General features: G+C 41.2%; 44 protein-coding genes, 18 tRNA genes and 3 rRNA genes (1 of these 65 running past the window's edge). 61 read left to right on the top strand and 4 right to left on the bottom strand.

Annotated elements, in window-relative coordinates; genetic code table 11:
- Window positions 1-103 precede the first annotated feature (103 nt).
- The 48 genes from dnaA (at window position 104) to purH (ending at window position 38,789) form a co-directional block, all read left to right on the top strand.
- Window positions 104-1,468 carry a chromosomal replication initiator protein DnaA gene (dnaA, locus tag SSAL8618_RS00005; protein ID WP_002883970.1) on the top strand — a complete coding sequence of 455 codons (1,365 nt, stop codon included), beginning with the start codon at window positions 104-106 and terminating at the stop codon, window positions 1,466-1,468.
- Window positions 1,469-1,622: 154 nt separating this feature from the next.
- Window positions 1,623-2,759 carry a DNA polymerase III subunit beta gene (gene dnaN / locus SSAL8618_RS00010; RefSeq protein ID WP_002883965.1) on the top strand — a complete coding sequence of 379 codons (1,137 nt, stop codon included), beginning with the start codon at window positions 1,623-1,625 and terminating at the stop codon, window positions 2,757-2,759.
- A 51-nt stretch (window positions 2,760-2,810) separates the two neighbouring features.
- Entirely contained in the window at window positions 2,811-3,002 is a 192-nt protein-coding gene (locus SSAL8618_RS00015) for a DUF951 domain-containing protein (RefSeq protein ID WP_002883961.1), read from the top strand.
- A 209-nt stretch (window positions 3,003-3,211) separates the two neighbouring features.
- Window positions 3,212-4,327 carry a redox-regulated ATPase YchF gene (ychF, locus tag SSAL8618_RS00020; protein WP_002883967.1) on the top strand — a complete coding sequence of 372 codons (1,116 nt, stop codon included), beginning with the start codon at window positions 3,212-3,214 and terminating at the stop codon, window positions 4,325-4,327.
- A 72-nt stretch (window positions 4,328-4,399) separates the two neighbouring features.
- Window positions 4,400-4,969, top strand: a complete 570-nt coding sequence (gene pth / locus SSAL8618_RS00025; RefSeq protein ID WP_013989873.1) for an aminoacyl-tRNA hydrolase — start codon at window positions 4,400-4,402, stop codon at window positions 4,967-4,969.
- Window positions 4,962-8,468, top strand: coding sequence for a transcription-repair coupling factor (gene mfd, locus SSAL8618_RS00030; RefSeq protein ID WP_038674964.1), 3,507 nt, complete (start codon window positions 4,962-4,964; stop codon window positions 8,466-8,468). The genes pth and mfd overlap by 8 nt, the downstream gene beginning before the upstream one ends.
- A 185-nt stretch (window positions 8,469-8,653) precedes the next feature.
- Complete coding sequence (locus SSAL8618_RS00035) at window positions 8,654-8,929, top strand: RNA-binding S4 domain-containing protein (protein WP_002883975.1); 276 nt, start codon at window positions 8,654-8,656, stop codon at window positions 8,927-8,929.
- Entirely contained in the window at window positions 8,913-9,284 is a 372-nt protein-coding gene (locus SSAL8618_RS00040) for an FtsB family cell division protein (RefSeq protein ID WP_002886276.1), read from the top strand. The genes SSAL8618_RS00035 and SSAL8618_RS00040 overlap by 17 nt, the downstream gene beginning before the upstream one ends.
- Entirely contained in the window at window positions 9,284-9,415 is a 132-nt protein-coding gene (locus tag SSAL8618_RS00045; RefSeq protein ID WP_002883955.1) for an SP_0009 family protein, read from the top strand. Before SSAL8618_RS00040 ends, SSAL8618_RS00045 begins: the two co-directional genes overlap by 1 nt.
- On the top strand, window positions 9,412-10,704 hold the full coding sequence (locus SSAL8618_RS00050) for a serine hydrolase (RefSeq protein ID WP_022496843.1): 1,293 nt from the start codon (window positions 9,412-9,414) through the stop codon (window positions 10,702-10,704). Before SSAL8618_RS00045 ends, SSAL8618_RS00050 begins: the two co-directional genes overlap by 4 nt.
- Complete coding sequence (tilS, locus tag SSAL8618_RS00055; RefSeq protein WP_002886278.1) at window positions 10,704-11,969, top strand: tRNA lysidine(34) synthetase TilS; 1,266 nt, start codon at window positions 10,704-10,706, stop codon at window positions 11,967-11,969. The genes SSAL8618_RS00050 and tilS overlap by 1 nt, the downstream gene beginning before the upstream one ends.
- 81 nt (window positions 11,970-12,050) lie before the next feature.
- Window positions 12,051-12,593: a hypoxanthine phosphoribosyltransferase gene (gene hpt, locus SSAL8618_RS00060; RefSeq protein ID WP_002883962.1), complete on the top strand. Its 543-nt coding sequence runs from the start codon at window positions 12,051-12,053 to the stop codon at window positions 12,591-12,593.
- Window positions 12,594-12,612: 19 nt separating this feature from the next.
- Window positions 12,613-14,592, top strand: coding sequence for an ATP-dependent zinc metalloprotease FtsH (gene ftsH, locus SSAL8618_RS00065; protein ID WP_038674971.1), 1,980 nt, complete (start codon window positions 12,613-12,615; stop codon window positions 14,590-14,592).
- Between the two features lie 360 nt (window positions 14,593-14,952).
- Window positions 14,953-16,500, top strand: a 16S ribosomal RNA gene (locus tag SSAL8618_RS00070).
- 54 nt (window positions 16,501-16,554) lie between these two features.
- Window positions 16,555-16,627 (top strand) — tRNA-Ala (locus SSAL8618_RS00075).
- Between the two features lie 146 nt (window positions 16,628-16,773).
- A 23S ribosomal RNA gene (locus tag SSAL8618_RS00080) occupies window positions 16,774-19,673 on the top strand.
- Between the two features lie 83 nt (window positions 19,674-19,756).
- A 5S ribosomal RNA gene (gene rrf / locus SSAL8618_RS00085) occupies window positions 19,757-19,872 on the top strand.
- Together the 16S, 23S and 5S rRNA genes with 18 tRNA genes alongside form the textbook arrangement of a ribosomal RNA operon.
- A 5-nt stretch (window positions 19,873-19,877) precedes the next feature.
- Window positions 19,878-19,950 (top strand) — tRNA-Val (locus SSAL8618_RS00090).
- Window positions 19,951-19,952: 2 nt separating this feature from the next.
- Window positions 19,953-20,025: transfer RNA gene (locus tag SSAL8618_RS00095), tRNA-Asp, on the top strand.
- An 18-nt stretch (window positions 20,026-20,043) separates the two neighbouring features.
- A tRNA-Lys gene (locus SSAL8618_RS00100) sits at window positions 20,044-20,116 on the top strand.
- A gap of 5 nt (window positions 20,117-20,121) precedes the next feature.
- Window positions 20,122-20,203: transfer RNA gene (locus SSAL8618_RS00105), tRNA-Leu, on the top strand.
- A 12-nt stretch (window positions 20,204-20,215) separates the two neighbouring features.
- Window positions 20,216-20,288, top strand: a tRNA-Thr gene (locus SSAL8618_RS00110).
- Window positions 20,289-20,294: 6 nt separating this feature from the next.
- Window positions 20,295-20,366 (top strand) — tRNA-Gly (locus SSAL8618_RS00115).
- 6 nt (window positions 20,367-20,372) lie between these two features.
- Window positions 20,373-20,458, top strand: a tRNA-Leu gene (locus SSAL8618_RS00120).
- 14 nt (window positions 20,459-20,472) lie between these two features.
- Window positions 20,473-20,546 (top strand) — tRNA-Arg (locus SSAL8618_RS00125).
- 7 nt (window positions 20,547-20,553) lie between these two features.
- Window positions 20,554-20,627 (top strand) — tRNA-Pro (locus SSAL8618_RS00130).
- A gap of 5 nt (window positions 20,628-20,632) precedes the next feature.
- Window positions 20,633-20,706, top strand: a tRNA-Met gene (locus SSAL8618_RS00135).
- A gap of 16 nt (window positions 20,707-20,722) precedes the next feature.
- Window positions 20,723-20,796 (top strand) — tRNA-Ile (locus SSAL8618_RS00140).
- Window positions 20,797-20,815: 19 nt separating this feature from the next.
- A tRNA-Ser gene (locus SSAL8618_RS00145) sits at window positions 20,816-20,905 on the top strand.
- A gap of 9 nt (window positions 20,906-20,914) precedes the next feature.
- Window positions 20,915-20,988 (top strand) — tRNA-Met (locus tag SSAL8618_RS00150).
- 3 nt (window positions 20,989-20,991) lie between these two features.
- Window positions 20,992-21,064, top strand: a tRNA-Phe gene (locus SSAL8618_RS00155).
- 10 nt (window positions 21,065-21,074) lie between these two features.
- Window positions 21,075-21,145: transfer RNA gene (locus SSAL8618_RS00160), tRNA-Gly, on the top strand.
- Window positions 21,146-21,176: 31 nt separating this feature from the next.
- Window positions 21,177-21,250 (top strand) — tRNA-Ile (locus SSAL8618_RS00165).
- A 4-nt stretch (window positions 21,251-21,254) separates the two neighbouring features.
- A tRNA-Ser gene (locus SSAL8618_RS00170) sits at window positions 21,255-21,342 on the top strand.
- 57 nt (window positions 21,343-21,399) lie between these two features.
- On the top strand, window positions 21,400-22,230 hold the full coding sequence (mreC, locus tag SSAL8618_RS00175) for a rod shape-determining protein MreC (RefSeq protein WP_022495822.1): 831 nt from the start codon (window positions 21,400-21,402) through the stop codon (window positions 22,228-22,230).
- Between the two features lies 1 nt (window position 22,231).
- Window positions 22,232-22,756, top strand: coding sequence for a rod shape-determining protein MreD (gene mreD / locus SSAL8618_RS00180; protein ID WP_022495821.1), 525 nt, complete (start codon window positions 22,232-22,234; stop codon window positions 22,754-22,756).
- An 84-nt stretch (window positions 22,757-22,840) separates the two neighbouring features.
- Complete coding sequence (locus tag SSAL8618_RS00185) at window positions 22,841-24,358, top strand: PcsB-like coiled-coil domain-containing protein (RefSeq protein WP_038674975.1); 1,518 nt, start codon at window positions 22,841-22,843, stop codon at window positions 24,356-24,358.
- 211 nt (window positions 24,359-24,569) lie between these two features.
- Window positions 24,570-25,535, top strand: a complete 966-nt coding sequence (locus tag SSAL8618_RS00190) for a ribose-phosphate diphosphokinase (RefSeq protein WP_002886286.1) — start codon at window positions 24,570-24,572, stop codon at window positions 25,533-25,535.
- 92 nt (window positions 25,536-25,627) lie between these two features.
- Entirely contained in the window at window positions 25,628-26,803 is a 1,176-nt protein-coding gene (locus tag SSAL8618_RS00195; protein ID WP_038674977.1) for a pyridoxal phosphate-dependent aminotransferase, read from the top strand.
- Complete coding sequence (recO, locus tag SSAL8618_RS00200) at window positions 26,790-27,563, top strand: DNA repair protein RecO (protein WP_038674979.1); 774 nt, start codon at window positions 26,790-26,792, stop codon at window positions 27,561-27,563. The genes SSAL8618_RS00195 and recO overlap by 14 nt, the downstream gene beginning before the upstream one ends.
- Window positions 27,564-27,774: 211 nt before the next feature.
- The gene (plsX, locus tag SSAL8618_RS00205) at window positions 27,775-28,779 is read left to right on the top strand and encodes a phosphate acyltransferase PlsX (protein ID WP_038674981.1); all 1,005 of its coding nucleotides are present in this window, start codon (window positions 27,775-27,777) and stop codon (window positions 28,777-28,779) included.
- Window positions 28,779-29,024, top strand: a complete 246-nt coding sequence (locus SSAL8618_RS00210) for a phosphopantetheine-binding protein (protein WP_004181960.1) — start codon at window positions 28,779-28,781, stop codon at window positions 29,022-29,024. The genes plsX and SSAL8618_RS00210 overlap by 1 nt, the downstream gene beginning before the upstream one ends.
- Window positions 29,025-29,282: 258 nt before the next feature.
- On the top strand, window positions 29,283-29,990 hold the full coding sequence (gene purC, locus SSAL8618_RS00215; RefSeq protein WP_002886293.1) for a phosphoribosylaminoimidazolesuccinocarboxamide synthase: 708 nt from the start codon (window positions 29,283-29,285) through the stop codon (window positions 29,988-29,990).
- A gap of 66 nt (window positions 29,991-30,056) precedes the next feature.
- Complete coding sequence (locus SSAL8618_RS00220) at window positions 30,057-33,782, top strand: phosphoribosylformylglycinamidine synthase (RefSeq protein WP_038674985.1); 3,726 nt, start codon at window positions 30,057-30,059, stop codon at window positions 33,780-33,782.
- A 155-nt stretch (window positions 33,783-33,937) separates the two neighbouring features.
- Window positions 33,938-35,377, top strand: coding sequence for an amidophosphoribosyltransferase (gene purF / locus SSAL8618_RS00225; protein ID WP_038674987.1), 1,440 nt, complete (start codon window positions 33,938-33,940; stop codon window positions 35,375-35,377).
- Window positions 35,378-35,588: 211 nt separating this feature from the next.
- Window positions 35,589-36,611, top strand: a complete 1,023-nt coding sequence (gene purM / locus SSAL8618_RS00230; RefSeq protein WP_013989890.1) for a phosphoribosylformylglycinamidine cyclo-ligase — start codon at window positions 35,589-35,591, stop codon at window positions 36,609-36,611.
- On the top strand, window positions 36,611-37,165 hold the full coding sequence (gene purN / locus SSAL8618_RS00235; protein WP_038674989.1) for a phosphoribosylglycinamide formyltransferase: 555 nt from the start codon (window positions 36,611-36,613) through the stop codon (window positions 37,163-37,165). The genes purM and purN overlap by 1 nt, the downstream gene beginning before the upstream one ends.
- Before the next feature lie 76 nt (window positions 37,166-37,241).
- A complete protein-coding gene (purH, locus tag SSAL8618_RS00240) occupies window positions 37,242-38,789 on the top strand; it encodes a bifunctional phosphoribosylaminoimidazolecarboxamide formyltransferase/IMP cyclohydrolase (protein WP_004181944.1) in 1,548 nt (515 codons plus the stop codon).
- Window positions 38,790-38,980: 191 nt separating this feature from the next.
- Here the strand turns inward: purH and SSAL8618_RS00245 are convergent, their stop codons facing one another.
- Window positions 38,981-39,820, bottom strand: coding sequence for a CHAP domain-containing protein (locus SSAL8618_RS00245; RefSeq protein ID WP_022495811.1), 840 nt, complete (start codon window positions 39,818-39,820; stop codon window positions 38,981-38,983).
- A gap of 306 nt (window positions 39,821-40,126) precedes the next feature.
- On the opposite strand from SSAL8618_RS00245, the gene purD reads away from it, so the two are divergent.
- From purD to SSAL8618_RS00290, 8 genes are all read left to right on the top strand, one after another.
- Window positions 40,127-41,389 carry a phosphoribosylamine--glycine ligase gene (purD, locus tag SSAL8618_RS00250; protein WP_038674992.1) on the top strand — a complete coding sequence of 421 codons (1,263 nt, stop codon included), beginning with the start codon at window positions 40,127-40,129 and terminating at the stop codon, window positions 41,387-41,389.
- 333 nt (window positions 41,390-41,722) lie between these two features.
- Complete coding sequence (purE, locus tag SSAL8618_RS00255; protein ID WP_004181954.1) at window positions 41,723-42,211, top strand: 5-(carboxyamino)imidazole ribonucleotide mutase; 489 nt, start codon at window positions 41,723-41,725, stop codon at window positions 42,209-42,211.
- Window positions 42,198-43,289 carry a 5-(carboxyamino)imidazole ribonucleotide synthase gene (gene purK, locus SSAL8618_RS00260; protein WP_038674994.1) on the top strand — a complete coding sequence of 364 codons (1,092 nt, stop codon included), beginning with the start codon at window positions 42,198-42,200 and terminating at the stop codon, window positions 43,287-43,289. Before purE ends, purK begins: the two co-directional genes overlap by 14 nt.
- Window positions 43,290-44,240 carry a ketopantoate reductase family protein gene (locus tag SSAL8618_RS00265; RefSeq protein ID WP_038674995.1) on the top strand — a complete coding sequence of 317 codons (951 nt, stop codon included), beginning with the start codon at window positions 43,290-43,292 and terminating at the stop codon, window positions 44,238-44,240.
- 8 nt (window positions 44,241-44,248) lie between these two features.
- Complete coding sequence (locus SSAL8618_RS00270) at window positions 44,249-44,476, top strand: hypothetical protein (RefSeq protein ID WP_038674997.1); 228 nt, start codon at window positions 44,249-44,251, stop codon at window positions 44,474-44,476.
- Window positions 44,477-44,485: 9 nt separating this feature from the next.
- Entirely contained in the window at window positions 44,486-45,742 is a 1,257-nt protein-coding gene (locus SSAL8618_RS00275; protein WP_038674999.1) for an SNIPE associated domain-containing protein, read from the top strand.
- A gap of 380 nt (window positions 45,743-46,122) precedes the next feature.
- A complete protein-coding gene (purB, locus tag SSAL8618_RS00285) occupies window positions 46,123-47,421 on the top strand; it encodes an adenylosuccinate lyase (RefSeq protein WP_038675002.1) in 1,299 nt (432 codons plus the stop codon).
- 45 nt (window positions 47,422-47,466) lie between these two features.
- Complete coding sequence (locus tag SSAL8618_RS00290) at window positions 47,467-48,768, top strand: hypothetical protein (RefSeq protein ID WP_038675005.1); 1,302 nt, start codon at window positions 47,467-47,469, stop codon at window positions 48,766-48,768.
- A gap of 852 nt (window positions 48,769-49,620) precedes the next feature.
- Here the strand turns inward: SSAL8618_RS00290 and argS are convergent.
- Window positions 49,621-51,312, bottom strand: coding sequence for an arginine--tRNA ligase (argS, locus tag SSAL8618_RS00295; RefSeq protein ID WP_038675007.1), 1,692 nt, complete (start codon window positions 51,310-51,312; stop codon window positions 49,621-49,623).
- 154 nt (window positions 51,313-51,466) lie between these two features.
- Here argS and argR point away from each other — a divergent pair, with 154 nt between their 5' ends.
- From argR to mutS, 3 genes are read left to right on the top strand one after another with little or no spacing between them, the layout of a single operon-like run.
- Entirely contained in the window at window positions 51,467-51,895 is a 429-nt protein-coding gene (gene argR / locus SSAL8618_RS00300; RefSeq protein ID WP_171963651.1) for an arginine repressor, read from the top strand.
- Entirely contained in the window at window positions 51,895-52,254 is a 360-nt protein-coding gene (locus SSAL8618_RS00305; RefSeq protein WP_038675011.1) for a YlbF family regulator, read from the top strand. The genes argR and SSAL8618_RS00305 overlap by 1 nt, the downstream gene beginning before the upstream one ends.
- A 19-nt stretch (window positions 52,255-52,273) precedes the next feature.
- Window positions 52,274-54,805 carry a DNA mismatch repair protein MutS gene (gene mutS, locus SSAL8618_RS00310; protein WP_371212499.1) on the top strand — a complete coding sequence of 844 codons (2,532 nt, stop codon included), beginning with the start codon at window positions 52,274-52,276 and terminating at the stop codon, window positions 54,803-54,805.
- 33 nt (window positions 54,806-54,838) lie between these two features.
- On the opposite strand, the gene SSAL8618_RS00315 is transcribed toward mutS, so the two are convergent.
- Together SSAL8618_RS00315 and SSAL8618_RS00320 are read right to left on the bottom strand one after the other, a co-directional pair.
- Window positions 54,839-55,294, bottom strand: coding sequence for a DUF3021 domain-containing protein (locus tag SSAL8618_RS00315; RefSeq protein ID WP_002886315.1), 456 nt, complete (start codon window positions 55,292-55,294; stop codon window positions 54,839-54,841).
- Window positions 55,291-55,728: a LytTR family DNA-binding domain-containing protein gene (locus SSAL8618_RS00320; RefSeq protein WP_038675015.1), complete on the bottom strand. Its 438-nt coding sequence runs from the start codon at window positions 55,726-55,728 to the stop codon at window positions 55,291-55,293. Before SSAL8618_RS00320 ends, SSAL8618_RS00315 begins: the two co-directional genes overlap by 4 nt.
- A 178-nt stretch (window positions 55,729-55,906) precedes the next feature.
- On the opposite strand from SSAL8618_RS00320, the gene SSAL8618_RS00325 reads away from it, so the two are divergent.
- Window positions 55,907-56,209: a hypothetical protein gene (locus SSAL8618_RS00325; RefSeq protein ID WP_038675017.1), complete on the top strand. Its 303-nt coding sequence runs from the start codon at window positions 55,907-55,909 to the stop codon at window positions 56,207-56,209.
- Window positions 56,210-56,261: 52 nt separating this feature from the next.
- On the top strand, window positions 56,262-57,671 hold the 5' portion of the coding sequence (gene mutL, locus SSAL8618_RS00330) for a DNA mismatch repair endonuclease MutL (protein WP_038675019.1). The gene runs 534 nt beyond the window's last position; 1,410 of the gene's 1,944 nt are visible here — the first part of the coding sequence; it begins with the start codon at window positions 56,262-56,264; its stop codon lies off the right edge, out of view.

The following is a 57,671-nucleotide window of genomic DNA, read 5'->3' on the forward strand; positions in this document are numbered from 1 at the left end:
AGCTTGTGGATAACTTAATAAGCTTTTATCTTCAGACCTGTGGAAAACTTTTTTGTTTTATGATAAAATCAGAGAACAAGAATAAAGAAGGAGAATTGATGGAATGACCGAAAAAGAGCATTTTTTTTGGAATAAGCTCTTAGAGCTGGCCAAAGAGGAACTAACACAAGCCACTTTTGATTATTATGTCCTGGATACCAAGCTCATCAAAGTTCAAAATAACGTTGCTACAATTCTGCTTGAAGAAGTCAAAAAGCTATTCTGGGAAAAGAATATGCAATCTTTCATTTTGATGGCTGGTTTTGAAGCCTATAATAGTGAAATAAAAGTTGAGTACGTCTTTGACGAAGCACTCTTAAACGAGGCAAATTCAACTGTAACAAACAATGACTTTGGCAATAAAAAGGAACAGCAAACACCTGCTCTTCCTACATTGGACTCTGACTTAAATAGTAAGTACACCTTTGATAATTTTATTCAGGGGGATGAAAACCGTTGGTCAGTTGCTGCATCTTTAGCTGTAGCTGATTCACCAGGAGCTACGTATAACCCTCTATTTATTTATGGAGGACCTGGTCTCGGAAAAACTCACTTACTCAATGCCATTGGTAACAAGGTCTTACATGATAATCCTCAAGCACGTATCAAATACATTACTGCAGAGAATTTCATTAATGAATTTGTTGTCCATATCCGTTTAGATAAAATGGATGAACTAAAACTTAAATACCGTCATCTGGACGTTCTCTTAATTGATGATATTCAATCATTGGCTAAAAAATCAACGCAAGCCACTCAAGAGGAATTCTTCAATACTTTCAATGTCCTTCACAATAATAATAAACAAATTGTCCTGACCAGCGACCGTAATCCAGATCAATTGAACGAGATGGAAGAGCGTCTTGTCACGCGCTTCAAATGGGGGTTAACCGTCAATATCACACCACCTGACTTTGAAACGCGAGTGGCCATTCTTACTAATAAGATTATGGACTATGATTATCATTTTCCTCCTGAAACAATTGAGTATTTAGCTGGCCAATTTGATTCAAATGTCCGTGACTTAGAAGGGGCCTTAAAAGATATTAGCTTAGTTGCCAATGTTCGCCAGTTAGATACTATCACAGTTGAAGTAGCTGCTGAAGCCATTCGCGCACGTAAAATGGATGGTCCTAAGTTAACTCTTATTCCGATTGAGGATATCCAAACTGAGGTAGGAAAATTTTATAATGTCACTGTAAAAGAGATCAAGGCAACTAAACGAACACAAAATATTGTCTTGGCACGTCAGGTAGCCATGTATCTTGCGCGTGAAATGACTGATAACTCCCTTCCAAAAATTGGAAAAGAATTTGGAGGAAGAGACCACTCAACTGTCTTACATGCATACAATAAAATCAAAAATATGATTGCTCAAGATGACAGTTTACGCATTGAAATTGATACCATCAAAAACAAGATAAAATAATACTTGTGGATAACTATTAAAAATTATACAAACTTTTCCACAGGCTGTGCACAAGTTTAAAGCATTGATAAAACTATGTTTTGTACACTTATGCACAGTGTCCACAAGACCTACTACTACTACTAAAATAATACTACTAAAATAAAGGAGCATCATGATTCAATTTGCGATTAATAAAGCTTATTTCTTACAAGCACTTCATACAACTCGCCGTGCTATTTCTTCTAAAAATGCTATCCCAATTCTATCAACGATTAAAATCGAAGTTACCAGTGATGGTATCTATTTGACAGGATCAAATGGGCAAATCTCAATTGAAAATAGTATCTCAGTTTCAGAAGAAAATGCAGGCCTATTAATTACACAGCCAGGTAGTATCCTTTTGGAAGCCAACTTTTTCATTAATGTTGTCTCAAGCTTGCCTGATGTTACCCTAACTTTTGAAGAAATTGAACAATACCAAGTTTTACTGAAGAGTGGTAAATCAGAAATTACCTTGAAAGGGAAAGATGTTGAACAATATCCCCGTATTCAGGAAGTTGATAGCTTGACGCCATTACTCATGGACACAAAAGTATTAAAATCTATCATTGCTGAAACGTCATTCGCAGCAAGCACACAAGAAAGTCGTCCAATTTTAACCGGTGTTCACTTTGTTCTTTCAAATCATAAAGATCTCAAAGCTGTAGCAACGGACTCTCACCGTATGAGCCAACGCCAACTTGTTTTGGAGCATTCTGCAGATAACTTTGATGTTGTAATCCCAAGTCGCTCACTTAAAGAATTATCGGCAGTCTTTAGCGATGATATTGAAAATTTAGAGGTTTTCTTCTCAGCAAATCAAATTCTATTCCGTAGTGAAACAATTTCTTTCTATACACGTTTACTTGAAGGAAATTATCCAGACACGAATCGTCTCTTATCTGATTCATTTGAAACAGAAGTTGTTTTCGAGACCGCTAGCCTTCGTTCTGCTATGGAACGTTCATATTTGATTTCTAATGCTAGTCAAAGTGGTACCGTAAAACTCGAAATCATCAATGGTAGTGTCAGTGCCCATGTTAATTCGCCAGAAGTCGGAAAGGTTAATGAGGATATTGATGTGCAAGATGTTTCTGGTAGTGATTTGGTCATTAGTTTCAATCCAACCTACCTAATAGATGCTTTGAAAGCTCTTAAGAGTGAGACTGTACGTGTACGTTTCATTTCACCAGTACGTCCATTTACTTTGACGCCAGCTGATGACAGTGAGAATTTTATTCAATTGATTACACCTGTAAGAACAAACTAAAATCGAAAAAGTTATCCACTGTGGATAACTTTTTTACTAGAGAGGAAGTTTATGTACCAAATTGGAAGTTTAGTTGAAATGAAAAAACCACATGCTTGTACCATCAAAGCAACAGGAAAAAAAGCTAACGAATGGGAAGTTACCCGTCTTGGAGCTGACATTAAGATTCGTTGTACAAATTGTGATCATGTGGTTATGATGAGTCGTCATGATTTCGAAAAGAAACTTAAGAAGATTTTATAACAGACATTGGGGAGTATAGATAAGGAGGTTCTTGTGTTAAGAAAATTAGTTTACTAGCAATATAAAAACTTTCTAGAGTCCCCAATCATCTTCTTTATAGCATTCTTTGCCTTGCTTTCCTTTTTATGATTCTCAAAGGGAAGTTGCCTATTTTTAACAATTTTTGTGTTATAATTAACTGAATTACTTTTTTATGGAGAAATAAATTAATGGCTTTAACAGCAGGTATCGTTGGTTTGCCAAACGTTGGTAAATCAACTCTTTTCAATGCAATTACAAAAGCGGGTGCGGAAGCTGCTAACTATCCTTTCGCGACAATTGATCCAAACGTCGGAATGGTTGAGGTACCAGACGAGCGTTTGACGAAACTGACTGAACTTATTACCCCTAAAAAGACAGTTCCAACCACATTTGAGTTCACAGATATTGCGGGTATCGTAAAAGGAGCATCAAAGGGTGAAGGTCTTGGAAATAAGTTCTTGGCGAACATTCGTGAAGTAGATGCGATTGTCCATGTGGTTCGTGCTTTCGATGACGAAAATGTTATGCGTGAACAAGGGCGTGAGGATGCCTTTGTAGATCCGATGGCTGATATTGATACAATCAACCTAGAATTGATTTTGGCTGACCTTGAATCAATTAACAAACGTTATGCGCGTGTCGAAAAAATTGCTCGTACACAAAAAGATAAAGATTCTGTGGCAGAGTTTAATATTCTTCAAAAGATTAAACCTGTTCTAGAAGATGGTAAGTCTGCACGTACGATTGATTTTACTGAGGAAGAGCAAAAAATTGTTAAGGGACTCTTCCTCTTGACAACAAAACCAGTACTTTATGTGGCTAACGTTGATGAAGACCAAGTCGCAAATCCTGATGATATTGATTATGTCAAACAAATTCGTGAGTTTGCAGCGACTGAAAATGCAGAAGTAGTTGTTATCTCGGCACGTGTTGAGGAAGAAATTTCTGAATTGGATGATGAAGACAAAGAAATGTTCTTGGAAGACCTTGGTTTGACAGAATCAGGAGTTGATAAACTGACACGCGCAGCCTATCACTTGCTTGGTCTAGGAACTTACTTTACTGCTGGTGAGAAAGAAGTGCGTGCTTGGACCTTTAAACGCGGCATCAAGGCTCCACAAGCAGCAGGAATTATCCACTCTGACTTCGAGAAAGGCTTTATCCGTGCCGTAACCATGTCTTACGATGATCTTATTAAATATGGCTCTGAGAAAGCTGTTAAGGAAGCTGGTCGCCTTCGTGAAGAAGGAAAAGAATATGTTGTTCAAGATGGCGACATCATGGAATTCCGTTTCAACGTTTAGAAAATAAAAAATAGTGCACAAGGCTGAAAAGTATTTTTCAGTCCTTTTGCTGTTTATCAAAGAGGAGAAATAATGACAAAATTAGTAGTTGGCTTGGGAAATCCTGGTTCAAAATACCATGAGACACGTCACAATGTTGGGTTTATGGCTATTGACCTAATGGCTAAGGAACTGGGATTAACCTTTTCTGAAGAAAAGACCTTTAAGGCTGAAGTGGCTTCGACCTTTTTAAACGGTGAAAAGGTTTATTTTGTGAAACCAACGACCTTTATGAATCTATCTGGTCTAGCTGTTAGAGCATTGCTGGCTTATTACAATATTCCCATGGAGGATTTTATCGTTATTTACGATGATTTAGATATGGAAGTTGGGAAATTGCGCTTTCGTCAAAAAGGTTCAGCAGGTGGTCATAATGGGATTAAATCTATCATTGCTGAAACTGGCACTCAAGAATTTGACCGTATAAAAATTGGTATTGGCCGCCCACAGAAAGGAATGACGGTCGTTAATCATGTCCTGGGAAAATTTAGTGAAGATGATTATGCCACAATTTTACTGACTTTAGACAAGGTAGAGACGGCCCTCAATCATTACCTTAAAACCAATGATTTCGAAGACACCATGAGGCGTTATAATGGCTAATACCCTATTAGATCTTTTTGAGAAGAATCCTCAATTGCTTGAGTGGCGTGATAAAGTAACTTTATTGAGTAGACAGTTGGTTATGGGATTTTCTGGTTCCAGCAAGGCAGTTGTCATGGCATCTGCCCTTTCTGAGCAGGTTCCTAAGATTCTAATCGTTACTTCAACACAAAATGAAGCTGAGCAACTAACAGGAGATTTGTCAGCTATCTTAGGAGAGGATAAGGTTTATTCTTTTTTTACAGATGATGTAGTAGCTGCAGAGTTTATCTTCGCTTCTCCAGAAAAGACCCATTCTCGTCTCGAAAGTCTTAATTTTTTAATGGATAAAGAGTCAAGTGGAATCTTGGTTACGAGTTTAGTTGGTACTAAGTTACATTTGCCTAACCCTGAGGTTTATAAAGACTCTCGCATTGACTTAACACTAGGGGAGGAACATGATTTAGAGGCTCTCAGTAAGCATCTTACTCATATTGGATACCAAAGGGTAGAGCAGGTTCTCTTACCTGGGGAGTTCAGTCGTAGAGGCGATATTTTAGATATTTATGAACTGACTGCAGAACTCCCCTACCGTTTAGAATTTTTTGGAGACGAGATTGATGGTATTCGTCAGTTTGATAGCGATAGTCAAAAATCTTTAGACAATTTAGAACATATTATCGTATCCCCGGCAGATGATATTATCTTAACAAGAGAAGATTACCAACGTGCTGAGAAGGCCCTAGAAAGTGCGGTCTCAAAGGCAGAAGGTCCTCATAAGGCTTACCTTGAGGAGGTTCTGTCGGTTACGATTGATGGTTACCGTCATAAAGATTTACGTAAGTTTTTGTCTCTCTTTTATGATAAAGCTTACACCTTATTTGACTACCTTCCAAAGGGAACTCCTGTATTCATTGATGATTTTCAAAAGATAGTGGACCGCCATGGACGTCTTGAGTTGGAAGTGGCTAATCTTTTAACTGAGGATCTTCATCAGGGCAAGTCTCTGAGTCATCTAAATTACTTAGTGGATTCATTTAAGACTTTACGTAACTATCAGCCAGCTAGTTTCTTTTCGAATTTTCATAAGGGATTGGGAAATCTTAAATTTGATAAGTTGCATCAATTCACGCAATACCCTATGCAGGAGTTCTTTAACCAGTTTCCACTTCTAGTTGATGAAATACATCGCTATACCAAGAATAAGGCAACAGTTATTTTACAAGTGGGGTCTGAGAAGCAGCTCAAATCTTTGAAGGAAACCTTGGAAGAATATGATTTAGATTTATCCCTTAGTAGCTTTGGAGATTTGATGCCACATAAGCCTCAGTTAGTCTTAGGAAACTTATCCAATGGTTTTTACTTTGCGGATGAAAAGCTTGTTCTTGTCACTGAACGTGAGATTTTTCATAAAAAAGTAAAACGTCGTGCGCGTGCCAGTCACGTTTCCAATGCAGAGCGTCTCAAAGATTACAATGAACTTGAAAAAGGTGATTATGTTGTACACCAGACTCATGGTATCGGTCAATTTAAAGGTATTGAGACTATTGAGATAAAAGGGGTGCATCGTGACTACTTGACCATCCAATATCAGGATGCTGCAACAATTTCTCTACCTGTTGAGCAGATTGAGAGTCTCTCTAAGTATGTATCAGCGGACGGAAAAGAGCCTAAAATTAATAAACTCAATGATGGGCGTTTCCAAAAGACTAAACAAAAAGTAAGCAAGCAAGTAGAGGATATTGCCGATGATCTCTTAAAACTTTATGCTGAGCGTAGTCAACTTAAAGGTTTTGCTTTTTCACCAGATGATTATAACCAAAGGGATTTCGAAGATGATTTTGCCTATGCTGAGACAGAGGATCAATTGCGTTCTATCAAGGAAATTAAGGCAGACATGGAGTCAGACAAACCCATGGATCGTCTCTTGGTGGGTGATGTTGGTTTTGGTAAGACAGAGGTAGCTATGCGTGCTGCCTTCAAGGCAGTCAATGATGGAAAGCAAGTTGCTATCCTAGTTCCTACAACAGTTCTCGCCCATCAGCACTATTTGAATTTTAAAGAACGTTTTGAAAATCATGCCGTTGAAGTAGATGAACTCAGTCGTTTTAGAAGTAAAAAAGAGCAAAATGAGACTATTGAAAATCTCGCTAAAGGGCGTATTGATATTATTATTGGTACCCACCGCCTGCTGTCTAAAGATGTTAAGTTCTTTGACTTAGGCTTGCTAGTAATTGATGAAGAACAACGTTTTGGCGTGAAGCATAAAGAGAAACTTAAGGAGCTGAAGGCTAAGGTTGATGTCCTTACGCTAACTGCGACACCTATTCCTCGTACGCTTCATATGTCTATGTTAGGTATTCGTGATTTGTCGATTATTGAGACAGCACCTACCAACCGTTATCCAGTTCAAACTTATGTTATGGAAACTAATCCTGGTCTTATTCGAGAAGCGATATTAAGAGAGATGGACCGAGGCGGCCAGATTTTTTATGTTTATAATCGTGTTGAAACCATTGATCAAAAAGTTTCTGAACTACATGAGCTGGTCCCTGAAGCACGTATCGGATTTGTTCATGGTCAGATGAGTGAGGTTATGTTGGAGAATACCCTCTTGGATTTCTTGAATGGTGATTACGATGTTTTGGTAGCAACGACCATTATCGAGACAGGGATTGATATCTCCAACGTTAATACGCTCTTTATTGAGAATGCAGATCATATGGGCTTATCTACTCTTTATCAGTTGAGAGGTCGTGTGGGGCGTAGTAATCGAATTGCTTATGCCTATCTCATGTATCGTCCTGATAAAGTGTTGACGGAAGTCTCTGAGAAGCGATTGGATGCTATTAAGGGCTTTACAGAACTGGGATCAGGTTTCAAAATTGCCATGCGTGATTTATCAATTCGTGGTGCCGGTAACATTCTTGGTGCTTCTCAAAGTGGTTTCATCGACTCAGTCGGATTCGAAATGTACTCGCAACTCTTGGAAGAGGCTATCAATAAACGTCAAGGTAAAACTCAAGTTCGCCGTAAAGGAAATGCAGAGTTCAATCTTCAGATTGATGCTTACCTCCCTTCCGACTATATTTCTGACGAGCGCCAAAAAATTGAAATTTATAAGCGTATTCGAGAAATTGAGAATCAGAAAGACTATCAAGACCTTCAAGATGAGCTTATTGACCGCTTTGGAGAATATCCAGACCAAGTTGCCTATCTCATTGAGATTGGTCTGGTTAAGGCCTATTTAGATGCTGCCTTTGCAGAATTAGTCGAGCGTAAGAACGATACTATTATTGTTCGTTTCGAACAAGCCTCTCTTAAATTCTTCTTGACTCAAGACTATTTCGAAGCCATCTCTAAAACGCATTTAAAAGCAAAAATCAGTGATAACCAGGGGAAAGTAGAGATTACTTTTGATGTTCGTAACAAGAAAGACTATGAGATTCTTGAAGAATTAAAAATTTTTGGACAGACATTTATGGAAATCAAAGAACGTAAAGAAAAAAAGGAAGCTTAAGGAAAGTTTAAGTAAGTCTCTCTATACTATAAAACATCCTAAAACTTTTCTTTTTCATAAATCTCCTGAGAGGGTCGACTAGTGTCGATTCTCTTATTTTTGTACTTGAAAAGGCTTTAGTCCCCTATTTTCTCAAAAAAATGCTATCATAGAAGAGATATCCTAACGAAAAGGAAACAGTAACATTGAGATTAGACAAATATTTAAAAGTATCACGAATTATCAAACGCCGTCCAGTTGCTAAAGAAGTAGCTGATAAAGGACGTATAAAAGTAAATGGTGTACTCGCTAAGTCATCTACAGATTTAAAAATTGGTGACCAAGTGGAAGTTCGTTTTGGAAATAAACTTCTAACTGTCCGTGTTTTAGAAATGAAAGACAGTACTAAAAAAGAAGATGCGGCAAAAATGTACGAGATTATAAGTGAAACAAGGATTGAAGCAGATGAGCAAGAAGCCTAATATTGTACAGCTTACGAACGATTACATTGATAATGCCAATCAAGAGCAACGATTAGAGCGTGCCGAACACGAACAAAGGAATCGCTTTATGGGATGGATTCTCTTTGTGGTTGTTTTACTCTTTATCTTGCCAACCTACAATCTGGTTGAGACCTATATGAATATCAAACAGCAAGAGAAGGAAGTCTTGTCGCTTCAGAAAGACTATGATAAATTGTCAGATCAGACAAAGGAACGAAAGGATTTGGCTAAGAAACTTAAGGATGATGCTTTCGCCGAGAAATATGCGCGTGCTAAGTACTATTATTCACGTGAAGGAGAGTCAATCTATCCTGTACCAAGCTTATTACCCTAATGAAAGATTTACTTAAAACTGTAGAAACTTTTTTAACCTATTCAGAAGCCAAGTTAGAGGAACTATCAGAAAAAAATCAGCAACTTAAAACGGAATTACCGAGGAAAGAGGAGGTGAAGAAGCAAGCATGAAAAAGCTCTTAATAGCTGCAACTGTTGTGCTTGTATCTTCTAGTCCTCTAGTCTTACTTCCTATGGAGAAGGAGCTAACTCTGACCCCAAAACAGGTCCAAAAATTGACTCAAAATACTACAGCTAGCTTGACTCAATTTAAACAGATTCCTAAAAATCCAAGAACGATAACAACTATCCTAACTTACAAGAACAAGGATTTAACAGAATTTAAAACCAGTATCCAAGCGGATACCAAACTATCGATTTCTGCTATTTTTTGGAATGCTAAAGGTGAACCCGTTTTCCAACTTCAAGATGGTGATTATGTAGCCGCTAGTCAGAAATCAATTGTAGACGACAGTATCTATAATCAAAAACCAGTAGATATGACCCTCTGGACTAAAGATGGTTTTACGGTATACAAAGAACCTTACGTTCTAGGAACTGAAAAAGCTGACTCCAAACTCGCTAGTTTTAAACCCATTAAGGTTAGCCAAGCAGCTCAGACGCATGCAGGGACCTACTATTTGGTAGACGGAGAGGGGTGGATTAACGCTTCTGATTTATCAACGACTGACAATCGCATCGAGGCTGTTCAAAAAGTCCTTAATGAGAAGTATAACAATCAAGAGCGCATCTCAGTTTATGTTAAACAGCTTGATACGGACCGAGTAGCTGCTATCAATGACGAAAAAAGCATGTATGCAGCAAGCGTAGCCAAGCTTGGAGTACTCTATTATGCACAGGAACGTCTGTCCCAAAAGAAATTATCATTATCAGATGAGTATCAATATACCTCTGCTGTAAATGGTTTTCCAGGTGCCTATGATCCAGATGGTTCTGGAAAGATTAGTAAGATGCCTGATGATAAGAATTATAGCTTGGAAAATCTGTTAAAGGCTGTAGCCCAAAACTCAGATAATGTAGCGACAAATATATTAGGTTATTATGTAACTAATCAGTATGACAAGGCCTTCCAAAAATCAGTAGATAAAGCCGCAGCGACTTCGTGGAATATGGATAAAAAGGAGTTGACTGCTAGAGCCGCAGGTACTTTGATGGAGGCTGTTTATAGACAAAATGGAGATATTATCACTTATCTTTCAAGTACGGACTATGATGGCGAACGTATTTCCAAAAACATTGATGTTCCCGTCGCTCATAAAATTGGTGATGCCTACGACTTTAAACATGACGTCGCTATTGTTTATGCAGATTCTCCCTTTATTCTATCGATTTTTACGGATAAAGAGGGCTATGACAAAATCACCTCAATTGCAGATGATGTTTATGGAATTTTAAAATAATGACACAAAAATTGTTGAAAATGATGCAAGCCAAGGGTTATTTTAACCAGCACAAGAAAATTTTAGTAGCAGTATCAGGTGGAGCAGACTCTATGAGTTTGCTGCACTTTTTGTATAACCATCAAAAAGATTTGGATATTCAGTTGGGGATTGCTCACGTTAACCATAAACAACGACAAGAGTCGGAGCATGAAGAAGCGTATTTACGTCATTGGGCAAAGGAACATAAGGTCCCTTTTCACTATAGTGCCTTCTCAGGAAAGTTTTCAGAAAATGCTGCCCGTACCTTTCGCTATGAGTTTTTTAAGCGAGTCATGAAAGATTATGATTACTCTGCTCTTGTAACAGCCCATCATGCAGATGATCAAGCAGAGACGATTTTTATGAGACTGTTGAGAGGAAGTCGTTTAAGACACCTGACAGGAATTTCAGCTATCAGACCATTTGGTACTGGTCAGGTTATTCGCCCCTTTTTGCATCTTACGAAAGATCGGCTTCCCGTAACTTTCCATTTTGAAGATAGGAGTAATACGTCACTAGCCTATCTTCGGAATCGCATCAGACTGTCCTATCTTCCTACCTTATCTCAGGAAAATCCTAAATTTAAGGAGCACCTTTGTCTTTTAGCCGAGGAGATTGGTCTTATGAAGCAAGCTTTAGGGGAGTTAACAAAGGATATTACTATTACTGATTTATCTGTTTTTCAGCAACAGTCAGATGCTGTCCAGCTCTTTCTTCTTCAGAACTATTTAGATACCTTTCCTGATTTACAGCTTTCTAAAGGCCAATTTAATCAATTGATAAGTTATCTAAGGAAAAATGTTTCAGGAAAGATCCCCCTAATAAATGGTTACGAACTAGTAAAAACACAGACTTCTTTCCTAATAAGGAAAGAAGAGGCTATCTCTTTATCCCCTCCTTGTCTCTTAGAATTTGGAAAATCTGTTGAGTTTGAGGATTATACCTTGAGTTTTTCAGAATTCAATGACGTTTCTAACTCAGATACTATTAGTATTTGGTCAGATTCCCCAATAGTGATTCGTCATAGAAAAGAAGGCGATAAGATTGACCTTGGTAGTCACCATAAAAAGTTAAGACGACTATTTATAGACAATAAGATTTTAGAGAAGGATCGTCAAAAAGCCATTATAGGAGAACAAGATGGTCAGATTATTTTTCTTTATGTTGCTGGGCGTCTCTATTTGAAAAAAAGACCTGAAAATGCTATACTTTATGGCACTGTAGTCATTTATAAGAATTTCTAATCAAATACCATGTTCAAATAACGATGATTGAAGTAAAAGTGGTATAATAACAGAATATTGACTTCGAGAAAGGGAACCCAAATGTTAGAAAAAGACATTAAAAAAGTCCTCTTTTCCCAAGAGGATATCGTAGCTAAAACTAAAGAACTAGGACAACAATTGACAGAGGATTATGCGGGGAAAAATCCTTTACTAGTCTGTGTTTTGAAAGGTGCTGTTCCATTTATGGCAGAACTTATCAAACATATCGACACCCATATTGAGATGGACTTTATGGTCGTTTCTAGTTATGGTGGCGGAACTGTCAGCAGCGGTGAAGTAAAGATTCTTAAAGATGTTGACACTAATGTTGAAGGACGAGACATCATCTTTATTGAAGATATCATTGACACAGGTCGTACGCTCCTTTATCTTCGAGATATGTTCAAGTACCGTAAAGCCAATTCAGTCAAAATCGCAACTCTTTTTGATAAACCAGAAGGTCGTGTTGTTGATATTGAGGCAGATTACGTATGTTACGATGTTCCTAATGAATTTATCGTTGGTTTCGGACTAGACTATGATGAAAAATACCGTAACCTCCCTTATGTCGGTGTCCTAAAAGAAGAAATTTATACAAAATAAGTAAAGGTCTAATTAATTTATGAATAATAAAAATAATAATGGCTTCTTACGGAACGCTTTTCTCTACATCATAGTTATTATTGCGGTTGTAACCGGAGTACAATACTTTGCAGGAGGAAGCCAAAGCCCAAGTCAACAATTGTCTTACACACAGTTGGTTAAGAAAATTGAAGATGGTAAGGTAAAATCTATCACTTATCAGCCAGACGGTAGTATCATTGAAGTTAAAGGTAGCTACAAAAAGGCCGAAAAGGTTGATACTGATCTTAGTCTACCATTTTTAGGTAGTGCATCATCAGAGACACGTAGCTTTACATCGACTGTGCTGCAGAATGAAACAACCATGCAGAAATTGCAGTCAGCATCAGAAGCAGCTGATGTTAATGTTAAAATGATACGTGAAAGTTCAAGTGGTGCTTGGATTTCATATCTTTTTAGTTACCTACCTTTGATTGGGATTGCTATTTTCTTCCTTTTCATGATGAATCAAGGTGGTAACCGCGGTGCAATGAATTTTGGCCGCAACCGTGCTAAGACTCAATCAAAAGAGAATATTAAAGTTCGTTTCACAGATGTGGCTGGTGCGGAAGAAGAAAAAGAAGAACTTGTAGAAGTCGTAGATTTCCTCAAAAATCCACGTAAATATAAAGCACTTGGTGCACGTATCCCTAAGGGTGTTCTCCTTGAAGGCCCTCCAGGGACAGGTAAAACTCTGCTTGCTAAAGCTGTTGCTGGTGAAGCAGATGTTCCTTTCTTTAGTATCTCAGGTTCTGATTTCGTAGAGATGTTTGTCGGTGTCGGAGCAAGTCGTGTTCGTAGTCTTTTTGAAGACGCTAAGAAGGCCGAACGTGCTATTATCTTTATTGATGAAATCGATGCGGTTGGCCGTCGTCGTGGTACTGGAATGGGCGGCGGTAACGACGAACGTGAACAAACCCTTAACCAACTGTTGATAGAAATGGATGGTTTTGATGGAAATGAGAATATCATTGTCATTGCTGCAACCAACCGCAGTGATGTTCTTGATCCAGCCCTCCTACGTCCAGGACGTTTTGACCGTAAAGTTCTTGTTGGTCGCCCAGATGTAAAAGGCCGAGAAGCTATCTTGAAAGTCCATGCCAAGAATAAACCATTGGCTGAAGATGTTGACCTTAAAGTTGTTGCTCAACAAACTCCAGGTTTTGTTGGAGCTGACTTAGAGAATGTCTTGAATGAAGCAGCCCTAGTTGCTGCACGACGTAGTAAGACTAGAATTGATGCTAGTGATATCGACGAAGCAGAGGATCGTGTTATTGCTGGACCATCTAAGAAAGACCGCCAAGTTTCAGAACACGAACGTAAAGTTGTGGCTTACCATGAAGCAGGTCATACAATTGTTGGTTTAACACTTTCTAGCGCTCGTGATGTTCACAAGGTTACTATTGTTCCACGAGGTCGCGCAGGTGGTTATATGATTTCTCTACCAAAAGAGGATCAGATGTTGTCATCTAAAGATGAGCTAAAAGAACAATTGGCAGGACTTATGGGTGGACGTGTTGCAGAAGAAATTATTTTCAACGTTCAAACCTCAGGCGCTTCAAATGACTTTGAGCAAGCAACACAGTTAGCACGTGCAATGGTTACTGAATATGGTATGAGCGAAAAACTTGGACCAGTCCAATATGAAGGTAATCATGCGATGAATCCAGGACAATTTACGACAGATAAGTCTTACTCAGCTCATACAGCTCAACTTATTGACGAAGAAATTCGATCACTTTTAGTTGAGGCACATGACAAAGCAGCTGAAATTATCAATGCCAACCGAGAAACACATACTCTCATTGCAGAAGCTTTGCTTAAGTATGAAACACTTGATGCTGCACAAATCAAGTCAATTTATGAGACTGGTAAGATGCCGGAGGATTCTCTTGGAGATTCAGAAGAAGATAATCATGCCCTATCTTACGATGAAGTCAAAGAAAGAATTGAAAATAAAAATAAAGATGAAGAAGAGTAAGGAGTTTTACTCTTCTTTTTTTAGATAAATCGAGAGAAGAAATACTATTAAAAAGTATTATAAAAAAAGAAAATTAAAATCAATACAAGTTATTGACAAGACAAGCTAGAGATGATATTATAAATAAGCTGTTTCGGGAGAGACAGCGGACACGAGAAGTAAAAAAACTTCAAAAAAGTGTTGACAAGGTATTCTAGATTTGCTAGAATATAGAAGTTGTCTTAAGAGAGACAAAGACCTTTGAGAACTGAATAAGAAACCAAGTGCAGGGTTATGATAGAAGAATTATAACCTGTCAATTTACAAGAATAAATCGTCAGACGACGGTAATGAGTTAACGCTCGAACAATTATTAAAGTTTTTAATGAGAGTTTGATCCTGGCTCAGGACGAACGCTGGCGGCGTGCCTAATACATGCAAGTAGAACGCTGAAGAGAGGAGCTTGCTCTTCTTGGATGAGTTGCGAACGGGTGAGTAACGCGTAGGTAACCTGCCTTGTAGCGGGGGATAACTATTGGAAACGATAGCTAATACCGCATAACAATGGATGACACATGTCATTTATTTGAAAGGGGCAATTGCTCCACTACAAGATGGACCTGCGTTGTATTAGCTAGTAGGTGAGGTAACGGCTCACCTAGGCGACGATACATAGCCGACCTGAGAGGGTGATCGGCCACACTGGGACTGAGACACGGCCCAGACTCCTACGGGAGGCAGCAGTAGGGAATCTTCGGCAATGGGGGCAACCCTGACCGAGCAACGCCGCGTGAGTGAAGAAGGTTTTCGGATCGTAAAGCTCTGTTGTAAGTCAAGAACGAGTGTGAGAGTGGAAAGTTCACACTGTGACGGTAGCTTACCAGAAAGGGACGGCTAACTACGTGCCAGCAGCCGCGGTAATACGTAGGTCCCGAGCGTTGTCCGGATTTATTGGGCGTAAAGCGAGCGCAGGCGGTTTGATAAGTCTGAAGTTAAAGGCTGTGGCTCAACCATAGTTCGCTTTGGAAACTGTCAAACTTGAGTGCAGAAGGGGAGAGTGGAATTCCATGTGTAGCGGTGAAATGCGTAGATATATGGAGGAACACCGGTGGCGAAAGCGGCTCTCTGGTCTGTAACTGACGCTGAGGCTCGAAAGCGTGGGGAGCGAACAGGATTAGATACCCTGGTAGTCCACGCCGTAAACGATGAGTGCTAGGTGTTGGATCCTTTCCGGGATTCAGTGCCGCAGCTAACGCATTAAGCACTCCGCCTGGGGAGTACGACCGCAAGGTTGAAACTCAAAGGAATTGACGGGGGCCCGCACAAGCGGTGGAGCATGTGGTTTAATTCGAAGCAACGCGAAGAACCTTACCAGGTCTTGACATCCCGATGCTATTTCTAGAGATAGAAAGTTACTTCGGTACATCGGTGACAGGTGGTGCATGGTTGTCGTCAGCTCGTGTCGTGAGATGTTGGGTTAAGTCCCGCAACGAGCGCAACCCCTATTGTTAGTTGCCATCATTCAGTTGGGCACTCTAGCGAGACTGCCGGTAATAAACCGGAGGAAGGTGGGGATGACGTCAAATCATCATGCCCCTTATGACCTGGGCTACACACGTGCTACAATGGTTGGTACAACGAGTTGCGAGTCGGTGACGGCAAGCTAATCTCTTAAAGCCAATCTCAGTTCGGATTGTAGGCTGCAACTCGCCTACATGAAGTCGGAATCGCTAGTAATCGCGGATCAGCACGCCGCGGTGAATACGTTCCCGGGCCTTGTACACACCGCCCGTCACACCACGAGAGTTTGTAACACCCGAAGTCGGTGAGGTAACCTTTTGGAGCCAGCCGCCTAAGGTGGGATAGATGATTGGGGTGAAGTCGTAACAAGGTAGCCGTATCGGAAGGTGCGGCTGGATCACCTCCTTTCTAAGGAAAAACGGAATGTACTTGAGTTTCTTATTTAGTTTTGAGAGGTCTTGTGGGGCCTTAGCTCAGCTGGGAGAGCGCCTGCTTTGCACGCAGGAGGTCAGCGGTTCGATCCCGCTAGGCTCCATTGAATCGAAAGATTCAAGTATTGTCCATTGAAAATTGAATATCTATATCAAATTCCATATGTAATTAAATACATATAGATAGTAACAAGAAAATAAACCGAAACGCTGTGAATATTTAATGAGTTAGGTCGAAAGACCAAAATAAGGTTAAGTTAATAAGGGCGCACGGTGGATGCCTTGGCACTAGAAGCCGATGAAGGACGTGACTAACGACGAAATGCTTTGGGGAGCTGTAAGTGAGCAATGATCCAGAGATGTCCGAATGGGGGAACCCGGCAGGTAATGCCTGTCACTCATTACTGTTAAGGTAATGTAGAGGAAGACGCAGTGAACTGAAACATCTAAGTAGCTGCAGGAAGAGAAAGCAAAAGCGATTGCCTTAGTAGCGGCGAGCGAAACGGCAAGAGGGCAAACCGAAGAGTTTACTCTTCGGGGTTGTAGGACTGCAACGTGGACTTAAAGATTATAGAAGAACTACCTGGGAAGGTAGGCCAAAGAGAGTAATAGCCTCGTATTCGAAATAGTCTTTATACCTAGCAGTATCCTGAGTACGGCGAGACACGAGAAATCTCGTCGGAATCTGGGAGGACCATCTCCCAACCCTAAATACTCTCTAGTGACCGATAGTGAACCAGTACCGTGAGGGAAAGGTGAAAAGCACCCCGGGAGGGGAGTGAAATAGAACCTGAAACCGTGTGCCTACAACAAGTTCGAGCCCGTTAATGGGTGAGAGCGTGCCTTTTGTAGAATGAACCGGCGAGTTACGATATGATGCGAGGTTAAGTTGAAGAGACGGAGCCGTAGGGAAACCGAGTCTTAATAGGGCGCATTAGTATCATGTCGTAGACCCGAAACCATGTGACCTACCCATGAGCAGGTTGAAGGTGAGGTAAAACTCACTGGAGGACCGAACCAGGGCACGTTGAAAAGTGCTTGGATGACTTGTGGGTAGCGGAGAAATTCCAAACGAACTTGGAGATAGCTGGTTCTCTCCGAAATAGCTTTAGGGCTAGCGTCGATGTTAAGTCTCTTGGAGGTAGAGCACTGTTTGGGTGAGGGGTCCATCCCGGATTACCAATCTCAGATAAACTCCGAATGCCAACGAGATATAATCGGCAGTCAGACTGCGAGTGCTAAGATCCGTAGTCGAAAGGGAAACAGCCCAGACCACCAGCTAAGGTCCCAAAATATATGTTAAGTGGAAAAGGATGTGGGGTTGCACAGACAACTAGGATGTTAGCTTAGAAGCAGCTATTCATTCAAAGAGTGCGTAATAGCTCACTAGTCGAGTGACCCTGCGCCGAAAATGTACCGGGGCTAAAACATATTACCGAAGCTGTGGATACCTTTATAGGTATGGTAGGAGAGCGTTCTATGTGCGAAGAAGGTGTACCGTGAGGAGTGCTGGAGCGCATAGAAGTGAGAATGCCGGTATGAGTAGCGAAAGACAGGTGAGAATCCTGTCCACCGTAAGACTAAGGTTTCCAGGGGAAGGCTCGTCCGCCCTGGGTTAGTCGGGACCTAAGGAGAGACCGAAAGGTGTATCCGATGGACAACAGGTTGATATTCCTGTACTAGAGTATATAGTGATGGAGGGACGCAGTAGGCTAACTAAACCAGACGATTGGAAGTGTCTGGCCAAGCAGTGAGGTGTGATATGAGTCAAATGCTTATATCTATAACATTGAGCTGTGATGGGGAGCGAAGTTTAGTAGCGAAGTTAGTGATGTCACACTGCCGAGAAAAGCTTCTAGCGTTAATTATACTCTACCCGTACCGCAAACCGACACAGGTAGTCGAGGCGAGTAGCCTCAGGTGAGCGAGAGAACTCTCGTTAAGGAACTCGGCAAAATGGCCCCGTAACTTCGGGAGAAGGGGCGCTGACTTATGGTCAGCCGCAGTGAATAGGCCCAAGCAACTGTTTATCAAAAACACAGCTCTCTGCTAAATCGTAAGATGATGTATAGGGGGTGACGCCTGCCCGGTGCTGGAAGGTTAAGAGGAGTGCTTAGCAATAGCGAAGGTATGAATTGAAGCCCCAGTAAACGGCGGCCGTAACTATAACGGTCCTAAGGTAGCGAAATTCCTTGTCGGGTAAGTTCCGACCCGCACGAAAGGCGTAATGATTTGGGCACTGTCTCAACGAGAGACTCGGTGAAATTTTAGTACCTGTGAAGATGCAGGTTACCCGCGACAGGACGGAAAGACCCCATGGAGCTTTACTGCAGTTTGATATTGAGTATCTGTACCACATGTACAGGATAGGTAGGAGCCTATGACCTCGGGACGCCAGTTTCGAGTGAGGCGTTGTTGGGATACTACCCTTGTGTTATGGCTACTCTAACCCAGATAGGTTATCCCTATCGGAGACAGTGTCTGACGGGCAGTTTGACTGGGGCGGTCGCCTCCTAAAAGGTAACGGAGGCGCCCAAAGGTTCCCTCAGAATGGTTGGAAATCATTCGCAGAGTGTAAAGGTATAAGGGAGCTTGACTGCGAGAGCTACAACTCGAGCAGGGACGAAAGTCGGGCTTAGTGATCCGGTGGTTCCGCATGGAAGGGCCATCGCTCAACGGATAAAAGCTACCCTGGGGATAACAGGCTTATCTCCCCCAAGAGTTCACATCGACGGGGAGGTTTGGCACCTCGATGTCGGCTCGTCGCATCCTGGGGCTGTAGTCGGTCCCAAGGGTTGGGCTGTTCGCCCATTAAAGCGGCACGCGAGCTGGGTTCAGAACGTCGTGAGACAGTTCGGTCCCTATCCGTCGCGGGCGTAGGAAATTTGAGAGGATCTGCTCCTAGTACGAGAGGACCAGAGTGGACTTACCGCTGGTGTACCAGTTGTTCTGCCAAGAGCATCGCTGGGTAGCTATGTAGGGAAGGGATAAACGCTGAAAGCATCTAAGTGTGAAGCCCACCTCAAGATGAGATTTCCCATGATTTTATATCAGTAAGAGCCCTGAGAGATGATCAGGTTGATAGGTTAGAAGTGGAAGTGTGGTGACACATGTAGCGGACTAATACTAATAGCTCGAGGACTTATCCAAAGAAAGTAACTGAGACATATTGACAACGATTTGGTTTCTTGATACAGTATAGATATTCAATTTTGAGTTGAGAATACTCAGAGTTAAGTGACGATAGCCTAGGAGATACACCTGTTCCCATGCCGAACACAGAAGTTAAGCCCTAGTACGCCTGATGTAGTTGGGGGTTGCCCCCTGTTAGATACGGTAGTCGCTTAGCGCATAGGGAGTTTAGCTCAGCTGGGAGAGCATCTGCCTTACAAGCAGAGGGTCAGCGGTTCGATCCCGTTAACTCCCATAGGTCCCGTGGTGTAGCGGTTATCACGTCGCCCTGTCACGGCGAAGATCGCGGGTTCGATTCCCGTCGGGACCGTCAAGTAGAAATATTTGAGACTCGTTAGCTCAGTTGGTAGAGCAATTGACTTTTAATCAATGGGTCACTGGTTCGAGCCCAGTACGGGTCATATATGCGGGTGTGGCGGAATTGGCAGACGCACCAGATTTAGGATCTGGCGCTTAACGGCGTGGGGGTTCAAGTCCCTTCACCCGCATTAGAAAAGTTAGCCGGCTTAGCTCAGTTGGTAGAGCATCTGATTTGTAATCAGAGGGTCGCGTGTTCAAGTCATGTAGCCGGCATAAAATGCGAACGTAGTTCAGTGGTAGAACACCACCTTGCCAAGGTGGGGGTCGCGGGTTCGAATCCCGTCGTTCGCTTGAGGAGCCGGGGTGGCGGAACTGGCAGACGCACAGGACTTAAAATCCTGCGAAAGGAAACTTTCGTACCGGTTCGATCCCGGTCCTCGGCATAATATAATAATGAGCACCCTTAGCTCAACTGGATAGAGTACCTGACTACGAATCAGGCGGTTAGAGGTTCGACTCCTCTAGGGTGCATTTTTATCGGGAAGTAGCTCAGCTTGGTAGAGCACTTGGTTTGGGACCAAGGGGTCGCAGGTTCGAATCCTGTCTTCCCGATTTATGGCGGTGTAGCTCAGCTGGCTAGAGCGTCCGGTTCATACCCGGGAGGTCGGGGGTTCGATCCCCTTCGCCGCTATATATATGGATTTCTTGGACCTTTAGCTCAACTGGTTAGAGCACTCGGCTCATAACCGAGCGGTCGTAGGTTCGAGTCCTACAAGGTCCATATATTAATTATAATATTTGGAGGATTACCCAAGTCCGGCTGAAGGGAACGGTCTTGAAAACCGTCAGGCGTGTAAAAGCGTGCGTGGGTTCGAATCCCACATCCTCCTTATAATTAACGCGGGATGGAGCAGCTAGGTAGCTCGTCGGGCTCATAACCCGAAGGTCGTAGGTTCAAATCCTGCTCCCGCAATATGGCTCGGTAGCTCAGTTGGTAGAGCAATGGATTGAAGCTCCATGTGTCGGCGGTTCGATTCCGTCTCGCGCCATTTTTGTTAAGCGGGTGTAGTTTAGTGGTAAAACTACAGCCTTCCAAGCTGTTGTCGCGAGTTCGATTCTCGTCACCCGCTTTATTTGGATATTTTAGCCAAGCATTTGCTTGGGCGCGTAGCTCAGATGGTTAGAGCGCACGCCTGATAAGCGTGAGGTCGGTGGTTCGATTCCACTCGTGCCCATATTGGAGAATTACTCAAGAGGCTGAAGAGGACGGTTTGCTAAATCGTTAGGTCGGGTAACCGGCGCGGGGGTTCGAATCCCCCATTCTCCGTAGTATTATGACGAATTATCTTTAAGATAATTCGTTTTCTTTTTTTGAGGTGACAAAATGAAAAATAGTTTTTATCGATTTCTTCTTTATGGGTTTATTATTTTTCTATTTTTTGTAATGCTTTTTTCTTTTGTCTTTACTAATAAAAAATTAACCAAGGATATCTCGTCTAATGTTTCGGGTTTCGTTACCAAAGTAGACTCAGTGGTTTCAGTTCCATTTACTGCTTTATCAAAATCTCATAATGTTATTTCTGATCTCTTATCAACCTATAATGAGAATCAAGATTTAAAAAAATCTTTATCGAATTTAGAAAATCAATCATCTATTATTTCTAACTTGCAAGAAGAGAATGATTCTTTAAGAGCTTCGCTTAATCTTTCGGACAAGCTAAGTCGTGATACTGTTCTCACTGCTGAAGTTTCTATGCGACCTTCTGTGACTTGGTTAAAAGAGTTAACGATTAATGTCGGTAAGTCTAAGAATGTTAGTAAATCTATGCTAGCAACTTCTAATGGTGGAGTAATTGGTTTTGTAACTAAGGTATATGATGATACTACTACTATTTCTTTACTTTCTAGTAGTTCTAGTGATAGTTACCTTGCTTCTAGCGTCAAATCAGAGGATGATAACCAGATTTTCGGGATTATATCTCGTTATGATAAAAAAAAGAAGCTGTTAGAGATGACACAACTCAATTCATCTTCTAACGTTAAGGTTGGGACTGAAGTAGTTACAAGTGGTCTTGATGATGTATCAGTAAAGGATGTTCCAATTGGTACTGTAGACTCTGTGAGTGATTATGAAGGAAATCGTACGATTTTGGTAAAACCTTATGCTGATTTTGATAAAATTTCTTATGTTACTTTAGTTGGAGATGGTAAATAATATGAAATTATCCAAGTATTCTATTATTCCTTTCTTACTGAGTATTGTTCCTTTTCTATGGGATGGTCATATTTCGATGATACTTAATCATTATTTATCTCCTGAATTTTTTCTATCATCTCATCTTTTCATTATTTATATTTTTATCTTAACTCTTGATTTTCCAAATAAGTATTCCTTTCTTTACCTTGTTTGTTTTGGATTTCTTTATGATACCTATTATTTCAAAACAGTTGGTATAGTAATTCTAACTCTGCCGCTGTTATGCTATCTGTTAACTCAGCTAGGTCGAATTGTTAAGAGAAATACCTATGTTGATTTTTTGTTAATGTTTTTATTCCTCTTTCTCTTTGATACTATAAATTTTGGCTTTGCCTTATTTTATGGTTTCTCCAATGAGTCTGTGACGGATTTTATTATTTATCAACTAAGTCCTAGTATAGTGTTTAATCTTTTGACCTTTATCTTTATTAAACCTATTCTTGAAAAATTATTTTTGTATCTGTCAGTTGATAGATTTAAATAGAACTGTAATATTGGCGTAACAAAGTTTGCGCCATTTTTTGATACAATTAATAGGTCTTATCGAAAAGGAGTAGTATTTTATATTATGAAAAAACGTATTCTTTCAGCAGTGTTGGTAAGTGGTGTAACCTTATCAGCAGCTGCATCAGTACATGCAGAGGATTATGATTCGCAAATCGCTGCTGCAGATAACGCAATTAGTAACCTTGCTTCTCAACAAGAGACTGCACAAGCGCAAGTTGCTACAATCCAATCTCAAGTATCTACACTTAGAACACAAAAATCAGAATTGGAAACTAAAAATGCTGAACTTGAAAAAGTATCAGCAGATTTGGAATCTGAAATTCAAGAATTATCAAGTAAAATTGTAGCTCGTCAAGATTCTTTGGCGAAACAAGCTCGTAGTGCTCAACAAAATAATACTGCGACTAGCTACATCAACTCTATCTTGAACTCTAAGTCAATCTCTGAAGCTATTACTCGTATCACAGCTATTTCAAAAGTTGTTACAGCTAATAATGACATGTTGACAAAACAAGAGTCTGATCAAAAAGAGCTTGCTGCAAAACAAGAACAAAACCAAGCTGCTATTAATGAGATTGCAACTAATAAGGCAGAACTTGAAACAACAGAAGCTGGTTTGACAACTCAACAAGCAGAACTAGAAGCAGCACAAGTTGCTTTGGCTGCAGAATTGGCTACAGCTCAAGATGAAAAAACATCACTTGTTTCTGCTAAATCAACTGCAGAAGCAGTGGCAGCTTCAACTGCAGCATCAGTTGCTCAGTCACAAGCAATTGCAGAATCAGAGGCAGCAGCACAAGCAGTAGCATCTTCAGAAGCGGCAGCATTTGTAGCTCAATCAGAGGCGGCAGCAACTTCAGAAGCTGTAGCTCAACCTTCAGAAGCTACTGTTTCAGAAATAGCAACAGCCTCAGAAGCAGTACAAGAACCTGTTTCATCAGAAACTTCAGAAACTACTCAAGAGCCAACTGTTGCAACTTCAGAAGCAACACAAGAGCCTGAAGCACAACCAGAATCAGCTGCCTCAGAGGCACAACAAGAGCCTGCTGCTCCAGCAACATCTGAAGCAACACAAGAGCCTGAAGCACAACCAGAATCAGCTGCTCCAGCAGCTTCAGAAGCACCAGCTCCTGCTAGCGAAGCACCTGCAGCAACTTCAGAAGCACCAGCAAGTCAAGCACCTGCAGCTTCAGAAGCACCAGCTCCAGCAGCTGAAACAGCTAAAGTATCAGCTGCCTCAACTCCTAATACATATCCTGTTGGTCAATGTACTTGGGGTGCTAAATCATTAGCTTCATGGGTTGGTAATTACTGGGGTAATGCTAAAAACTGGATTGCTAGCGCACAAGCAGCTGGCCACTCAGTTGGTACAACTCCTGTAGCCGGAGCAATTGCGGTTTGGCCAAATGATGGTGGTGGTTATGGTCACGTAGCTTACGTAACATCAGCATCAGGTGCAAATTCAATTCAAGTTATGGAATCAAACTATGCTGGTAACATGTCAATCGGTAACTACCGTGGTACATTTGATCCAACATCTTCAGCTCATGGTGGTTCTGTATACTATATTTACCCATAATGACTACAAGAAGGCGATTCGAATTTTCTCGAATCGTTTTTATTTTATAGCAAAATGTCTTTACTTTCTGGAATTACTTTTAGACGGGAAAATGTCGAGGTTAAGGTTAAATCTTTTTAGTCTTGTTAAGTTACTGTGACACCATTTATTTTGCATTGAAAATCAATCTAAAAAAAGGTAGAATGGTTTAGTAGATATTTTGGAGGAAATCATGTCTTATACGAATTTGAAGTTGTTTGCTTTATCGTCTAACCAGGAATTAGCAGCAAAAGTTGCTGATAAAATGGGTATTGAACTCGGAAAATCAAGTGTTCGTGAATTTTCAGATGGTGAGATTCAAGTTAATATTGAAGAATCTATCCGTGGTCATCACGTTTTTATTCTTCAATCTACAAGCTCTCCTGTAAATGATAACTTGATGGAAATCTTGATTATGGTTGATGCGCTAAAACGTGCAAGTGCAGAAACGATCAGTGTTGTTATGCCTTATTATGGTTATGCACGTCAAGACCGTAAGGCACGTTCACGTGAGCCAATCACATCTAAATTGGTTGCTAATATGCTTGAGGTTGCAGGTGTTGATCGACTTTTGACAGTTGACCTCCATGCTTCTCAAATTCAAGGATTCTTTGATATTCCTGTAGACCATTTGATGGGGGCACCACTTATCGCAGATTACTTTGATCGTGCTGGTCTTACTGGTGATGATGTTGTTGTTGTTTCTCCAGACCATGGTGGTGTGACTCGTGCACGAAAACTTGCTCAATGTTTGAAAACACCAATCGCAATCATTGATAAACGACGTAGTGTTGATAAAATGAACACTTCTGAGGTTATGAATATCATTGGTAACGTTGAAGGTAAAACATGTATTTTGATTGATGATATGATTGATACTGCGGGTACCATCTGTCATGCGGCGGATGCGCTTGCTGAAGCTGGTGCGACTCATGTCTATGCCTCATGTACTCACCCTGTATTGTCAGGTCCAGCACTTGATAATATTCAAAAATCTGCTATTGAGAAGCTTGTCGTATTGGACACGATTTATCTTCCAGAAGAACGTTTGATTGATAAGATTGAACAAATTTCAATTGCTGATTTGATTTCAGAGGCAATTATTCGTATTCATGAAAAACGTCCATTGTCACCTTTGTTTGAAATGGGCCATAAATAGACTAAAGCTAGCCTAGGCTAGCTTTTTTTGGTGTTTAAATGCGTTTGAGTTTTTGATATAATGTAAGGCATAATTGCAAAGAGGTGACAGTGATGGATTTAACACAACGTTTTAATAAAAATTTAGATAAGATTGAAGTTTCGATGATTCGTCAGTTTGACCAATCAATTTCAGATGTACCAGGTATCAAAAAGTTGACACTTGGTGAACCTGATTTTACGACTCCAGATCATGTGAAAGAAGCAGCTAAAGCTGCTATCGATGCTAACCAGTCTCACTATACAGGTATGGCAGGACTTCCTGCTTTGCGTCAAGCTGCGGCAGATTTTGTTAAGGAAAAATATAATCTTACTTATAACCCAGATAATGAAATCTTGGTGACTATTGGAGCTACAGAAGCCCTTTCTGCAACTTTGACTGCTATTTTGGAGCCAGGAGATACGATTCTTTTACCTGCACCAGCCTATCCTGGATATGAGCCGATTGCAAATCTAGTTGGTGCTGAAATTGTTGAAATTGATACAACAGCTAATGATTTTGTTTTGACTCCGGAGATGTTAGAAAAGGCAATTTTGGAGCAGGGGGATAAGCTTAAAGCTGTTTTACTTAACTACCCAACTAACCCAACAGGTGTGACTTACTCACGTCAACAGATTAAAGATTTGGCTGAAGTTCTGAAAAAATACGATATTTTTGTTGTTAGCGATGAAGTTTACTCTGAGCTAACTTATGTGGACCAACATGTATCTATTGCTGAGTATTTGCCAGAACAAACGATTTTGATTAATGGTTTGTCTAAATCTCATGCGATGACAGGCTGGCGTATTGGTTTGATTTTTGCACCTGCAGTCTTGACGGCTCAGTTGATTAAGAGTCACCAGTATTTGGTAACAGCTGCAGCTACTATGGCACAATTTGCAGCTATTGAAGCCTTATCTGCTGGTAAAGATGATGCCCAACCAATGAAAGTTGAGTATTTGAAGCGTCGTGATTATATTCTTGAAAAAATGACTGATCTTGGTTTCAAAATTATTAAACCTGATGGTGCTTTCTACATCTTTGCTAAGATTCCAGAAGGCTATACTCAAGATTCCTTTAAGTTCTGTCAAGACTTTGCTCGTGAAAAAGCTATTGCGATTATCCCAGGGGTTGCTTTTGGGAAGTATGGCGAAGGCTATGTTCGTTTGTCGTATGCAGCTAGCATGGATACTATTGAAACAGCTATGGCTCGTTTGAAAGAGTTTATGGAAGAACATGCAGAAGCTTGAGAGTAGAGGGCTTGTCCTCTTCAATCGTAATTATCGTGAGAACGATAAGCTAGTTAAGATTTTTACCGAGCAAGCTGGTAAACGGATGTTTTTTGTTAGAGGTGGTGGGTCAGGTAAATTAAGTGCTGTGATTCAACCTTTAACCATCGCTGAATTCATGATGACTGTAAATGATGAGGGCTTATCTTTCATAGAGGATTATAGCCAAGCAGAATCCTTTAAGGAAATTACAAGCGATATTTTCAAGCTGTCTTATGCGACTTATTTAGCTTCTCTGACGGATGCTGCTATTGCTGACGGTGTGGCAGATGCACAATTATTTGCATTCTTGGAGAAGACGCTTGAATTAATGGAAGAAGGCTTGGATTATGAAATCTTGACTAATATCTTTGAGATTCAGGTTTTAGACCGTTTCGGTGTACGATTGAATTTTCACGAGTGTGTCTTTTGCCATCGTGTGGGGCTTCCTTTTGATTTTTCGTATAAGTTCTCGGGGCTACTTTGTCCAAATCACTATGCAGAGGATGAAAGGCGTAGTCACTTGGATCCTAATGTACCTTATCTTTTAGATCGTTTTCAGGGGCTTTCTTTTGAGGAATTGAGAAGCATATCTGTTAAGGATGACATGAAACGAAAGCTACGACATTTTATTGATGACCTCTATGATAATTATGTTGGAATACATCTTAAAAGTAAGAAGTTTATTGATAATCTAAATTCTTGGGGTCATATTATAAATAAAGAAGATAGTGCTGACTAGACATTATCTTCTTTTTGTTTCACGTGAAACAGGAAAGTAATGGTTTTCAGTCTCAGGGGTTAAAATGCAAGTCAGTTCGTGCTATAATAAGAAGATAATAAGCTGAAAGACTCTGCTAGAAACAGTGAACTAGTCTATTTTAGTTACATAATATTTTATTGATAGAAATCTGAGTTTATGTTTTATGGCAGAGGACAAGAGGGAGAATGCTATGCATGTAATTGCAGTAGATGCTATGGGTGGCGATAATGCGCCACACGCAATTGTAGAGGGTGTCAACCAAGCTATAGCAGATTTCAAAGATATTGAAATCCAGCTTTATGGTGATGAAGCTAAAATTAAGACCTATTTGACAGCGAATGAACGTGTGAGCATTGTGCATACTGATGAAAAGATAAATTCGGATGATGAGCCAGCTAAAGCCATTCGTAAGAAGAAAAAAGCTTCAATGGTCTTAGGTGCACAGGCTGTTAAGGAGAAAAAAGCAGGTGCCGTGATTTCTGCGGGAAATACAGGTGCCCTTCTGGCTGCAGGTCTCTTTGTGGTCGGACGTATTAAGGGAGTTGAGCGTCCAGGTCTTATGTCAACAATGCCAAGTTTTACTGGTCAACCCTTTGATATGCTTGATTTGGGTGCTAATGCGGAAAATACAGCTAGTCATTTGCATCAATATGCTATTTTAGGATCTTTCTATGCTAAAAATGTGCGTGGAATTGCCAACCCTCGTGTAGGTCTCCTTAATAATGGGACTGAGGAAACAAAGGGGGATAGTCTTCGTAAGGAGGCTTTTGAGCTCTTATCTAAGGAGCCAAGTATTAACTTTGTTGGTAATGTTGAGGCGCGTGAAATTATGTCTGGAGCTGCTGATGTGGTCGTAGCTGATGGTTTCACCGGAAATGCAGTTCTTAAGGCAATCGAAGGAACGGGACTTGGTGCCATGAAGACCCTTAAGTCAGCTATCATGAATGGTGGTCTTAAAGCTAAGTTAGGTGCCTTCCTATTGAAAGACAGCCTAAAAGGGATGAAAGAGACTATGGATTACTCTAGCGCTGGAGGTGCGGTTCTCTTTGGTCTTAAAGCTCCCGTAGTAAAATGTCATGGATCTAGTGATGCTAAGGCGGTTTACTACACTATTAAGCAGGTTCGTACGATGCTTGATACTAAGGTTGTTGAGCAGCTAGTTGAAGCCTTTAGTCCGAAAGAGGAGGCTAACTGATGAGTAGAGTAGAAATTCTTCAGAAAATGCAGCTCGTAATTCAAGAGCAGATGGGTAAAGAGGACATTGTTTTAACCGAAGCTACCAAATTAGATGACTTGGGTGTGGATTCAATAGAGCTTATGGAATTCATTATTAATTTGGAGGATGAGTTCGACCTTGAGATTTCCGATGATACTATTGACCATATGGTTAAGGTAGCTGATTTGTTGGACTATTTGTCTGAGGAATTGAATAAAGAATAAGAAAGCTAGACGTAATAATATAATAGTTGTGTACTATACGATTGTTATTTTGTTGGAGTGAGGCAAGAAACTAAATGTTATATGGATTTAGTTCTGTCACACTCCTTTTTTCTATACATTATTTATTAAGAAACTCTAAAAAAGGACTAAAACACGAACGTTATTTTTTTACTCAAGCAATAAAGTTTGCTATATGTTGGTTTTTGGATTCTGGTGTGGTATAATTAAGACGAATAAACTTGAAAGGCGAACAATTCCATGTCAAACCAACTGATTTATACTGGGAAAGCTAAAGATATTTATAGTACAGAAGACGAAAATGTGATTAAGTCGGTCTATAAGGACCAGGCAACCATGCTTAATGGTGCTCGTAAGGAGACTATTAAAGGAAAAGGTGTGCTAAATAATCAGATTTCGTCTCTTATTTTTGAAAAATTGAATGCTGCGGGTGTAGCTACTCACTTTATCGAACGTATTTCTGATACCGAACAACTTAACAAGAAAGTTACTATCATTCCTTTGGAGGTTGTTCTTCGTAATGTGACTGCGGGTTCTTTCTCTAAACGTTTTGGCGTTGAAGAAGGTTTGGACTTGAAAACTCCAATCGTTGAATTTTACTACAAGAACGATGATTTGGATGACCCATTCATCAATGATGAGCATGTGAAGTTCTTGGATATTGCCAATGATGAACAAATTGCTTATATCAAGGAAGAAACGCGTCGTATCAATGAATTGCTAAAAGATTGGTTTGCACAAATTGGTCTTCGCTTGATTGACTTCAAATTGGAATTTGGTTTTGATAAGGATGGCAAGATTATCTTGGCAGATGAATTCTCACCAGATAACTGCCGCCTTTGGGATGCTGAAGGGCACCATATGGACAAGGATGTTTTCCGTCGTGATCTTGGTAGCTTGACAGATGTTTATGAAGTTGTATTGGAAAAATTGCAAGGATTGAAGTAGCCTTTTACAAATAGAATACTTGGTCTTCACTACAATCTTTAAGTAGAAATAGATAAAGGAAATAAAATGGATAAACGTATTTTCGTTGAGAAAAAAGCTGATTTTCGTGTGAAATCTCAGTCTTTAGTAAAAGAATTAAAGCATAATCTTCAGTTGAAAACTTTGAATGATCTTCGTATTGTTCAGGTTTACGATGTCTTTAATTTGGCAGAGGACTTGTTTGCGCGTGCGGAAAAACACATCTTCTCTGAGCAAGTGACTGATACTGTTTTGGACGAGGCTGCGGTTAAGGCTGATCTTGAGAAGTATGCTTTCTTTGCTATCGAAAGTTTGCCTGGTCAATTTGACCAACGTGCAGCATCTTCACAAGAAGCTTTGCTTTTGCTTGGTAGTTCAAATGACGTAACAGTGAACACAGCGCAATTGTACTTGGTTAACAAGGATATCGATGCGAATGAGTTGGAAGCTGTCAAAAACTACCTTTTGAACCCAGTGGATTCTCGTTTCAAAGATATCACTGTTGGTATTGCTAAACAGGATTTCTCTGAGTCTGACAAGACCATTCCAAGCTTGGATTTCTTTGAAACTTATACGGCAGAAGATTTTGCTAAGTATAAGGCAGAGCAAGGATTGGCCATGGAAGTGGATGACCTTCTCTTCATTCAAGATTACTTCAAGTCTATTGGACGTGTGCCAACTGAGACTGAGCTTAAGGTTTTGGATACTTACTGGTCTGACCACTGCCGTCACACAACTTTTGAGACTGAGTTGAAGAATATCGACTTCTCAGCATCTAAATTTGAAAAACAATTGCAAGCGACTTATGACAAATATATTGCCATGCGTGATGAGTTGGGACGTACAGAAAAACCTCAAACCTTGATGGATATGGCGACTATTTTTGGTCGCTATGAGCGTGCTAATGGTCGTTTGGATGACATGGAAGTGTCTGATGAAATCAATGCTTGCTCAGTTGAAATTGAAGTGGATGTCAATGGTGTGAAAGAACCATGGCTTCTCATGTTCAAGAATGAAACCCACAACCACCCAACTGAGATTGAACCATTTGGTGGAGCGGCTACTTGTATCGGTGGTGCCATTCGTGACCCATTGTCAGGGCGTTCATACGTTTACCAAGCCATGCGTATCTCAGGTGCTGGTGATATTACAACACCAATTGCTGAAACTCGTGCTGGTAAATTGCCACAACAAGTGATTTCTAAAACAGCGGCTCACGGTTATTCTTCATACGGTAACCAAATTGGTCTTGCAACAACTTACGTTCGTGAATACTTCCACCCAGGTTTCGTTGCTAAGCGTATGGAGCTAGGTGCAGTTGTCGGTGCGGCTCCTAAGGAAAATGTTGTCCGTGAGAAACCTGAAGCAGGTGATGTGATTATCTTGCTCGGTGGTAAGACTGGACGTGATGGTGTCGGTGGTGCGACAGGCTCTTCTAAAGTTCAAACGGTCGAATCTGTTGAAACAGCTGGTGCTGAGGTTCAAAAAGGGAATGCCATCGAAGAACGTAAGATTCAACGTCTTTTCCGTAATGGGGATGTGACACGTCTAATCAAGAAATCAAATGACTTTGGTGCTGGTGGTGTCTGTGTGGCTATCGGTGAATTGGCAGATGGTCTTGAAATTGATCTAGACAAAGTACCATTGAAATACCAAGGTTTGAACGGTACAGAAATTGCCATCTCTGAATCTCAAGAACGTATGGCCGTAGTGGTTCGTCCAGAAGATGTAGATGCCTTCGTTGCTGAATGTAACAAAGAAAATATTGATGCTGTTGTCGTTGCGACAGTAACTGAAAAACCAAATCTTGTCATGCACTGGAATGGTGAAACCATCGTTGATTTGGAACGTCGTTTCCTTGATACAAACGGTGTACGTGTGGTTGTAGATGCTAAGGTGGTTGACAAGGATGTCAAGCTTCCAGAAGAACGTCAAACATCTGCTGAAACCCTTGAAGCTGATACTCTTGAAGTCTTGGCTGACCTTAACCATGCCAGTCAAAAAGGTTTACAAACCATCTTTGATAGCTCAGTTGGTCGTTCAACAGTTAATCACCCACTCGGTGGTCGCTACCAAATCACACCAACGGAAGCTTCTGTACAGAAATTGCCAGTCCAACATGGCGTGACAACAACTGCTTCTGTTATGGCGCAAGGATTCAACCCTTATGTAGCAGAATGGTCTCCATATCATGGCGCTGCCTATGCAGTAATCGAAGCAACAGCTCGTTTGGTTGCTGCTGGTGCAAACTGGTCTAAGGCTCGTTTCTCTTATCAAGAATATTTCGAGCGTATGGATAAACAAGCAGAGCGTTTTGGTCAACCAGTATCAGCTCTCCTTGGATCAATCGAAGCTCAGATTCAACTTGGTTTGCCATCTATTGGTGGTAAAGACTCTATGTCTGGTACCTTTGAAGAATTGACAGTACCACCAACCTTGGTTGCTTTTGGGGTAACAACTGCAGATAGCCGTAAGGTTCTTTCTCCAGAATTCAAAGCTGCTGGTGAAAATATTTACTACATTCCTGGTCAAGCTTTGGCACAAGAAATTGACTTCGATCTTATCAAGTCTAACTTTGCTAAGTTTGAAGCCATCCAAGCTGACCATAAAGTCACATCTGCATCAGCTGTCAAATATGGTGGTGTCGTTGAAGCACTTGCCCTTGCAACATTTGGTAACCATATTGGTGCCACTGTAACCCTTGAAAATCTTGAGACTGCCTTGACAGCTCAATTGGGTGGATTCGTCTTCACATCTCCGGAAGAAATTTCAGGTGTTGCCAAGATTGGACAAACAGCAGCTGACTTTACACTTACTGTCAATGGTGTAACGCTTGATGGACACAAACTTGACAGTGCCTTCCAAGGTAAATTGGAAGAGGTTTACCCAACGGAATTTGCACAAGCAACTGAGTTGGAAGAAGTACCTGCTGTAGCATCTGATGCTGTGATCAAAGCTAAAGAAACAGTTGAGACACCAGTAGTTTACATCCCAGTATTCCCAGGTACGAACTCTGAGTACGATTCAGCTAAGGCCTTTGAAAAAGAAGGTGCAAAAGTCAACTTGGTACCATTTGTAACACTTAACGAAGAGGCTATTGTCAAGTCTGTTGACACTATGGTTGACAATATCGAAAAAGCTAACATTATCTTCTTTGCAGGTGGTTTCTCAGCAGCGGATGAACCAGATGGATCAGCTAAATTTATCGTTAACATCTTGCTCAATGAAAAAGTACGTGCAGCCATTGATAGCTTCATCGAACGTGGTGGTTTGATTATTGGTATCTGTAATGGATTCCAAGCCCTTGTTAAATCAGGTCTTCTTCCATACGGTAACTTTGAAGATGCAAGCAGCACTAGTCCAACCCTCTTCTACAATGATGCCAACCAACACGTGGCTAAGATGGTTGAAACACGTATTGCCAACACTAACTCACCATGGCTTGCCGGAGTAGAAGTTGGTGACATCCATGCCATCCCAGTATCACACGGTGAAGGTAAATTTGTCGTGACAGCTGAGGAATTTGCAGAGCTTCGTGACAATGGTCAAATCTTTACCCAATATGTTGACTTCGAAGGTAAACCAAGCATGGATTCTAAATACAATCCAAATGGATCTGTGAATGCTATCGAAGGTATCACAAGTAAGAACGGTCAAATTATTGGTAAGATGGGTCACTCAGAACGTTTCGAAGACGGTCTCTTCCAAAATATTCCAGGAAATAAAGACCAACACCTCTTTGCGTCAGCGGTTAAATACTTTACTGGAAAATAATAGAGTGCCAAGTGCACTCAGTAATGATATTTTTCAATGTAGCAGTAGTTCTAAAGAGCTTGAAAACTTGAGTTCACATTAGTGAAATGAGAGGCTAGGAACAGTTTTTCGTTTGCATAACATTAGGAAAATATCAAAAATAAAAGGTATAAAAAATGACATACGAAGTTAAATCTCTTAATGAAGAATGTGGTGTTTTTGGTATCTGGGGTCACCCGGATGCTGCCAAATTAACTTATTTCGGACTTCACAGTCTCCAACACCGTGGTCAAGAGGGAGCAGGAATTCTCTCAAATGATGCGGGTCAATTGAAGCGTCATCGTGATATGGGGCTTCTCTCAGAAGTTTTCCGTGATCCAGCCAACTTGGACAAGCTAACTGGAACGGCTGCTATCGGTCATGTTCGTTATGCGACTGCTGGTGAAGCTTCTGTAGACAATATTCAACCATTCATGTTTAAGTTTCACGATGGACAGCTTGGTCTTGCTCATAATGGGAATTTGACTAATGCAGAGTCACTAAGACATGAGTTGGAGAAAAATGGAGCTATCTTAAACTCAACTTCTGACTCAGAAATCTTAGCTCACTTGATTCGTCGTAGCCACAACCCATCCTTTATGGGCAAGGTGAAAGAAGCCTTGAACACTGTTAAAGGTGGATTTGCTTATCTTCTTATGATTGAGGACAAGCTTATTGCAGCTTTGGATCCAAATGGCTTCCGTCCCCTTTCTCTTGGTAAGATGAGCAATGGTGCTATCGTGGTTTCATCTGAAACATGTGCCTTTGAGGGTGTTGGTGCAGAATGGATTCGGGATGTAAATCCAGGTGAGGTTGTTATCATCGATGATAATGGCATCACTTACGATACCTATACAACGGATACGCAATTGGCTGTTTGTTCGATGGAGTATATCTACTTTGCCCGTCCTGATTCAAATATCCAAGGGGTCAATGTCCATACAGCTCGTAAACGTATGGGTGCTCAATTGGCACGTGAGTTCAAACATGAAGCAGATATTGTCGTTGGTGTGCCTAATTCATCACTTAGCGCAGCCATGGGATTTGCGGAAGAATCAGGCTTGCCAAATGAAATGGGCTTGATTAAAAACCAATACACCCAACGTACCTTTATCCAACCAACACAAGAATTGCGTGAGCAAGGGGTTCGTATGAAGCTCTCTGCCGTATCAGGTGTTGTTAAAGGCAAACGTGTGGTTATGATTGACGACTCTATTGTACGTGGGACAACATCACGTCGTATCGTTAATTTGCTAAAAGAAGCAGGAGCAACAGAGGTCCACGTAGCAATCGGTAGCCCAGCCCTTGCCTACCCATGTTTCTACGGTATCGATATTCAAACACGTAAGGAATTAATTGCGGCCAATCATACAGTTGAGGAAACACGCGAAATCATTGGTGCGGATAGCTTGACTTACTTGTCAATCGATGGCTTGATTGATTCTATTGGAATTGACACAGATGCACCAAACGGTGGCCTTTGTGTGGCTTACTTTGATGGTAAATATCCAACACCATTGTATGACTACGAAGAACGCTATTTGGAAAGTTTGAAAGAACACACTTCTTTCTATTAAGAGCAGTGCAGAAGAAAAAAGAGGAAAAAATTATGTCTAAAAATGCTTACGCTCCACGTCTCACTACTGACTAAAAGCTAAAGCATTTGTCAGTAGACACTTTGCCCTATGGGGTCAAAGCTAGAGACCTGACTAGTATTTTTAGATAAAAAGATGGTTCATCTAAAAATACGTCGCACTCTTTCTCGAAAAAAGAAAAGGAATAAATAAAATGACAAATAAAAATGCTTATGCTCAATCGGGTGTGGATGTTGAAGCAGGTTATGAAGTTGTTGAACGTATCAAAAAACACGTTGCCCGTACAGAGCGTGCAGGTGTCATGGGAGCTCTCGGTGGCTTCGGTGGTATGTTTGACCTTTCAAAAACAGGTGTCAAAGAGCCTGTTTTGATTTCAGGTACAGATGGTGTCGGTACTAAACTCATGCTTGCTATTAAGTACGACAAACACGATACTATCGGTCAAGACTGTGTCGCTATGTGTGTTAACGATATCATCGCTGCAGGTGCTGAGCCCCTTTACTTCCTTGACTACGTAGCAACTGGTAAAAATGAACCAGCTAAATTGGAGCAGGTTGTTGCTGGTGTTGCTGAAGGTTGTGTGCAAGCTGGTGCAGCCCTTATTGGTGGTGAAACTGCTGAAATGCCTGGTATGTATGGTGAAGACGACTATGATTTGGCAGGTTTCGCGGTAGGTATCGCAGAAAAATCTCAAATCATCGACGGCTCAAAAGTAGCTGAAGGTGATGTGCTTCTTGGACTTGCTTCAAGCGGTATCCACTCCAACGGTTACTCACTCGTGCGTCGTGTATTTGCTGATTACACAGGGGAAGAAGTTCTTCCAGAACTTGAAGGCAAAAAACTTAAAGACGTTCTTCTTGAACCAACTCGTATCTACGTCAAAGCAGCTTTGCCACTCATCAAAGAAGAATTGGTTAACGGTATTGCCCACATCACAGGTGGTGGTTTCATCGAAAATGTACCACGTATGTTCTCAGATGACTTGGCTGCTGAAATTGATGAAAGCAAAGTGCCGGTTCTTCCAATTTTTAAAGCCCTTGAAAAATATGGTGAAATCAAACATGAAGAAATGTTTGAAATCTTCAACATGGGTATTGGTCTCATGCTTGCGGTTAAACCAGAAAATGTTGAACGTGTCAAAGAACTTCTTGACGAACCTGTTTATGAAATCGGTCGTATTGTGAAGAAAGATGGCGCAAGTGTGGTGATTAAATAATGTCTAAAAGGATTGCTGTATTTGCCTCTGGCAACGGCTCAAACTTTCAGGTGATTGCGGAACAATTTCCAGTAGAATTTGTCTTTTCAGATCACCGGGATGCCTATGTCTTAGAACGTGCCAAAAATCTTGGTGTGGCTAGCCATGCCTTTGAACTCAAGGAATTTGACAATAAAGCAGCTTATGAAGAAGCTATCGTCAAACTCTTGGATGAACACCAGATTGATTTGGTTTGCTTAGCGGGGTATATGAAAATTGTTGGCCCAACCTTACTAGCAGCTTATGAAGGCCGTATCATCAATATTCACCCGGCATATCTCCCTGAATTCCCAGGAGCTCATGGTATTGAGGATGCTTGGAATGCAGGTGTTGGCCAGTCTGGTGTGACTATTCACTGGGTGGATTCTGGTGTTGATACCGGTAAGGTTATCAAACAAGTCCGTGTGCCACGCCTTGAAGGTGATACCCTTGATACTTTCGAAACTCGCATCCACGAAACAGAGTACAAGCTCTATCCAGAAGTCTTGGATAGTTTGGGAGTTGCACGAAAATAAGAAAGCCCTCGAGCTGAAAGAAAATTTTCGACTGTAGCAGATAAAGAACTTTTTTAAAAAAAGGAAAAGAAAGAAAATGACTAAACGAGCACTTATTTCAGTCTCAGACAAAGCGGGCATTGTTGAATTTGCCCAAGAACTCAAAAAACTCGGTTGGGACATCATCTCAACAGGTGGTACTAAAGTTGCCCTTGACAATGCTGGGGTAGACACTATCGCCATCGACGATGTGACTGGTTTCCCAGAAATGATGGACGGTCGTGTAAAGACTCTCCACCCAAATATCCACGGTGGTCTCCTCGCTCGTCGTGACCTCGATAGCCACCTTCAAGCGGCTAAAGACAATAATATTGAACTTATCGATCTTGTTGTGGTAAACCTTTACCCATTCAAGGAAACGATTCTTAAACCAGACGTAACTTACGCTGATGCGGTTGAAAACATCGATATCGGTGGGCCATCTATGCTTCGTTCAGCAGCTAAAAACCACGCTAGCGTAACAGTTGTGGTAGATCCTGCTGACTATGCTGTTGTGCTTGACGAATTGTCAGCGAACGGCGAAACAAGCTACGAAACTCGCCAACGTTTGGCAGCGAAAGTATACCGTCACACAGCTTCATACGATGCTTTGATTGCGGAATACTTCACAGCTCAAGTGGGTGAAACAAAACCTGAAAAACTCACTTTGACTTATGACCTTAAGCAACCTATGCGTTACGGTGAAAACCCTCAACAAGACGCTGACTTCTACCAAAAAGGTTTGCCAACGGCTTACTCAATTGCTTCAGCTAAACAGCTTAACGGTAAAGAATTGTCATTCAACAATATCCGTGACGCTGATGCCGCTATCCGTATCATCCGTGATTTCAAAGACCGTCCAACAGTTGTGGCTCTCAAACACATGAACCCATGTGGTATCGGTCAAGCTGACGACATCGAAACAGCTTGGGACTATGCTTATGAAGCTGACCCAGTGTCAATCTTCGGTGGAATCGTAGTCCTCAACCGTGAAGTTGATGCTGCGACAGCTAAGAAAATGCACGGTGTCTTCCTTGAAATCATCATTGCACCAAGCTACACAGACGAAGCGCTTGAAATCTTGACAACCAAGAAGAAAAACTTGCGTATCCTTGAGTTGCCATTTGACGCTCAAGACGCTAGCGAAGTGGAAGCAGAATACACTGGTGTTGTTGGTGGTCTCCTCGTTCAAAACCAAGACGTTGTTAAAGAAAGTCCAGCTGACTGGCAAGTGGTTACTAAACGCCAACCAACTGAGACAGAAGCGACAGCTCTTGAGTTTGCTTGGAAAGCTATCAAGTATGTCAAATCAAATGGTATCATCGTGACTAACGACCACATGACACTTGGTGTTGGCCCAGGTCAAACTAACCGTGTGGCTTCAGTCCGTATCGCCATTGAGCAGGCTAAAGACCGTCTTGATGGTGCTGTTCTTGCTTCAGATGCCTTCTTCCCATTTGCGGATAACGTGGAAGAAATCGCTAAAGCAGGTATCAAAGCAATCATCCAACCGGGTGGATCAGTCCGTGACCAAGAGTCAATCGAAGCTGCTGATAAACATGGTTTGACAATGATCTTTACAGGCGTTCGTCACTTCCGTCATTAAGAACTTACAAAGCATCCAAGAAATTGGATGTTTTTTAAATCCCTTAAGCTTCCTTTAAGCTCTCCAAGTTATACTAATACCATCCTAAAAAACTTTTCTTTTTCATAATTCTCCTAAGAGCTCAGCACTAGCTGGGCTTTTTTATTTCAGAGTATCAAAAAAACAACCGTTCTCACGATTGTTTAATAGAATTAAACCTTTTCAAGGACAGACTGGGTTACCCAGGTCTTGCGATTTCCGATTTGGACGAGGACGCCATCGCTAGGTGGGTCAATGGCTAGCACTTTGAAGTTACCTGGAATAGTAAAGGTCTCACCAGGATTGAGGTACTGGTCTGATGTTGGATTACCCTGTCCATCAACTTCAATAACAGGTCCAGGATCAACGATATTGTGTTTAGTTGGTGTACCTCCAGCTAAATCTTGGCTAGTGATGGTATTTCCTGACACAGACGTGACACGGAAAGTTCCTGAGAAGCGGACTGTATCACCAACTTTGATAGAAGAGTTAGTAGAATTTCCATTTTGGGCTCCTGGTTCGAGGTCTTTAAAATGGATATAGCCAGACACCTGACTCTTATGGAAGCTACGTTTGTGGTATTTCTCAGGACCTTGACCCGCATCGTAGTTGTACTCCTCAATGGTCACCTGATCACCATGAACTTCTGCAACCCAAGCGACATGCCCCATGTGCCCCGCTCCATTGACACCAGCTGAGAACCAGGCGATGCTCCCTACGGCAGGATTCATGTCAACGCGGTGGCCATTGGCACGTGCGATGCTGCCCCAAGTGATGGCATTTCCATACCCTACAGGCAGAGTGAAACCGTTGGTGTTGCTGAGACGATAGGCTGCAAAGGATGTACACTGACGCCAGTACATGGTCCAAGGATCCACGCCAAAGCCACCATATTTCCAAGAGGAAGGGTAGTCATCCCCGAGGACAGCCGCCTGAGCAGAGCTGCCACACGAAACCGAAACAGTCACTAGACAAGCTAGCGGTAAGAGACAATTTAGTATTTTTTTCTTCATTTTAACCTCCACCTACCTATTCGCAGTTTTTCAGGAAAATGAAGATATTTTTGCGTTTAAGCCTCCCTTAAGCTGCTCAGGATATACTATCATCAATCCTAAATAACTTTTTTCATTTTCATAATCTCCCAAGAGGTGGTCCAAGTGGCTGCCTTTTTTGTGTCCAAATTTGGATACACACCCATATCTCCGAACAAATATGTTATAATAGTTATGTATAATTCGTGAAAATTGCTAATTTTTCCGAATGATTGTCGTTAACGGGCATTTGCCCCTAGTCTTATTTGATATTGAGGTATCTTTCAAATGAAACTTTTGGTTGTTGGTTCTGGCGGTCGTGAACATGCGATTGCCAAGAAATTATTGGAGTCTAAGGACGTTGAGCAAGTTTTCGTGGCTCCTGGTAATGACGGGATGACATTGGACGGTCTTGATTTGATCAATATCGGAATTTCCGAACATTCTAAGCTGATTGACTTCGCAAAAGCGAACGATATTGCTTGGACCTTTATCGGTCCAGATGATGCTCTTGCAGCTGGTATCGTGGATGATTTCAATGCGGCTGGACTCAAAGCCTTTGGTCCGACAAAGGCTGCGGCTGAGCTTGAGTGGTCTAAGGATTTTGCTAAGGAAATCATGGTCAAGTACGACGTTCCGACAGCAGCCTATGGCACATTTTCAGATTTCGAGGAAGCCAAGGCCTACATCGAGGAAAAAGGCGCTCCAATCGTCGTCAAGGCAGACGGCTTGGCCCTTGGTAAAGGTGTCGTCGTTGCGGAGACAGTGGAGCAAGCCGTCGAAGCTGCTCACGAGATGCTTTTGGACAATAAATTCGGTGACTCAGGTGCGCGTGTGGTCATCGAGGAATTCCTTGACGGGGAAGAGTTCTCTCTCTTTGCCTTTGTCAATGGGGACAAGTTCTACATCATGCCAACGGCTCAGGACCACAAACGTGCTTATGATGGCGACAAGGGTCCTAACACTGGTGGGATGGGTGCCTATGCGCCAGTTCCTCACTTGCCACAGAGCGTGGTTGACACAGCGGTTGACACTATTGTCAAGCCAGTTCTTGAAGGTATGATCAAAGAAGGTCGTCCTTACACTGGTGTCCTTTACGCTGGACTTATCTTGACAGCTGATGGCCCTAAAGTCATCGAGTTCAACTCACGTTTTGGTGATCCTGAAACACAAATCATCTTGCCTCGTTTGACATCTGACTTTGCACAAAACATCACTGACATTTTGGAAGGCAAAGAGCCAGCCATCACTTGGACGGACAAGGGTGTGACACTTGGTGTGGTTGTAGCCTCAAACGGCTACCCACTCGCTTATGAGAAGGGTGTCAAACTTCCAGCCAAGACAGAGGGTGACATCATCACTTACTATGCTGGTGCTAAATTCGCTGAAAATGGCCAAGACCTCCTCTCAAACGGAGGACGTGTCTACATGCTTGTCACAACAGCAGATACCGTCAAAGATGGCCAAAACATTATCTACAACGAACTCAACAAACAAAACACAGAAGGCCTCTTCTATCGTACGGATATCGGTAGCAAGGCTAACAAATAAAACTCTTTGAAAATCTTCGATTGGCTGTGTTAAAGCTCCTTGATGAACTTTAGTTCTATCTTCGTCGCTTTGCCTTGTCATTCTATGATTTTCTTTGAGTTTTTGAATATCAATGCTATTTTAGGCGACGAAGTCGCCAATCCGATAATGGTCGTTTGATTTGCGAGCGTTAGCGAGCTAGTATAGGATAATCGTCGCAGTAGTGGAACTCCTAGTAGCAGAGCTACTAGGAGCGGAAAACTGGAGACTCAGGCTCCAGTTTTAGTAATGGAACGCTACAGGCGGTCGCTTACGTCCGCACTACATTAGACGATTATCAAAAAAGGAGAAAAAATGAAACCAGTAATTTCCATTATCATGGGCTCAAAATCCGACTGGGCAACCATGCAAAAAGCCGCTGAAGTCCTCGACAACTTCGGTGTTGCTTACGAAAAGAAAGTTGTTTCCGCACACCGTACACCGGACCTCATGTTCAAACATGCCGAAGAAGCACGTAGCCGTGGCATAAAGGTCATCATCGCTGGTGCGGGTGGCGCTGCTCACTTGCCAGGTATGGTTGCTGCCAAAACAACCCTTCCAGTCATTGGTGTGCCAGTCAAATCACGTGCTCTTAGCGGTGTGGATTCGCTCTACTCTATCGTTCAGATGCCAGGTGGTGTACCTGTCGCAACTATGGCTATCGGTGAAGCTGGTGCGACTAACGCTGCCCTCTTTGCCCTCCGTCTCCTCTCAGTAGATGACAAGGCCATTGCGGATGCGCTTGCTAACTTTGCTGAAGAACAAGGAAAAATCGCAGAGGAGTCTACAAATGAGCTCAACTAAAACCATTGGTATCATCGGTGGCGGTCAGCTCGGTCAGATGATGGCTATCTCAGCTATCTACATGGGCCACAAGGTTATCACCCTTGATCCTGCAGCAGATTGCCCATCTTCTCGTGTGTCTGAGGTTATCGTGGCCCCTTACGACGATGTAGATGCCCTTCGTCAGTTGGCGGACCGCTGTGACGTTCTCACTTATGAGTTTGAAAATGTCGACGCTGACGGCCTTGACGCTGTCATCAAAGACGGTCAACTTCCACAAGGAACAGACCTGCTTCGTATTTCACAAAACCGTATTTTTGAGAAGGACTTCCTCTCAAACAAGGCTAAAGTGACCGTTGCCCCTTACAAGGTCGTAACATCTAGCCTTGATTTGGAAGATATTGACCTTTCTAAAAAATACGTCCTCAAGACAGCGACAGGTGGTTACGATGGCCACGGTCAAAAAGTCATCACATCAGCTGACGATTTGGAAGAGGCAAATGCCCTCGCTAACTCAGCCGAGTGTGTCTTGGAAGAGTTCGTTAACTTTGACCTTGAAATTTCAGTCATCGTGTCTGGTAACGGTAAGGATGTGACGGTTTTTCCAGTTCAGGAAAATATCCATCGCAACAACATCCTCTCTAAAACCATCGTGCCTGCTCGTATTTCTGATAGTCTAGCTGAGAAAGCTAAAGCCATGGCTGTGAAGATCGCTGAACAACTTAACCTCTCGGGTACCCTCTGTGTGGAAATGTTTGCGACAGCTGATGACATCATCGTCAACGAAATTGCACCACGCCCACACAATTCAGGCCACTACTCAATTGAAGCTTGCGACTTTTCACAGTTTGACACGCATATCTTGGGCGTTCTCGGAGCACCACTTCCAGCAATCCACCTCCATGCACCTGCTGTCATGCTCAACGTCCTCGGTCAACACGTCGAAGCAGCTGAGCGTTATGTCACAGAAAATCCAAGCGCCCACCTCCACTTGTATGGTAAACTAGAAGCGAAGCACAACCGCAAAATGGGTCATGTGACTTTGTTTAGTGATGAACCAGATAGTGTGGTTGAGTTTGGGAAAGGAATTGATTTTTAGGTGAAAATAGCAATCCTAGGGCTCGGAGTCATTGGAACGACTTATGCCTATGCTTTTCAAAAAGCAGGTCATCAAGTAGAACATGTCCTTAGAGACAGTAAGCGGAACAATGCTCCCAAATCCCTATCGGTTGATTTGCTAGATGGTCGCTATCATTCCAAAGGTGAGAACAAGCATGATACCTATGAGGTTCATGTGGCAGAAGCTGATTCGGAATATGATTTTATTTTTCTCAGTGTTCGTCATGGTTTTGTCAAAGAAGCCGTGGAAACCTTGCGAAAAAATAATATCAAAGGTACCCTTGTTTTCTTCTGTAATTTCTGGGATACTCGAAAAGAGGTCAAAGAGTGGGCAGGAGATTACGACTATATTCTAGCCTTTCCGACAGCGGGTGGTCACATGCAGGAAGACCATTTGGATGGTGTCTTATTTGACCATTTAATGCTCGAAGGTGAGCAAAAAGCACACATTTCTAACTATACTGATTTGACGACTTTGCTGAGTTCTGCAGATTTGAAGTGGGAAGTTCCTCATGATATGGTCGAGTGGATTTGGATTCACATGGCGATTAATGCGGGTGTTACTTCGACAGCTGCACGTTCAGGAAATTTGGAAAATCCAGAAGAATTGGCCTTGAACTTGATGAATAGTTCTTCGGAATTATCATTAGCCATCAAGGCCATTCGAGAAGCTTTGAAAGTCGTAGAAGCGCGTGGTGTAAATTTGAAGCTTTACAAAGCTGAACTCTTACCTTACAAAATCCCCGCTTGGATAGCCGGCAAGGCCATGAAAGTCATGTTTGCGAAAAATGAGCTGACCCGAAAAATTATGACTTTGCACAATGATAAACAGGACATCTTCTATTGTTGTCAAAGTGTCTATCAGACCGGTCAGGAATTAGGTGTTGAGATGCCCATTCTTGAAGCAAATATGAAGGGAATTTCGATTTAGGAGGTTTTATGATTCAACTCATCGTCAACGCATTTGTTGAAAAAGATAAGACTGGAGCAGTCGTCGAAGTCTTGTATGCTAGTAGCAATCACGAAAAAGTGAGAGCTAAGTATGAAGAGTTGGTTGCTCAATATCCTGAAAACTATTTAGCTATCTATGATTTGCCGATGGATACTGATTTGAATAAACTAGATCACTATCTATCAGTGTGGATTGGGAAAGAAGAGTTTGAATAGGAGACCTTAATGGCGATATTTAATTTTGGAAAACCCAAAGATGAAGCTTTAGAAAATAAAATTCAGAGATTAAATCAAGAGATTGCTATTCAAAAAGCAAAACTGGCAGATTTAAAAGCTCAAATAAAGATAGCAGACGATATAGTCTCGTTAAATACTGAGTTATCTCAGAAACGGTCAGAATTATTTGCTATTCAGAACGAGATTTCCTTAGCTAATGACACACTTGGATTACAAGAGTTTGGATTTTTTGAAAGACAGTATAAGTTTTCTGATAGCACAAAATATAAGGAAGCTTTAGATAATTTGAGAAAACAGCAGAAAGACTTAGTTAAATTTGGTCAGGCTGGTAGAATTATAGTACCTATGCTTTTAGATAATAATCAAAGCAAGGGAAAGGCAATGCAGAATCAGCTTATTAAAGCAGCTATTCGTGGCTTTAATGGTGAAGCGGATGCCTTGTTAGTAAAAGTTTCTGTTTCGAATGTTGAAAAGAAAATTCAGGCATTGAAGAAAGCATTCCAACAACTAAATAGAATGTATTCACGTAATCAAATTGAAATTACGATACCCTATCTAAATTTGAAAATTGAAGAATTACGTCTAGCTGCTGAGTTTGAGCTACAGAAGCAAGAAGAAAAAGAATTACTTCGAGAGCAAAGAGCAAAAGAGCGTGAGGACAAAAAACTTCAGGCTGAAATTAAAGCACGTCGAAAGCAATTGGAAAAAGATAGAACTCACTTTAAAAATATGGTTTCTAAGGTTGAGGAACTTTTGAAAAATGCTACTGGTGAAGAGTTTGAAGAACTTCAGAGACAGTTATCTGAGTACCAAGATAAATTATCTGAATTAGATGAAATCGAAGAAGATATTGATTATCGTGAAGGTCATGCAACTGCCGGCTATGTATATGTAATCTCTAACATTGGTTCTTTTGGTGAAGATGTTTATAAAATTGGAGTTACTCGTCGTTTAGAACCTCTTGAACGCATCAGGGAATTAAGTAGTGCGTCTGTACCTTTTCAATTTGATGTTCATGCTTTGATTTTTAGTGAGGAAGCCTTTGCATTAGAGACTGAATTACATAATCAACTAAGTGAGTATAAGGTTAATAAAGTAAATAACCGTAAAGAATACTTCAAGGTTCCATTTGAAAAAATTAAGGCACTTTTGGATAAACACGAAGAGTTAACTATAGAATTAAATGAGAACGCTGAAGCATTCGAATATAGACAGAGTAAATTAGTGGGTGGTCAATATAAATGAAGTTTTGGCTTATTCTATCGTTAATAATATGTTTTATAGGTTGTGTAATGGGAGTTCTAGGTATGGGAGAACCAAGTGATTGGAAGTCTCAGACAACAAACAGTATTACTACTGATAGAGAAAAAAACAATTATTCTTTAAAACAAAGGTTTTATTTTGCTATAGGAACAATTGTTTGTGTACTACTAATAATGGCTATATTAGTTATATAATTTAAACAAAATATAAATAAAAAGAAAGGAACAAGGGCACTCGTATTCATTAAAACTGAATACGGGCTACGGACTTGGTCAAAAAGATAATTTTTCCTAGAAGCTGACGCTTCTTCGTCTAAACTCCTATTTTGACTGTGTCCGCTTAACGCCCTTAATATCTTAATTATGATCGAACGTTATTCACGCCCTGAGATGGCGAACATTTGGACTGAAGAGAATAAATACCGTGCTTGGCTTGAGGTGGAAATCTTGGCTGACGAAGCATGGGCTGAGTTGGGAGAAATTCCTAAGAAAGATGTGGCTTTGATTCGTGAAAAAGCGGACTTTGACATCGACCGTATTTTGGAAATTGAGCAGCAAACTCGTCACGATGTGGTTGCCTTCACACGTGCGGTTTCTGAGACTCTTGGTGAAGAACGCAAGTGGGTTCACTATGGTTTGACATCTACTGACGTGGTAGACACTGCCTATGGTTACCTCTACAAACAAGCCAACGACATTATCCGCAAGGATCTTGAAAACTTCCTCAACATCATTGCTGATAAAGCGAAAGAACACAAGTTCACTATCATGATGGGTCGTACCCACGGTGTGCACGCTGAGCCTACAACTTTTGGTCTTAAATTGGCAACTTGGTACAGCGAAATGAAACGTAACATTGAGCGTTTCGAGCATGCGGCTGCTGGTGTGGAAGCTGGTAAGATTTCTGGTGCGGTTGGTAACTTTGCCAACATCCCACCATTCGTTGAAAAATACGTCTGCGACAAACTTGGTATACGTGCTCAAGAAATCTCTACACAGGTCCTTCCTCGTGACCTTCACGCTGAGTACTTTGCAGTTCTTGCTAGCATCGCAACTTCTATCGAGCGTATGGCAACTGAAATCCGTGGTCTTCAAAAATCTGAACAACGTGAAGTGGAAGAATTCTTTGCCAAAGGTCAAAAAGGGTCTTCAGCAATGCCTCACAAACGTAACCCAATCGGTTCTGAAAACATGACAGGTCTTGCGCGTGTTATCCGTGGTCACATGGTAACAGCTTATGAAAACGTAGCCCTTTGGCACGAACGTGATATCTCTCACTCATCAGCTGAGCGTATCATCGCACCAGACACAACAATCTTGATTGACTACATGCTCAACCGTTTCGGAAACATCGTTAAGAACTTGACAGTCTTCCCAGAAAACATGATCCGCAACATGAACTCTACATTTGGTTTGATTTTCAGCCAACGTGCTATGCTTACTTTGATTGAAAAAGGCATGACTCGTGAGCAAGCCTACGACCTTGTTCAACCAAAGACTGCCCAATCATGGGATAACCAAGTAGACTTTAAACCACTTCTTGAGTCAGATCCAGAGGTAACATCTCGCCTCACTCAAGAAGAAATCGACGAAATCTTCAACCCAGTTTACTACACTAAACGTGTTGATGAAATCTTCGAACGCATCGGTTTGGGTGACTAATCTATATAAAGAAAAAGCAGGTCCGCCTGCTTTTTGTGGTGAAAAATGGAAAAAGTAATTGTATTAGTAATAATAGGTTTAATCATATTATTGTTGAATATTCCTTTATTATCTTCTCACTCAGCATTATTCAATAATATTTATCAATATTTAGTATCTAGCACAGGTAATAACAAGGATTATTTTCAAGTTGTCTTTTCAGCTGTAGCAATATTAACTACTTATCTGGTATTTAATCTTCAGAGAGTTAGAGAAAGGAGAATCCAAGAAGAGGAGAGTATAAAAGATAGGGAGAATGAACTAGTTAAGGAAAATGAGAAACAAGAACAATTTTTTGCAGAACGAGAAATGGAGCTATCACAAGTTAGACCTTTGTTTATGATCAACAAGTTGGAAAATGAATATGAAATTGAGTTGTTTATGAAAGGGAAAGAGCCACTTACAAATATAAAAATTTATTCTAAGTTAATTGAAGGTGACTTTGATGAAATTAGACCGACTTTGTTTGGTAATGCGACAAGAGGTGATATATTGTTTAAATTTGATCCATTAGAGACGGAGATGGTTCTAGTTTCTTGTATGACATTTCTAGATGAAAGGATATATTTTGTTTATTATATTGGTGATAGCATGCTTCATTTTAGAGAGGTTACTCTCTTAGGTGAGTTTGAGTATAGTAAGCAAAATCTAAATAGGACATCTCTATCGGAAGCATCAGGTAATGAATTAGATAAATACATAGAACTATACAAGAGTCAAGTTAAGTATGATTATCTGAAAGACTTACCTCAGTTAATGTTTTCTCAAATGTTACATCGTGGTTTCTTCAAAGATTACTTATCAATTAATGAGAGTCCAAACTATGGATTAAAATTAGTATTAGCAATGCAACAGGAAAGTATAGGACAGATATTTTCAGAATCTATTCGATTTGTTAGAGATTATACAAAAATGGATATAGATGCATTAGGACAGTTCATAGATGTATTAATAAAGTATTTATCTGATTCATGGTATTTAACAACAAATAATATTGAGGAAGATAAATATTATTTTAGTAATAAAGTAACTTTCAATAAACAGGATTTACAAGAATACTATAGTAATTTCTTCTTACAAGAAGAAATTACAAAAGATGCTATGATAGAGTATATGAAGTCGTTAAAGAAAGATATTGTAGAATTTCAGAATGTAAATGAGTATTTTTTACGAGTACTAGAGGTGTATTTCAGAGACCATGTTCAACTTGCGGACGGAAGAAAAGATTCCAATATAGAAAAAGAGACTGTTTTCTCCTATATACGTCAGGATTTAAGAAGAACGCTTTTAAATTTTACAACTAAATAGTTTAGAGTAGACTTTTTTTGATGGTGACATTTATGTCACTAGTTTTGTTTCCTTTTCAGCCTTATAATAGGGTCATCGCAAGAAAACTATCAGAAAGGAGAAGTTAGTAATCTTAAAAGGACGACTTAATTATTTACTGGAACTTAGCCTCTTAATAGTAAGCATCGCTTATAATATCATCCACATCATGAATGATCTTGGAAGTATTAAAGCCCCCTCTTGGTTTTTAGATATGGACATTCCTAGTGGTTCCTTACTATTACTTATTTTGCTTATTATTTTAAAAAGTGACAAAAGATAATAATCTCTTAAGCTACTTTTAAGTTTATTAAGATATATTATAACCATCCTAGTAAGGCAGCTAGCTTTTGTGAGCTAGAGGTAACATAATTTTTTTCATAACAAATCTCCCCGAAGAAAGTCTAGAAATCTAGGCTTTTTTCTTCTTTTTTGAGGTTTTATTAGGGTATTTTAAGAAAATACTTGAAAACCCTTCCAAAACAAGGTAATATAGTTATATAAAGATTCTATTGGACAAGCGGTCACCTTGGAGGATTAGGAAGAAGAGGTTGGGAAGCCTGTACAATCGTATCTTTTCAGCGGTCTTTGGACTGCTGTGAAAATCCCTTAGGGGATTTTTTTCTGCGATTTAAGGTTTCTTTAAGGAAGTCAGGTTATACTTTAAGTCTCCTAAATAACTTTTACTGAACGCCGTTCAGTAAGTCTCGTTGGCTTACACTTTTTGTAGAACAACGAACTTTTCTTTTTCATAATCTCCAAAAGAGCTCAACACCATGTGTTGGGTTCTTTTTTTGGCAATAAAAAAACGCCCTTAGGCGTTTTAAATATAGCTTACATCTCGTCTGGAGCTTCAACACCGAGAAGGCGAAGGGCTTCTTTGAGAACTGTTGCTGTTGCGTAGCAAAGAGCCAAACGGCTGTCACGTTCTGGGCTTTCGTCCAAGATACGTGTGTGTGCATAGTATTTGTTAAAGGCTTGAGCCAAGCTGATAGCAAACTTAGCAACGATAGATGGCTCAAAGTTGTCTGATGCACGGTTGATGATACGTGGGAAGTCTTGGATGAGTTTGATGATTTCCCAGCTTTCAACGTCGTTTAGGCTGTATGTAGCATCTGCAGATGGCGTGAAGTTAGCCTTGCGCAAGATAGATTGGATACGAGCGTGTGCATATTGAACGTAAGGTCCAGTTTCTCCCTCGAAGGATACCATGGCATCAAGGTCGAAGTCGTAACCATTCATACGATCTGTTTTAAGGTCGTAGAATTTGATAGCTCCAACACCTACAGCATGAGCAACAGCTTCCTTGTTAGGCAAGTTTGGATTCTTAGCTTCGATTTGAGCTTGGGCACGGTTAACAGCTTCAGCAATAGTTGGCTCAAGCAAGATAACGTTACCCTTACGAGTTGACAATTTCTTACCGTTCTTAGTTACAAGACCAAAGGCAACGTGAGTCATGTCGTCAGACCAGTCGTAGCCCATTTCTTTAAGAACAGCTTTCAACTGTTTGAAGTGGACAGATTGTTCATTACCAACCACATAGATGGCTTTGGCAAAGTCGTAAGTACGTTTACGGTAGAGGGCAGCAGCCAAGTCACGTGTGATGTAGAGTGTCGCACCATCTGATTTTTTGATGAGGGCTGGGTGTTCGATACCGTATTTTTCAAGGTTAACCACTTGGGCACCTTGAGATTCTTGGAGAAGTCCTTTTTGTGTCAAGATGTCAACGACTTCATCCATCTTATCATTGTAGAAGGCTTCACCGTTGTAGCTATCAAAAGAAACACCGAGTTCATCGTAGAGACGGTTGAATTCCACCAAGCTTTCGTCACGGAACCATTGCCAGAGGGCAGTTGCTTCCTCGTCACCAGCTTCCAATTTACGGAACCATTCACGAGCTTCTTCGTCTACAGATGGGTCTTCTTCAGCTTCGGCATTGATACGCACATAAAGTTGAAGGAGTTCATTGATAGGGTTGGCTTTGACAGCTTCCTCGCTACCCCATTTCTTATAGGCAACAATCAGCATACCAAACTGTTTACCCCAGTCACCCAAGTGGTTGATGCGGACTGGTTTGTAGCCTTGTTTAGCTATGATGTTGGCAAGAGCATCAGCGATAACTGTTGAACGCAAGTGACCGATAGAGAAAGGTTTAGCGATGTTAGGACTAGACATATCAAAGGCGATGTTACGTCCGTGACCGATGTTTTGGTCAGCGTAGTGGCTGCCTTGAGCGATAACTTGTCCAAGAACGTCCGCTGAGATTTTTGATTTATCAAGGAAGAAGTTGATATAAGGACCAACAGCTTCAACTTTTTCAAAGTTTGAGGCATCGATTTTTTCAGCGATGTCTGCTGCAATCATTTGAGGAGCCTTGCGCAAGACTTTAGCCAATGAGAAGGCAGGAAAGGCGAGGTCCCCCATGTCAGCATTTTTAGGGGTTTCAAGCAGATTTTGAATGTTTTCTTGTTCCAATTCAGGAACAACTTTGGCAATTTCTGCTGCAATGAGTTCTTTAGTATTCATAGGTACTCCATTTCAAATCTTGTCATTCATACCTATTTTACCATTATTTTAGTTAATAGGGTAGGGACAAGAAAGCATCAATTAGGAAGTATTTCATGAAAAAATACAAAAATTCTGTTATAATATGCAAAGAATATACATAAAAAGAGGAAAGATAATGAAGAGAGATCGTCAAGCTGTTATCAAACAGATGATTTCAAGAGATAAGATTGGGACACAAGAGGAAATTAAGCAACGCCTAGAGGCGGAAGGTATCACGGTTACTCAGGCTACCTTGTCACGTGACTTGCGTGAGATTGGCCTCTTGAAGCTTCGTGATGAAGAAGGAAAACTCTACTATAGTTTGTCTGAGCATGTGCTTCCAAGTTTGGATCCTACGGTTAAGGACTATGTCAAATCAGTTTCCCGTGCCCAGTTTATGTTGGTCCTTCACACAGAGTTGGGTGAAGCTGATGTTTTGGCCAACCTAATTGATAGTGATGGTAATCCTGAAATTTTAGGAACCGTTGCTGGGGCAGATACTCTATTGGTAATCTGTAAGGATGCTGTGGTTGCTGAAAAATTGGAAAGCGAGTTTCACTGATGAACACTCCTCATCAGGATCTCCAAAAAGCCAAAGAAGAGTTAATTGACCTCCTCAAACACCATGAGGCGGTTCTTGCTTTTCAAGAGGCTGAGAAAGCCATTGGACAGGTACCTCAAATCAGTCATCTGGCTGGACAAATGAAAGCTTATCAACAAGAAGCGGTGCTTTTTCAAAAAATCGAGAAACAACGTGCCTATGAGGAGGCAGATGAGCAGGCAGATTTGATTCAGCATGAGTTGGAAAATTTGCCTATTGTTCAGGACTACCGTCAAAAAATGCAGGATGCAAGTGACTTGATCCAATATGTGACTAAGTCTATCGAAGAAAGGATTAACGAGGAGTTAAGACATGGCTAAGGAAAAAATATCTCCAGGAATGCAGCAGTATTTGGATATCAAGGAAAATTATCCAGATGCTTTTTTGCTCTTCCGTATGGGTGATTTTTACGAATTATTTTATGATGATGCCGTTAAGGCTGCCCAGATTTTGGAAATTAGCCTAACCAGTCGTAATAAGAACGCCGATAATCCCATTCCTATGGCTGGTGTTCCTTATCATTCAGCTCAATCCTATATTGATGTCTTGGTTGAGATGGGCTACAAGGTAGCCATTGCTGAGCAGATGGAGGATCCTAAACAGGCTGTTGGTGTGGTTAAGCGTGAGGTGGTTCAGGTTATCACGCCAGGGACAGTGGTTGACAGTTCTAAACCTGATAATGCCAACAATTTCTTGGTAGCCATTGACAAGGCTGGAAGTCGATTCGGCCTGGCCTATATGGATGTGTCAACGGGTGAATTTTTTGCGACAGAGTTGGACGATTTCAGTTCAGTTTGTAGTGAAATTCAGAACCTTAAGGCACGTGAAGTAGTAGTTGGTTATGATTTACCTGAAGCTGATGAACAGATTTTGGTCAAGCAACTCAACCTTCTACTTTCCAAGGAAACAGAGGTTTACGATGATGTCCACTTGATTGACACCAGCTTGACAGACTTGGAAAGCAGTGTAGCGGGTAAACTTCTCCAGTATGTGCACCGTACTCAGATGCGCGAGCTCAGTCATTTACAAAAGGCTCAGCACTATGAGATTAAGGATTACTTGCAGATGTCCTATGCGACCAAGTCAAGTTTGGATTTGTTGGAAAATGCTAGAACGGGCAAGAAACACGGTTCTCTTTTCTGGCTCTTGGATGAAACCAAGACAGCTATGGGAATGCGTCTCTTGCGCACTTGGATTGATCGTCCTTTAGTGAATCAGGCTGCAATCATGGAGCGCCAGAATATTATCCAAGTTTTCTTGGACAATTTCTTCGAGCGTAGTGACCTGACTGAGAGTCTTAAAGGGGTTTACGATATTGAGCGCTTAGCCAGTCGAGTTTCCTTTGGCAAGGCTAATCCTAAAGATTTGATTCAACTAGGTCATACCTTAGCTCAGGTTCCAGTTATTAAGGCGATTTTGGAGTCTTTTGATGATGAGGCCTTGTCACGTCTTTTACAAGAATTGGATGCTCTGCCAGAATTAGAAAGTCTGATTCGGTCAGCTATTGATCCCGATGCTCCTGCAACCATTACAGAAGGTGGCATTATCCGTGCTGGTTTTGATGAGACCTTGGACAAGTATCGCAAGGTGATGAGCGAGGGGACGTCATGGATTGCGGATATCGAAGCCAAGGAACGTGAAGCGTCTGGTATTACAACACTAAAAATTGATTATAACCGTAAAGATGGTTATTACTTCCATGTGACCAACTCTAATCTTAGCTTGGTTCCTGACCATTTCTTCCGCAAGGCAACCCTGAAAAATTCAGAGCGCTATGGAACCGCTGAGTTGGCTAAGATTGAAGGTGAAATGCTTGAGGCACGTGAAAAGTCATCAACGCTCGAATATGATATTTTCATGCGTGTCCGTGAGCAGGTTGAACGCTATATTGACCGTTTGCAATCTTTGGCTAAGGCCATTGCGACAGTCGATGTTCTTCAGAGCTTGGCAGTTACAGCAGAGACTAATCATTATGTTCGTCCTGTGTTCAATGATGAGCATCGTATTGTTATTGATCAAGGTCGTCATGCGGTGGTTGAGAAGGTTATGGGCGTTCAGGAATACATTCCAAACACGATTACCTTTGACAGTCATACCAATGTTCAGCTCATCACAGGGCCAAATATGAGTGGTAAATCTACCTATATGCGTCAGTTGGCTTTGTCAGTCGTTATGGCTCAGATGGGGGCTTACGTGCCAGCAGATAGTATTGATTTGCCAGTTTTTGACGCTATCTATACACGTATTGGTGCTGCAGATGATCTGATTTCAGGTCAGTCGACCTTCATGGTTGAGATGATGGAGGCTAATCAGGCCATTAAGCGGGCGACACCTAATTCCTTGATTATTTTTGATGAGTTAGGACGTGGGACAGCCACCTATGACGGTATGGCTCTGGCCCAGTCTATCATTGAGTTTATTCATGACAAGGTTGGGGCTAAAACCATGTTTGCTACCCATTATCATGAGTTGACAGCCCTGTCAAATACTTTGACACACCTTGTCAACGTTCATGTGGCGACACTTGAAAAGGACGGAGAGGTGACTTTCCTTCACAAGATTGTCGATGGCCCAGCCGATAAATCTTATGGTATTCATGTAGCTAAGATTGCAGGTTTACCAGCAGATTTACTGGAACGTGCTGACACCATCTTGACACAATTGGAGGGCGAGACAGTTACCATCCAACCTCAGGAAAAGGTATCGCCTCAAGAGAAGCCTGCCACTGAAACGCATGTCAACGAGCAAATCTCTCTCTTTGATGATTTTACTGAAAATCCAGTTCTTCAAGAGTTACGTGATTTGGACATTTACAATATGACACCGATGCAGGTCATGATGGCTGTAGCAGATTTAAAACAGAAACTATAAAAGAAGCTTGTCAATTGACAGGCTTCTTGTCTTTTATAGGTGTTTCAATTCTTGGTTGAGTTGTTCAATATCCTTTTTCATTTTCCAATAAGAGAAGACCCAAACGAGGAGATAGATAAGGCTGAATTCAATGACTAGCTCCAAGTAGAAAGTTAAACGTAGAGGGAACCATCCGCTGAGGGTAGCTAGTGGAATGAAACCTAGACAGGTCAAGGCGTAGTGAGTGAGGGTTGCACGAAGTAAACTCCACTCAGCCTTACGGAAAATATAACTAGCGACTTCAAAGAGGATACCGATAGCAAACCAAGTGATGAGGCAGTAGGCCAATACCATAGATCCGTGAACCTGATGTGACGTCATCCATTGTCCAATGGCTGAGTGAGGATTTAGAGGCATGTAGCTTGGTGCCCAGATAAGAGACATAATCATGGATACGGCAAGTCCGATAAGGATGCCCTTTGTGCCTGATTTAAAAAGTTGCTTTTTCATTGTAATTTCTCCTTTATTGCTTTGAGGTAACGGCGTGATGAGTAGGTGATTTCCTTGTTTTTAAGGTGAATTTCAACGAGGCCGTTAGGGGTAATGTTGAAGCGTTCAATTTCTTTGAGGTTGACAATCTCTGATTGTGAGATTTTGATAAAGTAAGATGGCAGTTTTTCTAAAACTTGATAGAGACGTAAGCCTAAGTGGTACTCTCCTTGAATAGTTTCAGCTAGAACTTGACGATTTTCGATGTAAATTCTGGAAATAGCATTAGACTCGATGAGATAGGTTTCGCCATCCTTTTTTCCTTTGAGTCGTTGGTTATCATCCAAAGATTCGACAAACTCGACAACTTGCTGAATCTTGGGCGTTCGACTAGGTGCTTGAATCTGCAACATTTCTTCTTGGAATACCGAGTCAATCTGAACTTTTATTTTCATAACTATCCTTTCTTATTGGTAATTGAGGAGGCCTCCTCCCTTTCACACCTTTATTAAACACTATTTACTAGTCCACAGCAATAGCGTTTGTCTATGTGGTTCTATATGGTGTCTAAGTGGTTGAAAATATTTTCGAAAACCCCTATACTTAATGAAAACGTACTGACGAGGTAATCACATGAAATCTATAATGAAATGGCTAGCAGGAATTTTTCTTGCCTGCAGTCTGATTTTGAGCTTTTTTACACCTTTTGAAAAGGCACTAACACTGAACTTGCTTTTGCTTTATTTCTTTGTTAAGCAGTTTATGGATTCGACAAGTTCACCCAAAACCTACCAATGGATTTTCCAAGTCATCTACCTCTTGATTTTTTCTGTGCTCATTTGGTTCAACCTTCGTCATGGGGATATGATTGTTATAGCCACAGCCTTATCTTGGCTAACAGTTGTGTGTGAGTTATGGCTTTATAGGAAGCATTAGTAACAGTTAGAAACAATGATCTCTCAACCTTTTAGAAGGGAAAATAATAATTATGCCAAAAATCATCGAATTACCTGAGGTGTTAGCCAACCAGATTGCTGCTGGTGAGGTCGTAGAGCGCCCAGCCAGTGTTGTCAAAGAGTTGGTGGAAAATGCTATTGATGCAGGCAGCACCCAGATTACCATTGAAGTTGAAGAATCAGGCCTCTCAAAAATTCAAATCACAGACAATGGTGAAGGAATGGCTCAAGCTGATGTGGCCATGAGTTTGCGCCGTCATGCAACGAGTAAAATCAAAAATCAAGGAGATCTCTTTCGTATTCGAACCCTTGGTTTTCGAGGTGAGGCCCTACCATCAATAGCTTCTATCAGCCACCTAACTATTGTGACAGCAGCGGATGGAGAAGCCTATGGGACTAAACTGGTTGCTAAAGGTGGAGAAATTGAGAGTCAGGATCCTATTTCAACACCGGTTGGAACAAAGATTACCGTTGAAAATCTGTTTTATAACACCCCAGCTCGTCTCAAGTATATGAAGAGTTTACAGGCTGAGTTGGCTCATATTGTCGATGTTGTCAATCGTCTGAGTCTAGCTCATCCCGAGGTTGCCTTTACCTTGCTTAATGATGGTCGTCAGTTGACACAGACATCAGGTACTGGAGACCTCCGTCAAGCTATTGCTGGTATTTATGGTTTGACAACGGCTAAAAAAATGGTGGAGATTTCAAATTCTGACCTTGATTTTGAAGTTTCTGGATATGTTAGTCTCCCTGAGTTGACCCGTGCAAATCGTAACTACATCACGATTCTCATTAACGGACGTTATATTAAAAACTTCCTGCTTAACCGTGCTATTTTTGATGGTTATGGTTCTAAACTCATGGTAGGACGCTTCCCTATTGCAGTTATTGATATTCAGATTGATCCCTACTTGGCCGATGTCAATGTTCACCCAACCAAGCAGGAAGTACGTATTTCTAAAGAAAAAGAGCTCATGGCCCTTATCAGCTCTGCCATTGCTCAAAGCCTTAGAGAGCAGGATTTGATTCCTGATGCCCTTGAAAATCTAGCCAAGTCTAGTACCAGAGGTGCAGCTAAGCCAGTTCAAACCAGTCTTCCACTCAAACAAACCAATCTTTACTATGATAGCAGTCGTAATGATTTCTTTGTCAAACCAGAGACAGTCCAAGAAGATATCAAACCTCTTGTATCAGAGTCAGAGTCTCCAGTTTCATCGGTAGAAAATAAACCGCAACCTTCTGTTAAACAGGCACAACGTTCAGTAGATGAAGGTGATAGCGAACACGAAAAACTTGATTATAAAAACAAGTCGAAAATGAAGCGCATGCTTGAAAATCTGGATAATGAGGAAACATCAACCTTCCCTGAATTAGAGTTTTTTGGTCAAATGCATGGAACCTATCTCTTTGCGCAAGGACAAGGCGGACTTTACATCATTGAC

This window comes from Streptococcus salivarius (genome assembly GCF_000785515.1).
In the GTDB taxonomy this organism is placed as follows: Bacteria; Bacillota; Bacilli; order Lactobacillales; family Streptococcaceae; genus Streptococcus; species Streptococcus salivarius.

Excerpts from the sequence above, each read along its gene's own strand:
- dnaA (WP_002883970.1), top strand. The coding sequence starts at position 104 with ATGACCGAAAAAGAGCATTTTTTTTGGAATAAGCTCTTAGAGCTGGCC.
- dnaN (WP_002883965.1), top strand. The coding sequence starts at position 1,623 with ATGATTCAATTTGCGATTAATAAAGCTTATTTCTTACAAGCACTTCAT.
- SSAL8618_RS00015 (WP_002883961.1), top strand. The coding sequence starts at position 2,811 with ATGTACCAAATTGGAAGTTTAGTTGAAATGAAAAAACCACATGCTTGT.
- ychF (WP_002883967.1), top strand. The coding sequence starts at position 3,212 with ATGGCTTTAACAGCAGGTATCGTTGGTTTGCCAAACGTTGGTAAATCA.
- pth (WP_013989873.1), top strand. The coding sequence starts at position 4,400 with ATGACAAAATTAGTAGTTGGCTTGGGAAATCCTGGTTCAAAATACCAT.
- mfd (WP_038674964.1), top strand. The coding sequence starts at position 4,962 with ATGGCTAATACCCTATTAGATCTTTTTGAGAAGAATCCTCAATTGCTT.
- SSAL8618_RS00040 (WP_002886276.1), top strand. The coding sequence starts at position 8,913 with ATGAGCAAGAAGCCTAATATTGTACAGCTTACGAACGATTACATTGAT.
- SSAL8618_RS00045 (WP_002883955.1), top strand. The coding sequence starts at position 9,284 with ATGAAAGATTTACTTAAAACTGTAGAAACTTTTTTAACCTATTCAGAA.
- SSAL8618_RS00050 (WP_022496843.1), top strand. The coding sequence starts at position 9,412 with ATGAAAAAGCTCTTAATAGCTGCAACTGTTGTGCTTGTATCTTCTAGT.
- tilS (WP_002886278.1), top strand. The coding sequence starts at position 10,704 with ATGACACAAAAATTGTTGAAAATGATGCAAGCCAAGGGTTATTTTAAC.
- hpt (WP_002883962.1), top strand. The coding sequence starts at position 12,051 with ATGTTAGAAAAAGACATTAAAAAAGTCCTCTTTTCCCAAGAGGATATC.
- ftsH (WP_038674971.1), top strand. The coding sequence starts at position 12,613 with ATGAATAATAAAAATAATAATGGCTTCTTACGGAACGCTTTTCTCTAC.
- mreC (WP_022495822.1), top strand. The coding sequence starts at position 21,400 with ATGAAAAATAGTTTTTATCGATTTCTTCTTTATGGGTTTATTATTTTT.
- mreD (WP_022495821.1), top strand. The coding sequence starts at position 22,232 with ATGAAATTATCCAAGTATTCTATTATTCCTTTCTTACTGAGTATTGTT.
- SSAL8618_RS00185 (WP_038674975.1), top strand. The coding sequence starts at position 22,841 with ATGAAAAAACGTATTCTTTCAGCAGTGTTGGTAAGTGGTGTAACCTTA.
- SSAL8618_RS00190 (WP_002886286.1), top strand. The coding sequence starts at position 24,570 with ATGTCTTATACGAATTTGAAGTTGTTTGCTTTATCGTCTAACCAGGAA.
- SSAL8618_RS00195 (WP_038674977.1), top strand. The coding sequence starts at position 25,628 with ATGGATTTAACACAACGTTTTAATAAAAATTTAGATAAGATTGAAGTT.
- recO (WP_038674979.1), top strand. The coding sequence starts at position 26,790 with ATGCAGAAGCTTGAGAGTAGAGGGCTTGTCCTCTTCAATCGTAATTAT.
- plsX (WP_038674981.1), top strand. The coding sequence starts at position 27,775 with ATGCATGTAATTGCAGTAGATGCTATGGGTGGCGATAATGCGCCACAC.
- SSAL8618_RS00210 (WP_004181960.1), top strand. The coding sequence starts at position 28,779 with ATGAGTAGAGTAGAAATTCTTCAGAAAATGCAGCTCGTAATTCAAGAG.
- purC (WP_002886293.1), top strand. The coding sequence starts at position 29,283 with ATGTCAAACCAACTGATTTATACTGGGAAAGCTAAAGATATTTATAGT.
- SSAL8618_RS00220 (WP_038674985.1), top strand. The coding sequence starts at position 30,057 with ATGGATAAACGTATTTTCGTTGAGAAAAAAGCTGATTTTCGTGTGAAA.
- purF (WP_038674987.1), top strand. The coding sequence starts at position 33,938 with ATGACATACGAAGTTAAATCTCTTAATGAAGAATGTGGTGTTTTTGGT.
- purM (WP_013989890.1), top strand. The coding sequence starts at position 35,589 with ATGACAAATAAAAATGCTTATGCTCAATCGGGTGTGGATGTTGAAGCA.
- purN (WP_038674989.1), top strand. The coding sequence starts at position 36,611 with ATGTCTAAAAGGATTGCTGTATTTGCCTCTGGCAACGGCTCAAACTTT.
- purH (WP_004181944.1), top strand. The coding sequence starts at position 37,242 with ATGACTAAACGAGCACTTATTTCAGTCTCAGACAAAGCGGGCATTGTT.
- SSAL8618_RS00245 (WP_022495811.1), bottom strand. The coding sequence starts at position 39,820 with ATGAAGAAAAAAATACTAAATTGTCTCTTACCGCTAGCTTGTCTAGTG.
- purD (WP_038674992.1), top strand. The coding sequence starts at position 40,127 with ATGAAACTTTTGGTTGTTGGTTCTGGCGGTCGTGAACATGCGATTGCC.
- purE (WP_004181954.1), top strand. The coding sequence starts at position 41,723 with ATGAAACCAGTAATTTCCATTATCATGGGCTCAAAATCCGACTGGGCA.
- purK (WP_038674994.1), top strand. The coding sequence starts at position 42,198 with ATGAGCTCAACTAAAACCATTGGTATCATCGGTGGCGGTCAGCTCGGT.
- SSAL8618_RS00270 (WP_038674997.1), top strand. The coding sequence starts at position 44,249 with ATGATTCAACTCATCGTCAACGCATTTGTTGAAAAAGATAAGACTGGA.
- SSAL8618_RS00275 (WP_038674999.1), top strand. The coding sequence starts at position 44,486 with ATGGCGATATTTAATTTTGGAAAACCCAAAGATGAAGCTTTAGAAAAT.
- purB (WP_038675002.1), top strand. The coding sequence starts at position 46,123 with ATGATCGAACGTTATTCACGCCCTGAGATGGCGAACATTTGGACTGAA.
- SSAL8618_RS00290 (WP_038675005.1), top strand. The coding sequence starts at position 47,467 with ATGGAAAAAGTAATTGTATTAGTAATAATAGGTTTAATCATATTATTG.
- argS (WP_038675007.1), bottom strand. The coding sequence starts at position 51,312 with ATGAATACTAAAGAACTCATTGCAGCAGAAATTGCCAAAGTTGTTCCT.
- SSAL8618_RS00305 (WP_038675011.1), top strand. The coding sequence starts at position 51,895 with ATGAACACTCCTCATCAGGATCTCCAAAAAGCCAAAGAAGAGTTAATT.
- mutS (WP_371212499.1), top strand. The coding sequence starts at position 52,274 with ATGCAGCAGTATTTGGATATCAAGGAAAATTATCCAGATGCTTTTTTG.
- SSAL8618_RS00315 (WP_002886315.1), bottom strand. The coding sequence starts at position 55,294 with ATGAAAAAGCAACTTTTTAAATCAGGCACAAAGGGCATCCTTATCGGA.
- SSAL8618_RS00320 (WP_038675015.1), bottom strand. The coding sequence starts at position 55,728 with ATGAAAATAAAAGTTCAGATTGACTCGGTATTCCAAGAAGAAATGTTG.
- SSAL8618_RS00325 (WP_038675017.1), top strand. The coding sequence starts at position 55,907 with ATGAAATCTATAATGAAATGGCTAGCAGGAATTTTTCTTGCCTGCAGT.